Source organism: Marinobacter sp. UBA5687 (genome assembly GCF_002420325.1).
GTDB classification, from domain to species: domain Bacteria; phylum Pseudomonadota; class Gammaproteobacteria; order Pseudomonadales; family Oleiphilaceae; genus Marinobacter; species Marinobacter nauticus.
In genome coordinates this window covers 1-50,361 of record NZ_DIHV01000153.1, presented here as the reverse complement: position 1 = coordinate 50,361, position 50,361 = coordinate 1, and the positions used below count along the sequence as shown (strand labels likewise).

Annotated in this window: 47 protein-coding genes; 26 read left to right on the top strand and 21 right to left on the bottom strand. The window is 58.0% G+C overall.

Features of this window, described 5'->3' with window-relative positions:
- Positions 1-77: 77 nt before the first annotated feature.
- From B3Y70_RS16700 to B3Y70_RS16660, 9 genes are all read right to left on the bottom strand, one after another.
- Positions 78-830: a response regulator gene (locus B3Y70_RS16700; RefSeq protein ID WP_014421941.1), complete on the bottom strand. Its 753-nt coding sequence runs from the start codon at positions 828-830 to the stop codon at positions 78-80.
- A 148-nt stretch (positions 831-978) separates the two neighbouring features.
- A complete protein-coding gene (locus B3Y70_RS16695) occupies positions 979-1,659 on the bottom strand; it encodes a sensor histidine kinase (protein ID WP_014421940.1) in 681 nt (226 codons plus the stop codon).
- Positions 1,656-3,296: a tetratricopeptide repeat protein gene (locus B3Y70_RS16690; RefSeq protein WP_014421939.1), complete on the bottom strand. Its 1,641-nt coding sequence runs from the start codon at positions 3,294-3,296 to the stop codon at positions 1,656-1,658. The genes B3Y70_RS16695 and B3Y70_RS16690 overlap by 4 nt, the downstream gene beginning before the upstream one ends.
- Positions 3,293-6,811: a PAS domain-containing hybrid sensor histidine kinase/response regulator gene (locus B3Y70_RS16685; protein ID WP_288590142.1), complete on the bottom strand. Its 3,519-nt coding sequence runs from the start codon at positions 6,809-6,811 to the stop codon at positions 3,293-3,295. Before B3Y70_RS16685 ends, B3Y70_RS16690 begins: the two co-directional genes overlap by 4 nt.
- 27 nt (positions 6,812-6,838) lie before the next feature.
- A complete protein-coding gene (locus B3Y70_RS16680) occupies positions 6,839-7,345 on the bottom strand; it encodes a hypothetical protein (RefSeq protein ID WP_014421937.1) in 507 nt (168 codons plus the stop codon).
- A 97-nt stretch (positions 7,346-7,442) separates the two neighbouring features.
- Positions 7,443-9,209, bottom strand: coding sequence for a sodium:solute symporter family protein (locus tag B3Y70_RS16675; RefSeq protein WP_288590141.1), 1,767 nt, complete (start codon positions 9,207-9,209; stop codon positions 7,443-7,445).
- A gap of 6 nt (positions 9,210-9,215) precedes the next feature.
- Positions 9,216-9,479 carry a DUF4212 domain-containing protein gene (locus B3Y70_RS16670; protein ID WP_011784417.1) on the bottom strand — a complete coding sequence of 88 codons (264 nt, stop codon included), beginning with the start codon at positions 9,477-9,479 and terminating at the stop codon, positions 9,216-9,218.
- A 210-nt stretch (positions 9,480-9,689) separates the two neighbouring features.
- Entirely contained in the window at positions 9,690-10,397 is a 708-nt protein-coding gene (locus B3Y70_RS16665; RefSeq protein WP_011784418.1) for a 3'-5' exonuclease, read from the bottom strand.
- A gap of 15 nt (positions 10,398-10,412) precedes the next feature.
- Positions 10,413-12,329, bottom strand: a complete 1,917-nt coding sequence (locus tag B3Y70_RS16660; protein WP_286895472.1) for a putative nucleotidyltransferase substrate binding domain-containing protein — start codon at positions 12,327-12,329, stop codon at positions 10,413-10,415.
- 181 nt (positions 12,330-12,510) lie between these two features.
- Here B3Y70_RS16660 and smrA point away from each other — a divergent pair, with 181 nt between their 5' ends.
- From smrA to B3Y70_RS16620, 8 genes are all read left to right on the top strand, one after another.
- On the top strand, positions 12,511-13,092 hold the full coding sequence (smrA, locus tag B3Y70_RS16655; protein ID WP_286895473.1) for a DNA endonuclease SmrA: 582 nt from the start codon (positions 12,511-12,513) through the stop codon (positions 13,090-13,092).
- 53 nt (positions 13,093-13,145) lie between these two features.
- Positions 13,146-13,337 carry a hypothetical protein gene (locus tag B3Y70_RS16650; protein WP_023011386.1) on the top strand — a complete coding sequence of 64 codons (192 nt, stop codon included), beginning with the start codon at positions 13,146-13,148 and terminating at the stop codon, positions 13,335-13,337.
- A 59-nt stretch (positions 13,338-13,396) separates the two neighbouring features.
- The gene (locus tag B3Y70_RS16645; RefSeq protein WP_023011385.1) at positions 13,397-13,885 is read left to right on the top strand and encodes a (2Fe-2S)-binding protein; all 489 of its coding nucleotides are present in this window, start codon (positions 13,397-13,399) and stop codon (positions 13,883-13,885) included.
- 1 nt (position 13,886) lies between these two features.
- Complete coding sequence (locus tag B3Y70_RS16640; protein ID WP_121208673.1) at positions 13,887-16,085, top strand: xanthine dehydrogenase family protein molybdopterin-binding subunit; 2,199 nt, start codon at positions 13,887-13,889, stop codon at positions 16,083-16,085.
- A gap of 89 nt (positions 16,086-16,174) precedes the next feature.
- Positions 16,175-16,801: a methylthioribulose 1-phosphate dehydratase gene (locus B3Y70_RS16635; RefSeq protein ID WP_014421930.1), complete on the top strand. Its 627-nt coding sequence runs from the start codon at positions 16,175-16,177 to the stop codon at positions 16,799-16,801.
- Positions 16,798-17,355, top strand: coding sequence for a 1,2-dihydroxy-3-keto-5-methylthiopentene dioxygenase (locus tag B3Y70_RS16630; protein ID WP_011784424.1), 558 nt, complete (start codon positions 16,798-16,800; stop codon positions 17,353-17,355). Before B3Y70_RS16635 ends, B3Y70_RS16630 begins: the two co-directional genes overlap by 4 nt.
- Positions 17,355-18,047 carry an acireductone synthase gene (gene mtnC / locus B3Y70_RS16625; RefSeq protein WP_273031831.1) on the top strand — a complete coding sequence of 231 codons (693 nt, stop codon included), beginning with the start codon at positions 17,355-17,357 and terminating at the stop codon, positions 18,045-18,047. The genes B3Y70_RS16630 and mtnC overlap by 1 nt, the downstream gene beginning before the upstream one ends.
- Before the next feature lie 10 nt (positions 18,048-18,057).
- Positions 18,058-19,119 (top strand): DUF3080 domain-containing protein, encoded by a 1,062-nt coding sequence (locus tag B3Y70_RS16620; protein WP_199451756.1) that lies wholly within the window; start codon positions 18,058-18,060, stop codon positions 19,117-19,119.
- Positions 19,120-19,132: 13 nt separating this feature from the next.
- Here B3Y70_RS16620 and B3Y70_RS16615 read toward each other — a convergent pair whose 3' ends face one another.
- The 4 genes from B3Y70_RS16615 to arsC are packed head-to-tail and all read right to left on the bottom strand — an operon-like array spanning position 19,133 to position 22,341.
- Positions 19,133-20,938, bottom strand: a complete 1,806-nt coding sequence (locus B3Y70_RS16615) for a GspE/PulE family protein (RefSeq protein ID WP_286895482.1) — start codon at positions 20,936-20,938, stop codon at positions 19,133-19,135.
- Between the two features lie 26 nt (positions 20,939-20,964).
- Positions 20,965-21,324, bottom strand: a complete 360-nt coding sequence (locus B3Y70_RS16610; RefSeq protein ID WP_014421925.1) for a DUF2069 domain-containing protein — start codon at positions 21,322-21,324, stop codon at positions 20,965-20,967.
- Between the two features lie 42 nt (positions 21,325-21,366).
- Positions 21,367-21,972, bottom strand: a complete 606-nt coding sequence (gene wrbA / locus B3Y70_RS16605) for an NAD(P)H:quinone oxidoreductase (RefSeq protein ID WP_273031838.1) — start codon at positions 21,970-21,972, stop codon at positions 21,367-21,369.
- 15 nt (positions 21,973-21,987) lie between these two features.
- The gene (gene arsC / locus B3Y70_RS16600; RefSeq protein ID WP_014421923.1) at positions 21,988-22,341 is read right to left on the bottom strand and encodes an arsenate reductase (glutaredoxin); all 354 of its coding nucleotides are present in this window, start codon (positions 22,339-22,341) and stop codon (positions 21,988-21,990) included.
- A gap of 67 nt (positions 22,342-22,408) precedes the next feature.
- On the opposite strand from arsC, the gene B3Y70_RS16595 reads away from it, so the two are divergent.
- From B3Y70_RS16595 to B3Y70_RS16515, 17 genes are all read left to right on the top strand, one after another.
- Positions 22,409-22,885: a TlpA family protein disulfide reductase gene (locus B3Y70_RS16595; protein WP_014421922.1), complete on the top strand. Its 477-nt coding sequence runs from the start codon at positions 22,409-22,411 to the stop codon at positions 22,883-22,885.
- Positions 22,886-22,887: 2 nt separating this feature from the next.
- Complete coding sequence (gene dnaE, locus B3Y70_RS16590; protein WP_228285445.1) at positions 22,888-26,370, top strand: DNA polymerase III subunit alpha; 3,483 nt, start codon at positions 22,888-22,890, stop codon at positions 26,368-26,370.
- Between the two features lie 102 nt (positions 26,371-26,472).
- Positions 26,473-27,426, top strand: a complete 954-nt coding sequence (gene accA, locus B3Y70_RS16585) for an acetyl-CoA carboxylase carboxyl transferase subunit alpha (RefSeq protein WP_011784433.1) — start codon at positions 26,473-26,475, stop codon at positions 27,424-27,426.
- Positions 27,410-28,747 carry a tRNA lysidine(34) synthetase TilS gene (gene tilS / locus B3Y70_RS16580; RefSeq protein WP_199451759.1) on the top strand — a complete coding sequence of 446 codons (1,338 nt, stop codon included), beginning with the start codon at positions 27,410-27,412 and terminating at the stop codon, positions 28,745-28,747. The genes accA and tilS overlap by 17 nt, the downstream gene beginning before the upstream one ends.
- Before the next feature lie 88 nt (positions 28,748-28,835).
- Positions 28,836-30,464 (top strand): CTP synthase, encoded by a 1,629-nt coding sequence (locus B3Y70_RS16575; RefSeq protein ID WP_011784435.1) that lies wholly within the window; start codon positions 28,836-28,838, stop codon positions 30,462-30,464.
- Positions 30,465-30,466: 2 nt separating this feature from the next.
- Positions 30,467-31,312, top strand: coding sequence for a 3-deoxy-8-phosphooctulonate synthase (kdsA, locus tag B3Y70_RS16570; RefSeq protein WP_199451760.1), 846 nt, complete (start codon positions 30,467-30,469; stop codon positions 31,310-31,312).
- Between the two features lie 248 nt (positions 31,313-31,560).
- Positions 31,561-32,856: a phosphopyruvate hydratase gene (gene eno, locus B3Y70_RS16565; RefSeq protein WP_011784437.1), complete on the top strand. Its 1,296-nt coding sequence runs from the start codon at positions 31,561-31,563 to the stop codon at positions 32,854-32,856.
- Positions 32,857-33,055: 199 nt separating this feature from the next.
- Complete coding sequence (locus tag B3Y70_RS16560) at positions 33,056-33,328, top strand: septum formation initiator family protein (RefSeq protein WP_011784438.1); 273 nt, start codon at positions 33,056-33,058, stop codon at positions 33,326-33,328.
- Positions 33,329-33,479: 151 nt separating this feature from the next.
- Positions 33,480-34,181: a 2-C-methyl-D-erythritol 4-phosphate cytidylyltransferase gene (ispD, locus tag B3Y70_RS16555; protein ID WP_153741322.1), complete on the top strand. Its 702-nt coding sequence runs from the start codon at positions 33,480-33,482 to the stop codon at positions 34,179-34,181.
- Between the two features lie 34 nt (positions 34,182-34,215).
- A complete protein-coding gene (gene ispF / locus B3Y70_RS16550) occupies positions 34,216-34,695 on the top strand; it encodes a 2-C-methyl-D-erythritol 2,4-cyclodiphosphate synthase (protein ID WP_023007896.1) in 480 nt (159 codons plus the stop codon).
- Complete coding sequence (gene truD / locus B3Y70_RS16545) at positions 34,692-35,747, top strand: tRNA pseudouridine(13) synthase TruD (protein WP_286895034.1); 1,056 nt, start codon at positions 34,692-34,694, stop codon at positions 35,745-35,747. The genes ispF and truD overlap by 4 nt, the downstream gene beginning before the upstream one ends.
- 20 nt (positions 35,748-35,767) lie before the next feature.
- Positions 35,768-36,538, top strand: coding sequence for a 5'/3'-nucleotidase SurE (gene surE / locus B3Y70_RS16540; protein ID WP_011784442.1), 771 nt, complete (start codon positions 35,768-35,770; stop codon positions 36,536-36,538).
- Positions 36,535-37,191, top strand: a complete 657-nt coding sequence (locus B3Y70_RS16535; RefSeq protein WP_011784443.1) for a protein-L-isoaspartate(D-aspartate) O-methyltransferase — start codon at positions 36,535-36,537, stop codon at positions 37,189-37,191. The genes surE and B3Y70_RS16535 overlap by 4 nt, the downstream gene beginning before the upstream one ends.
- Positions 37,191-38,180: a DUF368 domain-containing protein gene (locus tag B3Y70_RS16530; protein ID WP_011784444.1), complete on the top strand. Its 990-nt coding sequence runs from the start codon at positions 37,191-37,193 to the stop codon at positions 38,178-38,180. Before B3Y70_RS16535 ends, B3Y70_RS16530 begins: the two co-directional genes overlap by 1 nt.
- A 275-nt stretch (positions 38,181-38,455) precedes the next feature.
- Positions 38,456-39,241 (top strand): peptidoglycan DD-metalloendopeptidase family protein, encoded by a 786-nt coding sequence (locus B3Y70_RS16525; protein ID WP_011784445.1) that lies wholly within the window; start codon positions 38,456-38,458, stop codon positions 39,239-39,241.
- Between the two features lie 194 nt (positions 39,242-39,435).
- Positions 39,436-40,434 (top strand): RNA polymerase sigma factor RpoS, encoded by a 999-nt coding sequence (gene rpoS / locus B3Y70_RS16520; protein ID WP_011784446.1) that lies wholly within the window; start codon positions 39,436-39,438, stop codon positions 40,432-40,434.
- A gap of 195 nt (positions 40,435-40,629) precedes the next feature.
- Positions 40,630-41,205, top strand: coding sequence for a chalcone isomerase family protein (locus B3Y70_RS16515; protein WP_011784447.1), 576 nt, complete (start codon positions 40,630-40,632; stop codon positions 41,203-41,205).
- Positions 41,206-41,278: 73 nt separating this feature from the next.
- Here the strand turns inward: B3Y70_RS16515 and nth are convergent, their stop codons facing one another.
- Genes nth through metG form a run of 8 tightly spaced genes read right to left on the bottom strand, consistent with a single transcriptional unit; the run spans position 41,279 to position 49,493 of the window.
- Positions 41,279-41,917 carry an endonuclease III gene (nth, locus tag B3Y70_RS16510; RefSeq protein ID WP_011784448.1) on the bottom strand — a complete coding sequence of 213 codons (639 nt, stop codon included), beginning with the start codon at positions 41,915-41,917 and terminating at the stop codon, positions 41,279-41,281.
- A gap of 16 nt (positions 41,918-41,933) precedes the next feature.
- Entirely contained in the window at positions 41,934-42,650 is a 717-nt protein-coding gene (locus tag B3Y70_RS16505) for an electron transport complex subunit E (RefSeq protein WP_011784449.1), read from the bottom strand.
- A gap of 2 nt (positions 42,651-42,652) precedes the next feature.
- Positions 42,653-43,354, bottom strand: a complete 702-nt coding sequence (rsxG, locus tag B3Y70_RS16500) for an electron transport complex subunit RsxG (protein ID WP_011784450.1) — start codon at positions 43,352-43,354, stop codon at positions 42,653-42,655.
- Positions 43,355-43,356: 2 nt separating this feature from the next.
- Positions 43,357-44,409 carry an electron transport complex subunit RsxD gene (gene rsxD / locus B3Y70_RS16495; protein WP_011784451.1) on the bottom strand — a complete coding sequence of 351 codons (1,053 nt, stop codon included), beginning with the start codon at positions 44,407-44,409 and terminating at the stop codon, positions 43,357-43,359.
- Between the two features lie 20 nt (positions 44,410-44,429).
- A complete protein-coding gene (gene rsxC / locus B3Y70_RS16490) occupies positions 44,430-46,259 on the bottom strand; it encodes an electron transport complex subunit RsxC (protein ID WP_011784452.1) in 1,830 nt (609 codons plus the stop codon).
- Positions 46,259-46,837, bottom strand: coding sequence for an electron transport complex subunit RsxB (gene rsxB / locus B3Y70_RS16485; RefSeq protein WP_199451764.1), 579 nt, complete (start codon positions 46,835-46,837; stop codon positions 46,259-46,261). The genes rsxC and rsxB overlap by 1 nt, the downstream gene beginning before the upstream one ends.
- Before the next feature lie 15 nt (positions 46,838-46,852).
- Entirely contained in the window at positions 46,853-47,434 is a 582-nt protein-coding gene (gene rsxA, locus B3Y70_RS16480; protein WP_022990084.1) for an electron transport complex subunit RsxA, read from the bottom strand.
- A 22-nt stretch (positions 47,435-47,456) separates the two neighbouring features.
- Positions 47,457-49,493, bottom strand: coding sequence for a methionine--tRNA ligase (gene metG, locus B3Y70_RS16475; RefSeq protein ID WP_286896635.1), 2,037 nt, complete (start codon positions 49,491-49,493; stop codon positions 47,457-47,459).
- A 180-nt stretch (positions 49,494-49,673) separates the two neighbouring features.
- Here metG and B3Y70_RS16470 point away from each other — a divergent pair.
- Positions 49,674-50,361 (top strand): P-loop NTPase (locus B3Y70_RS16470; protein WP_288590135.1); only part of this gene is annotated, 688 nt, incomplete at its 3' end.

Sequence of the window (50,361 nt, the reverse complement as noted above, 5' to 3'; positions counted from 1 at the left end):
GTCATCGTCAGGCTCCTAAATAAACAAGCCCCAGCATCCTTGATGCTGGGGCTTTTTTATTTCTGCCTTTATGGTCACTATCGACCGATTAATTCAATAACGCCGCCAACAATGCTATGCAGCAAACTGAATTGTTCATCGGTGCGCGCAATATACTCGTCCAGAACCCCTCCCTGCCATGTCACAAGCCAAACCAGTGCCACCAAACCCGCAATGGATAAGCCGCCCAGCCAGCGCATTTGCCGTTGTTGCTGGTCTAACTTCTGAACCTGTTGTAGCTGACATTCGGTAAAGGCAGCGCGCAACTCACGGATTTCTTCCTCCAGCTCTTCATAGGCAATTTCCAGCGTAGACAGGCGCCCGGTCATGCCCCGGGAGTTCTGTTCCGTTGCTTCCAACCCGTGATGTCCTCCTTCCTCAACGGCCAGGCGGATGGCTTCACTTTGTTCCTGATCAGGCACGTTAGACAGAATGATATCCAGAGTTCGCATCAGCTGGTCCCGGTCAACCTGCTTGCGAATGACACCGGCAGCACCGAGGGCTCTGGCTTCCTGTAGGTAACGTTCTGCGTTCTGGGAGGTATACATGAATACCGGGATGTCCCGCGTCTCCGGCTGCTGCTTGAGTCTCTCCAGTGCCTGAAAGCCATTCATGCCCGGGAGGAGATGATCAAGGAAGATAAGGTCGAAATGTTCCTGCTGAAGCAGGGGGAAGGCCTGCTCCGCAGTGGCAACCCCTTTGGTGGAGATATCCGCTCGTTCAAGCAGCCGGGACAACAGAATACGGGCCGTTGACGAGTCTTCGATGATCAGTGCGTGCCCTCGCGGCATGAGAGAGCTCCTCCCTGGAAGTGACAGACGTTGTTACGCCGTGATGAATCAGTCCGAAAGACTCGGGCACTATAAGTGCAGCTCAGAAAATATGCAGTGGGTAGGCGGGCCCGGGTTCCGTTTTTGAGACTCCTATTTCATTTTTGCGTCAGGGCAGCCAGATTTCGAATACACCCCCACCCAGGCTGCCGCCGTTGTGCAGTTTGATGGAGCCGGTTCGCTCGCCTTCGCTATGCAGTGCGGCCACAGACGAGGCGAAGAACAGCCCCAGGCTGGTACTGCCGGTATTGAAGTCCAGCGACTTGAAACTCAGGGTACCAGTATGTTGCATGCTTTCCGGGTAGCCCTGGCCATCATCTTCAACCCCCAGCACCAGATAACCGTCTTCTTCGCGCGCAATAAGCCGTATCTGGCTTTTGGTATAACGGATGGCGTTGTTGATGGTGTTGTTGAGTACACCGGTCAACAGGTCCTCGTCGAAAAAACCATTGATGTCATCTGCGGCAATTGAATATTTGAGCCCGAGTCCCTGCAACAAAGGGATGTGCCTGGCGAGGTGCTCCTCCAGGAAATCTGGCACAAAATGCTCGTCAATGTGCGCAGAGAGATTGTTTTCTCCCAGGCGATAGATACCCAGTAACTGAACCAGATCGTTATGCATACGCTCGGCTTCGTACTGGAGCATGTTGAATTTGTCGGAGCCAGCAAGGGATTGCTCATGTTCACCACGAAGTTCGTCGAGGCTGTTCAGTAACATGCCGAGAGAATTTTTCATGTCGTGCACGGCAGAGGCCAGCACCATCGAAAAGTCGATGTTTGGGTCGGTCATGCGGTCAGTCCTTTCAGTTTTCGGGTGAGGGCCAGGTATCGACGGTGTTGACGATGCTGCTCCGGCAGCTTGCTCAGACGGTCCAGGCGCTGTTGGCAGGCAGCCAGTAACGCCGGCTCCGGGTTCTGGTCATATTGCTTCATCAACACCTGAACCAGGTTCAGGTTCAGGGCAGCATGGTCCGGAACGATCGCCAGGGCTTTGTTGAAGGCTTCCACTGCAGCGTCGAGGTCGCCTGCCTCAAACGCTTTGATGCCATCCCGGTTCATGCTGCGTGCTTCCAGTTTTTGACGGAAGCCAACGGGCTCGTCCAGAAGGTTTTCAATTTTCTGCAAGGTGTCCGGGTCGTTATCAAATCGTGAGGCCAGATCGCCGAGGATTCTTTTGGCCTGATCTTCCCGGCCCATCCGGAACAGGGTTTTTGCGAAATCCAGCCCCATATCGGCCGGGAGTTCCTCCAGGCTTTCGAGCTCCGAGCTGACCGCGGTAAGAATCTTCTCGGCCTCCCGGTGGCGGCCCTGGCCGGCATGGAGACGGCACTGCACGATACGGCTTTTGAGCCCGATGGTTTCATCGTTGTCGAAGCGTTTCTCCATTTTCGTAAGCACAGAGAGGGCTTCTGACGAGCGCGCCGCGCCTTCTTCGTCCAGATCGCCCTCGCTCAGATCGGACAGGCTCTGGGCGAGCGACAGGTAATGCTCTGCATTGTCGTGTATGGAATAGGTGCCCAGAGACACCGTCTGTCGCCACGCCTGGGAGGCGGTGTCAATATCCTGGTTTGCGCCGGCCAGTTCAGCGAGATGCTTCTGGCGGAGCAGAGCGTTGGGGGAATGTTCAGCCGCTTTCTCAAGAACCTGTTGGGCCTGGGCCGATCGTCCCTGTTTCTGAAGGCCTTCGGCCAGCAGGTCGTAGGCTTCCATATAGTCCGGGTGTTTTTCAATCAGAGCCTTGAGGCCGTCGACGGCCTGATCAAAGTTCCGGTTGGCCAGCAACACCTTGCACCGGCCTAGCCGGGCCCAGGACAGCTCCCGCTGATTTAGAACATCATCGTAGACCTTCTGGGCGTGGGCCAGGTCGCCGACCATGAAGTAGAGTTCCCCGAGTGTCTTCATCAGCCAGGTTTTGTAGCGGGGCTGTTTGGGCAGGGTTTGCAGGCAAAGACTGATGGCTTCCGGGTAGTTTTCCCGGTCGATCTCCCGGGTGATGGGGAGCAGGGCATTGCGCTGTTTGATCAGGCTGCCCAGACGTTGCTCCAGCATGGCACGGTTAATGGGCTTTGTCAGATAGCCGTCAGGCTGATATTCCCGTGCCCCCATGACCATTTCCTTGGAGGTTTCCGCGGTTACCATCAGGAACAGCGATGACCGTTTGAGGAGTTTCTTGTGCCTCAGCTCTTCCAGTACGTGCTGGCCGTTTTTGCCTTCCCCCAGATTGTAGTCGCACAGCACGACATCTACGTGATTGTAGGTACAGTACTGGATGGCGGGCGTGGCGTGAGCAACCAGTTCAATCTTGTCGGCACCACAACTGCGGAGCATCTGCCGCATGGATAGCCGAAAGTTCTCGAAATCGTCGACAACAAGAAAAGTAAGCTTGCCAAACGGATTTACTGCGTCTTTCCGGTCGGATGGATTCATGGCCGCTTCTGTTTAAGTAGTTTGTTTACGAGCGCTCGCAGGGCTGCAGGCTTCACTGGCTTGTACAGTACCTGGTAGCCCCGGTTGCCTGCGTCGTCACGTACCTCCGGCGCCATATAGCCGGTAATGAGGATGCCGGGAATATCGCTTCCCAGATGTTCCCTTATGCTGTCCATGGCATCCAGTCCATTGCGGTTATCATCCAACTGATAATCAGCAAGTATAATATCGGGCCTGCGTCCGTCCAGTTTGTCCAGGGCATCGTCCAGGCTTTCGGCGGCAGTGACATCACACTGCCAGTTGCCCAGCAACGCGACCATGCCTTGCAGAATGGCTGCGTCATTGTCGATGCACAGAACGTGAAGGCCCCCGAGATTGGATACCCGTCTTGAACTGCTGCCGCTTTTCTGCGAATCCAGCCGGCTTTGATCGGCCGGGGCGACCGGAACCGTGATCCCGAATACGCTGCCTTTGCCCTGGATGGAGTGCACGGTGACGGGGTGGTTAAGCATGCCGCTGATACGATCAACAATGGCCAGGCCAAGCCCCAGCCCCTTCTTGTCGCGACCATGCTGGAATCGGCGAAACTCCTCAAAGATGTGATTAAGCTGGTCATCTGACATACCCGGTCCGGTGTCCCAGACTTCAATGCGCAGATAGCCTTTCAGGCGTCGGCAGCCCATCAGAATCTTGCCGCTTGCGGTGTAGCGGATGGCATTGGAAAGGAAGTTCTGTACCACACGACGCAGAAGTTTCGCATCGGAACGGACCCAGGCGGTACTGGGGACTACATGCAGTTCCAGCCCCTGATCCTTGGCGATGGCTGAAAACTCGGTGGCCAGATGCCTGAGCAGCTCGTTGACTGGAAACACGCCGATATCCGGCTCAAGTGCCCCGGCATCAAGCTTTGAAATGTCCAGCAGTGTACTGATGATCTCCTCAGCCGCGCCCAGCGAGCTGTCGATGTGGTCTACCAGATCCCGGGTTTCGCCCTCGTTCACTTTGCCGGACAACGCGGAGGTAAAGAGTCTTGCTGCGTTCAGGGGTTGCAGCAGGTCGTGGCTTGCAGAGGCAAGGAAGCGGGTTTTACTCTGGTTCGCCTGCTCGGCTACCGACTTGGCCTTGAGCATCTGCTCATTGATCACCTGCAGTTCCTGGGTGCGCTCCCGGACCCTTTGCTCCAGATAGATGTTGGTTTCCTTCAGGGCCTGCTCGGTCCTGCGCATGGCGGTAATGTCCTGGAATGTGGTGACATAGCCGCCGCCTGGAATCGGACTGCCATCCACCCGGACGACCGTGCCATCGGGGCGCTGACGCTCGTAAGACATGGGTTTGCCTTCACGCATGCTGTTACAGCGGTTCTCGACGATGTCGTCAATTCGACGGGCAGACAGGTTGGCGTTGGTGAGGTTATAGCGCATCAGGTCTTCAACCGGCCGGCCAACCCGGACAAAGCCCTTGGGATAGTTGAACAGCTCGAGATAGCGATGGTTCCAGACGACAAGTTGCTGCTGATGGTTGACCACGGACACGCCCAGGCTGATGTTCTCGATGGCAGACTGCAGTAACTCCCGGCTGAAGGTCATGGCCTGGGAGGCTTCATCGACAATGCTGACCACGTCCTCGATCTGCATATCGCGGCCAGTCAGGGTCGACTCCAGAACCACGCGGGCCGTGGAGGCTCCAATCACCGATGCCAGCTGGCGCTCTATGTACTTCATCAGGTGGGTGGAAGCTGGCCGCTGAGGATAGAGCCGGATGGCATTACGTCGTTCGTAATTCCTGAAAATGCTTTCGGAACGTTCTTCCCCCATGAACCGGTCGGTCAGGGCCTGCAGGTCGGAGGTAAGAATCTCACCCTGCCAGCTCTGGTGCTGGGCATTCTCGGCTTTGGGCTGCGCATCGTGGAAGAACGCGGCAATCTGAATCTTCTCCCGAATACGTTGCCGGGTAATCAGGGAGAGCAGAATATAGGCCCCGGTGTTTACCCCCAGACTCCAAAGAATGCCATGGCTAATCTGATCCAGGTCGGAACCGAACAGGGCTGTTGGTCGGGTCCAGTTCCAGCCAAACAGGCCGTGCTCAATCAGGGTATCCGCAACCCACCCGGTGGACACCAGCGCGGGCAACAGCAAGGTGTAACACCACATCAGGAAGCCCAGCCCAAGGCCCCAGGCAGCTCCGGTGAAGTTACCCTGGCGCCAGAGAATACCGCCTACGAGCGCGGGACCAAACTGGGCCGCTGCGGCAAAGGACAGTAAGCCAAACGCCGTCAGGCTGTAGTCTTCGCCAGCCATGCGGTAGAAGCCGTAGGCGGTCAGCAGTACTACAAAGATGGCAACCCGCCGGATCGTCAGCAGCAGGAAGCTGAGATCAGTTCGTCGGTTCATGCCTGGTCGGAAGAACTTGAGCAGGCCTGGCATGATGATTTCATTACTTACCATGGTGGCTATGGCGACGGAACAGACAATCACCATGGCGGCCGCCGCTGATCCACCGCCCAGAAACGCCAGTACGGCAAGCCAGTGTTCCCCTGCCATGATCGGCAGTTGCAGGATGACGATGTCCGGATCGCTGCCCGCCAGGTGAGTGCTCAACAGTCCGGCGGCGGCAATAGGAATGACGAATGCGCTGGCGATGATCAGATAGATCGGCATCGCCCAGCGAGCGACCTCAAAATCCCGGTGATCGGTGTTCTCCACCACCATCACGTGAAATTGCCGTGGCAGGCAGATGATGGCCAGCATGGCAACCAGCGTCTGTGTGAGGAACGCAGGGGCTTCCAGCGACTCTGTGGTAAGCGTGCCCATCAGGTCAGCTTCGCGGACTCGGGTAAACAGGTCCCCGAAGCCATCGTACAGCCCGTAGCCAACAAACAGCCCCACCGCCACAAAGGCGATGAGCTTGATCAGTGATTCAAAGGCAACGGCCTGGATCATGCCCCGATGATGTTCTGTGGACTCCAGGTGCCGTGTTCCGAACAGCACGGTAAAGACCGCCAGAGCCAGGGTGATGTACCAGGCAGAGTCGTTCCAGGCCGCTGTACTCAATTCCTGATAACTGTCACCGGTGCCCGAGAGGACATTAAACCCCAGGGCAATGGCTTTGAGCTGAAGGGCAATGTAGGGAACGCTGCCGATCAGGGCAAAGATGGCCACCATGGCCGCCAGCACCTGGGATTTGCCGTAACGCGAGGCAATAAAGTCGGCAATGGAGGTGCTGTTGTTGCGTTTACTGATGTAGATGATGCGCCGGAGCAGCGGCGCAAAGAAAACGAATACCAGTAACGGGCCCAGGTAGATGGGGAGAAATGCCAGACCTTCCTGGGTGGCCCGACCAACTGCGCCATAGAAGGTCCATGACGTGAAATAGACGGCCAGGGACAAACCGTAAATATGGGTTCTGGCCAGACGGCGCTTGTAGAGCCCCGGGTGCCGGTCACCTGCCCAGGCGATCAGGAACAGCAGTGAAATGTAAGTGATCGATATAAGGACAAGCAGCCAGGCGCTAATCATGGGGTCTTGTTATCCGCTCCTGTGGTCTCAGCTTCTGCAAATGATGGTATAGAGTGGATCGTCGCTCTCCAGCAACTTCATGTTATCTACTCTCGGCGCCCCGTCGGAACCCAGTGGTACCAGCTCCCGGCTGCCACAGTTAATGAGATGAATCCGGTGCGAAACCGCATCGGTGACCGTCTGCTCGAAACGATAAAGGGTGAAGCGAACAATGTTCTGATCACCGGTATCACGGCTGATACTTTCCTTGTCGACCGCAGAGAATGAGGTCACGTAGGGAAACACAAAGGTCCAGGGGCGAAAGAAAATTCTCTCCTGTTCGGTGGCCACAACCACAGCTTCTTCCGGCAGCATGGCTCGTTTGTGGTCATACCAGGTGTATTCTCCATAGATCAGATAACCCAGCATGCCCGCACCGGCAAAGACCGGAATCAGCCACTTCGGGGCTTTTTTGGCGGTGGCCGCGCGAATACCCATGGCAATGCCAGCGGCACCAAGACCGCAAAAAACGGTGGCTACAAAAGTCCAGAACATACAACGGTTTCCTCAAAAAAGAACGGGCTCCCTCACTGAGGAAGCCCGTTCGGTTTCAACCTGTCATCAGGTGCGATGAATCAGATTGTCTTTCGCTTCAGTGATCCTGGGCAGTACCGGCACCACGCGGGTAGCGGACGCTTTCAACCAGTTCCTGAATTTCAACGGGCGGCTCTGCAGTCACCTTGGATACTGCGAAGGCTACCGCAAAGTTGACGATCGCACCAATGGCACCGATAGACAGCGGGGAAATACCCAGCACCCAGTTCTCGGGAGCGTCTGCCAGATTGTTGGTGCCCGGGATGAAGAACCAGCCTTTGTACACGAAGATGTACACCAGAGTGAAGATCAGGCCGGACAGCATGCCCAGGGTCGCGCCCACGTTGTTTACGCGTTTGGAGAAGATACCCATCATCAGTGCCGGGAACAGCGAGGCAGCCGCAATACCGAAGGCAAGGGCAACCACCTGAGCCGCGAACCCTGGCGGGTTTGCACCGAGATAGGTGGCGACCACAATGGCAACGGCCATGGATATCCGGGCAGCCATCAGTTCGCCCTTATCACTGATACTGGGGTTGAATCGTCCCTTGATAAGGTCGTGACTCACCGCCGAGGAAATCGCCAGCAGCAGGCCGGCGGCTGTCGACAGCGCGGCTGCAAGACCACCGGCTGCGATCAGGCCAATGACCCAGCCTGGCAGGTTGGCGATTTCGGGGTTGGCCAGTACCAGGATGTCACGGTTAACCACCAGTTCGTTGCCGTTCCAGCCGCGGGCCTGGGCTTCAGCTTCAAACGCAGGTACGTCGTTGTAAAGCTGGATACGGCCGTCTTCGTTTTTGTCGGTAAACTGAATCAGACCCGTTACTTCCCATTCCTTGACCCAGTTCGGGCGCTCATCATATTCGATGGGAGCGGCCTGGGTTCCGTCCGGGTAGATAGTGGTCATCAGGTTCAGGCGAGCCATGGAAGCGACAGCAGGAGCCGTCAGGTACAGCAGGGCAATGAAGACCAGAGCCCAGCCGCCAGACCAGCGCGCGTCAGCCACCTTGGGCACAGTGAAGAAACGAATGATAACGTGTGGCAGACCGGCAGTACCGATCATCAGGGACAGTGTGAACAGAACCATGTTCAGTTTGTTGTCCACATCAGCGGTATACTCGTTGAAACCGAGATCAGTGATGACCTGGTTCAGCTTCTCAAGCAGCGGCAAGCCAGAGTCGGTATGGGTAGAGAACATGCCCAGGCCCGGAATCGGGTTGCCTGTCAGTTGAATGGAAATGAACACGGCGGGAATCGTGTAAGCGACAATCAGTACACAGTACTGGGCTACCTGAGTGTAGGTAATGCCTTTCATGCCACCGAGTACCGCATAGACGAATACAACAACCGCTGCGATGATCAGACCGGTGGTGGCATCCACTTCCAGGAAGCGGGAGAAGGCCACACCAGCGCCAGCCATCTGGCCGATAACGTAGGTTACCGAGGCAACGATCAGACAGATAACGGCTACCAGTCGCGCGTTTGCGCTGTAGTATCGATCCCCGATGAACTCAGGAACCGTAAACTTACCGAACTTCCTCAGGTAAGGAGCCAGCAGCATGGCCAACAGGACGTAGCCACCGGTCCAGCCCATAAGGAACGTGGAGTTGGCATAGCCACCGGCCGCGATCAGACCAGCCATGGAGATAAACGAAGCGGCAGACATCCAGTCAGCACCGATTGCGGCGCCGTTGGTGATAGGATGCACACCACCGCCCGCAACGTAGAAATCGCTGGTACTGCCGGCCTTGGCCCAGACAGCGATGGCGATGTAGAGGAGGAACGAGCCCCCTACGAACATAATGTTGATTGCAAATTGGCTCATTTGTCCTTACTCCTCATGCACGCCGAATTTTTCGTCGATCTTGTTCATGCGCCATGCATAGTGAAAGATCAGAACAATGAAGGTAAGGATGGAGCCTTGCTGGGCAAACCAGAAGCCCAGATCGGTGCCGCCTACGGGGATTCCCGCCAGCATCGGGCGTAACAGAATAGCGAAGCCGTAAGATACCAGGGCCCAGATAATCAGGCTCCCGAATATCAGGCGTAGATTCGCCTTCCAGTAGTTTTCAGCGTCGTAGCTATGACCTGACATACAATCACTCCTGTATTGTTGTTGTGGAGATTGGGTGTTTTTTTGGTGAGGTGTTGCGGATAGAGAATTTATTATTCATGTAGTACTTCTCCGACTTGTTGTCTCCTCCGACTTTACCGGTCAATGGATTTATGGATATTGGCAAATGGTCTAACTCTCAGTAACTTGCCTTGTATTTGGTCAAGGACATCGCCAGTAGATCCTGTTCCGCTAATAGCGGTGCATATGCTGTAAACGGCGTTGATAATGCAGCTTTTCACTGAGTTCTTTGAGAGTTTTGACGTCGTTTTTCCGGGCTTTATTGAGGGCTATCAGTGCCAGTTCTGCGGTAACCAGCGCGTCGGCTGCGGCGTGATGGCGTTCACTGATTTCCAGGCCAAATACATCCGCCCAGTCGTCCAGGCCGCGCCCTTTGATCGTTGCTTTCGGGAAGAACGCCGGCATCAGCTCGGCAACATCCATCCAGACGTGGGGCAGGGTGTAGCCCAACTGGCTTTTCAGCGTCTTTTCGAGGAACTTCTGGTCGAAGGCGGAGTGGTAGGCAAGTATCGGGTCGCCGTTCATCCATTCCAGAAGGTAGAGCAGTGCATCCTGGGTTTCGTAGCCCTGAGTCAGGGCTTCTGGGCCGATGCCATGGATCAGCACGGTTTCCCGAATGTCCAGTTCAGGGCGACGCAGTATCAGGTCAAACTGGTCATTGAGGTGGATGACACCACCTTCGATGGCAACCGCTCCGATGGCAATCACTTCATCTTTGGACGCGTTCAGGCCGGTGGTCTCAAGGTCAAGAACAATCAGCCGGCTCCGGGACAAGGGCTGGTCGCCAACCGTTTTCGGGCTGGGCAGATTGGCGGCATCGTGATCGCCGACTGTTCCGCCGCGTCTTCTGGCCAGCCACTGTTTGATGTATTCCAGCATGTTCTGTGCGCAGACCTATAGTTGATACGTAACTTCGAGTTTCTGCTGGAGCCGCTGGGCCTGGCGGAAAGACTCGCGAAGTATGCGCCGGTCCAGAGGATTCAGGTCGTCCGGATCGATGTAATTGGTCAGCTCCTCGCCCCGGTCGAGCATCTCCTGATGGGCACGCATACGGATGGCCTGAATCAGGCTGTAGGCTTCCTTCCAGGCGTTGGCGTCCTTGGCGTCAAAGATGTCTTTTCTGGCCAGGGCATCAATGCGCTCCAGGGTATTGGCGGCTTCCACCCCATGGGCCAGTGCGAACACCCTTACGGATTCCACAAATGGCGCCAGGCCCTGACGTTTCAGATCCAGCGAGTGTTTCTTCTCGTCGTTCAGATAGCGGAAGTTCCGGAACATGGTCAGGGGCGGTTTTCTCTGCAGCGCGTTGCCAGCGAGCATTTTCTGGAACAGGGCGTTCTTGCGGATGCGTTGGAGCACCTTCTCCAGCAGACGATGGAGTGGCTCAGTGGGGCCGAAGACCGCTCTCATATCCAGGAATATCGACGAGTAGACCAGGTTCTGGGGGGTTGAGGCATCAATAAAGCGGATAAACCAGTCGTCCCATTCCCGGTCACTCAGGCAGAGTTTGGGGTTGCTGGCCATAATGTTGCCTTTGCACAGGGTGAACCCGCACTCTGCCAGTTCGTCGTTGACCTTGCGGGCAAAGGGCAGCAATTTCTCACGCACCTGGTCTTCGGTCATGCCCTCCGGTGTCTCGAACAGAATACCGTTGTCCTGGTCGGTCAGCAGGGTTTGCTCCTGGCGGCCCTCACTGCCAAAGGTAAGCCAGGTGAACGGAATGCCTGGGTCGCTCTTCTTGAGATTAAGTTCGAGTACCCTGCGCACGGTGACATCGTTCAGGGTGGTAATGATCTTCACCACCTGGCCGGAATCCGCGCCGTGGGCCAGCATGGCGTCGACCAGCCTTGAGACATCGGAGCGCAGGCTGACCAGGGTGCGCAAGTGGGTGGCAGTGCCGATGGTTCGAGCCAGGTTGACCAGGTCTACCCGCTGAAGAGAGAACAGATCCCGCTCGGATACCACGCCAATCAGGCGATCCTCTTCGTCGACCACACACAGATGGGCAAAATGGTGTTCCGCCATCAGCATTGCCGCCTCAAAGGCGTCCGCTGTGGCGGGCAGGCGACAGGGATTGCCTGTCATCACCTGACGAATGGGCGTGTCGAGGGGGCCTTTTTCCTCAGCGATCATGGTGCGCAGGTCGCGCAGCGTGAAAATGCCGGTGGGATGGCGATTGTCATCGGTGATGATGATACTGCCCACATTATTCTCGTGCATCCGGGCTACGGCCTTGCGAACCGGCAGATCCGGCGAGCAGACAATCGGGTTGCGCAGCGCGTAGCGCTCCAGGGGGGTGTCGAGGCTGTTGCTGGAGCCAATGGAAGCCATGGCCTTGGACTGGATGCGCTGATTGACCTGGTCCAGCAGGCTGCTCACGCCCCGCAGACAGAAATCGCGAAAGGATTCGCTTTCGGAAAACAGGGTGATGAAGGCGTTCTGTTCAATACTGAGGCAGAAGGTATCGCCGGAAGCCCTGTGTAGCGTTCGGGTCGGGCGCTCGCCAATCAGTGCCGCAAGCGGAAAGCACTCACCCTGGCTGATTTCAAAGGTGGTTTCTGCCCGGTCTTCTTTTTCATTGTGGCGCTCACCCCGGATACGTCCCTGCTTGACCACATAAAACCGCTTGACCACTCCATCGTCGGGCGAGAGCACTTCGTCGCCATCGGCGTAAAACCTCAGGGTCGCATGCTCAGCAAAATGGGCCAGATGGGTGTCGTCCATGCTGGAGAACGGGGCATGTTCCCTCAGGAATGACATAATCGCTCGGGTGTTCTGAGGGCGGGTAGTGTCCTGATTTGCTGCGGCCATATCGTGATCCGTAAGCTTGGGAGCCAGGTACGGGGAGCTCCGTCATTATTATTCTCCGCTTGCAGTGTAGTTCAGCGGAACCCGGAGGGGCTCTACGATTTTCGTCGCAGAGCTTTTCTTTATGGTAGACCGGTGCGGTGATAGAGTTCTGATACTCGTCAAACCGGAATCAGTTAGTGTCATGACCAGTAAAGATGAACGCCTTGCCTTCCTCGAAGAAATGAAGGATGTGCAGCGGATACGCAAACCCAATCGGGCCGAAGTATCGGTGCCCAAGGAGCTGACGCCCGGGCACCTTGAACGCCAGAGGGCGGCGGTTGAAAAGCCGGTGCGAGACCTGAACCCACTGACGTCCGATATGGTAGAGCCGCTAACGGCACACGACATTCTCAGCTGGCAGCGCCCAGGCGTGCAGCATGGGGTTTTCCGCAAGCTGCGTCTTGGCCACTACCCGATCGAGGCCCGGCTGGATCTGCATCGCATGACGGTGGAGGAAGCCCGCCGGGAAGTGTTCGGTTTTATCAACGACTGCGTACATTACGGTTTGCGCTCGGTGATCATCCTGCACGGCAAGGGAGAACGCAATCCTGATGGCATCGCCCAGCTCAAGAGCTACCTGGCGAAGTGGTTGCCGGAGCTGGACAACGTTCTCGCTTTCCATTCGGCAAAGAAACACCACGGTGGCACCGGCGCGGTTTACGTAATGGTCAGGAAAAACGATCGGGAAAAACAGCATAATCGGGAGATCCATGGTTCCAGATAAGGAATCGTCTGGATCATTCGCTACGACGGAAACACCGAATCGGGAGAATTAAGATGCGTTTGATTTTTGTGGCTTTGATTTCTGTACTGACATTGGCCGGCTGTAAAGACCGGGTAATCTGGAACGATAACGGCAAAGTGGAAAGTGCCACCCAGAACCGTGAAGTGTGGGATTCCAACGGCAAGCTGGAAACCGGTGAGCGCAAAATCTGGGTAAACAAGGATGGTGAAGACGTCGTCAAGTAAAGGCGTGGCGGTAAAACGCGCCGAACCTGCCAAAACAATAACATGATGAGGAGCACGGAATGGCTTTCACGCTGACTGTGAACGGTCGCCAGCATTCGCTGGATGTCGAACCCGATACCCCGTTGTTATGGGTGCTGCGGGATGAACTTGGGCTCAAAGGGACCAAGTTTGGCTGTGGTGCAGGCCTCTGTGGCGCCTGCACTGTGCACCTGAACGGTCAGCCCGCCCGTTCCTGCTCTACGCCGGTGGAGATGGCTGAAGGTGCCGAAATCACCACCATCGAAGGCCTGTCCGCTGATGGCGAGTTGCATCCGTTACAGAAAGCCTGGGTGGAACAGGGGGTGCCCCAGTGCGGTTATTGCCAGTCTGGCCAGATCATGACGGCCGCGCACCTGCTGGCCAACAACCCCTCTCCGGATCGCGAACAGATCGTCACCGCCATGACCGGCAACCTGTGTCGCTGCGGCACCTATACTCGCATTGTGGCTGCGGTTGAGTCCGTCGCCGGTGGTGTGGGTCAGTACCAGCCGGCCGGGGAGGATGCGTAATATGGCGATGAATCGACGGGATTTCCTGAAGGTCAGCACCTCGGCTTCCGGTGGACTGCTATTGGCGCTGAATCTGCCTGGTTGTGCCTCCGTGCAAACCGGCTATGAGCCTGAAACCGGTGAATGGAAACCGAACGCCTGGCTGGAACTCACCCGGGACAACGACATTATTTTCACCCTCGATCGGGTTGAGATGGGCCAGGGCACCTACACCGGTCTTACCACTTTGATAGCGGAGGAGCTGGATGTAGCGCCGGAGGCCATTCGCGTGGAATTTGCCCCGGTTGCTCCGGAGTACCGTAACCCGTTGTTCGGGCTTCAGCTTACCGGTGGCAGCACCAGTGTCGCCTCCAGTTGGCAGCCCCTGCGGGAGGCCGGAGCTTCGGCGCGACTGATGCTGGTGATGGCCGCCGCCCGGGTTTGGCGGGTCGAGCCGGGACAATGCAAAACGGAGGGCGGGTACGTACGCCACCCCAACGGCCTGGATTCCATGCCCTATGGCAAACTGGTGGAGTTGGCGGACAAAGAGGTGATTCGTGGTGATGTGCCACTGAAACCCCGTTCCCAGTGGAAATACATCGGCCGACAGGCCGGAAGGCTGGATGCCGAGGCCAAGTCCACCGGCCAGGCGATGTACGGGATAGACGTAGAGCTGCCGGATATGGTCTATGCCGTTATGACCCGGAGCCCCCGCTATGGCGGACTGGCGGTCAGTTTCAACCGCGATCAGGTTCGGGCCATGCCGGGCGTGCTTGATGCCTTCATCACCGAGCGCGGTGTGGCCGTAGTGGCAGATCGCTACTGGCGAGCCCGCAAGGCTCAGGAAGCGCTGGCGGTTGAGTGGGATTTTTCCGAGGCCGTCGGGTTATCCAATCCGGACGTGTTCAAACACTATCGTCAGGCCGCCGGTGACGATCCCGGCGAGGACGAACGGGTGGACGGTGACCCCGAGGCTGTTCTGGAGAAAGCGGGTACCCTGGTGGAGGCTGAATATGAGCAGCCGTACCTGGCCCACGCCACCATGGAACCAATGAATGCGACCGCCTGGTATCGGGACGGTGGCATGGAAGTCTGGGCGCCGACCCAGGCGCCGGATCTGGGCCGCATAGCCGCCGCGCGACACACCGATCTCTCTCCGGATGACGTGACTATCCACACGACCTTTCTTGGCGGTGGCTTCGGCCGCAGGTTGACTCAGGACTACATTGAGGAAGCGGCCCTGGTCGCCTACCGGGTGAAAGTGCCGGTCAAACTGATCTGGTCCCGGGAAGAAGACACCCGCCATGGCTTTTTCCGCCCGGCCATGTTGCATCGTATGGCGGCCAGTCTGGAGGATGGGCAGTTGACGGGCTGGGATCATCAGATTGTTGGCCCGCAGATACTTGACTGGTACGTCCGGAACGCTGCACCAGCCCAGTACCCCTGGGCACCAAAATTACTGTACGGAACATTGGGCAGGGTTGGCCTGATGGTTGAAGGTATCGCAACCCCGAAAGACATTTCGGCCATTGAGGGGGCTATTGGCTATCCCTACGCGGTACCCAATGTCCGGGTTCGGCATACCCATACTGACCCGGGCGTGCCAATTACCTGGTGGCGATCCGTGGGCTATTCCCACAATGGTTTCGCGGTCGAGACCTTTATGGATGAACTCGCCAGCCAGGCCAACGAAGATCCGGTCAGTTTCCGGCTGAAACTGCTGGAGAGTGAGCCCCGTCATCGGCGGGTTCTGGAGCGGGCTGCCGAGCTGGCGGGCTGGAACCAGCCGGTGCCAGAGGGCAGGGCGCGCGGAGTGGCTTTGTTCAAGAGCTTTGGTACCTATGTTGCCCAGGTGGTGGAAGCCAGTATTGAGCAGGGCGGAATTCGCGTTCACAAGGTCACCTGCAGCGTGGACTGTGGTCAGGTGGTGAACCCGCGAATTGTCGAGGATCAGATGACCGGCGGCATTGTCTTTGGCCTGACGGCGGCGCTGAACGGGGAAATTACCCTGGACGGCGGCGAGGTGCAGCAAAGTAACTTCCACGATTATCGTCTGCTGCACATGCATCAGGTACCGGAGATGGTGGTGGATATTGTCGACAGCGAAGAGCCGCCCACCGGCGTTGGGGAACCTGGCGTCCCGCCGGTGATTCCGGCCCTGGGCAACGCCTTGTTTGCGCTGACCGGCAAGCGCCAGCGCCGTCTGCCCCTTAAAGCCTGAGCGGAATCGGTTTTACCCGGGCTTGGGTGGTTCTATAATGGCGCCAGATTCGCGCCCGGGCAGGGCTCGTACCAACCCGGAGGATGCCTGTGTTTGATGTAACCCGCTACGCCACCGCCGCCCAATCCATCGTCGAGGCCGGCCGCTTTCTCTACGACCGCGGCTGGTCGCCCGCCACCAGCAGTAATTATTCGGCCCGTATCGATGGCGACCATGTGGCGATTACGGTATCTGGCCGGCACAAGGGCCAGTTGGGCGCAGGCGACGTCATGGTGGTGGATCTTCATGGCCAGGCGGTGCAAAGCGATTGCCGCTCGTCGGCAGAAACCCTTCTGCACACGGTGATCTATCAGCTTTATTCCGAGGTTGGCGCCGTTCTGCATACCCACTCGGTCAAGGCTACCGTGCTTAGCCGCCTGATCCCGGCGGGGCAGGCACTGGAGCTTGAAGGCTATGAGCTACAGAAAGCCTTCAATGGCGTGCAAACCCATGAGGGTAAGCTGATTGTTCCCGTGTTCGACAACACCCAGGATATTCCGGCACTGGCTGAGGAAACCCGGGACTGGTTTGCGCGGCACCCGGAACAGCCTGGATACCTTATCCGCGGCCATGGTCTTTACACCTGGGGCCGCACCATGGCCGATTGCCTGCGCCATATTGAAGCGTTTGAATTTCTTTTTGAATGTGAACTCGAAACCATGAGGGTACGCCGATGACCACCCTGAGCATTTTTCATCAGAACCAGCCCGAGCAGGCCCAGACGGTCGTAACAGACCCGGACACCATCCGGAATAAACTGAGTGCCCACGGTGTGCATTTCGATCGTTGGGCAACCCGCGATCTGCCGGCCGATGCCACTCAGGAGGAAATTCTTGAGGCCTATGCCGACGAAGTGGCACGGCTCAAGCAGGATTGGGGGTTTCAGACCGCCGACGTGGTCAGCCTGACCGCGGATCATCCCCAGAAAGACGCGTTCCGGCAGAAGTTTCTGGATGAGCACACCCACAGCGAGGACGAAGTGCGCTTCTTCGTTCGTGGTCAGGGGTTGTTTTACCTGCACTTCGGTGACCAGGTATACGCGCTGCTGTGCGAGAAGAATGACCTGATCAGTGTGCCTGACGGCACCCGGCACTGGTTTGATATGGGGCCGGAGCCTGAATTCACCTGTATCCGGTTATTCAGCAACCCGGAAGGCTGGGTTGCGAGCTTTACCGGTGAGGATATCGCTTCCCGGCTGCCACGTTATGAGAGCCTGGCGGGAGGGGCCTGATGATTCGAGTGATCCTGACGGACATCGAGGGCACCACCAGTTCGATCTCCTTCGTACACGATGTCCTGTTTCCCTACGCCAGCGAGCACTTGCCGGAGTTTATCCGGGCCAACCATCAAACCTTGCCGGCGGTGGCGGAACAGCTGGCTCGGGTGGCAGAGATCAGCGGTACCGACCGGAAAGATATCGATGGCCTCATCAATGTGCTGCAAGAGTGGATTGCCGAAGACCGCAAGGAGGGGGCGCTAAAGGCGCTGCAGGGCATGGTCTGGGAGCAGGGGTACTACAGCGGTGAACTGAAAGGCCATATCTATCCGGATGCCGCGGATTATCTCAAGCGCTGGCATGATCGGGGCCTGAGACTGTTCGTATATTCCTCCGGGTCCGTCAAGGCCCAGAAGCTGATCTTCGGTCATAGCAATGAAGGCGACTTCACAGTTTTCTTCTCTGGTTATTTCGACACGGCCGTCGGGGGCAAAAAGGAGTCCCAGTCCTATCGCAACATTCTTGCGGAGCTGGGGGTAGACGCGGGCACAGTGCTGTTTCTGTCCGATGTTGAGGAAGAGCTGCGTGCCGCCGAGGAAGCCGGCCTGAAAACCGCCTGGCTGGTACGAGAGGGCGAACTGCCGGATACCGCTCGGGTCGTGGCCAGGGATTTTTCGGAGGTTGATGCGCTGTTGCGCAAACGATAGGAGGTGATTCATGCCCGGGCGCCGCTGGTATTCATGGCTGGTACCGGCTGTGTGTGCACTGAGCCTGCTCGGGTGCAATCCCTTTTCAGACGCTGAATCCCTCACCGATGAGTACCTGGAACGTTTGGCCCGGGTACTCGATACCGCGCCCGTTCCCAGGGCCGAGCTGCCCGCCGCCTCCATTCCACCCAGGCGGAGAGAACGTATACTTGCCCTGCCGGAGCTGGATCTGGGCATGCTGGATTTTCTGTCGCTGTACGGCTGCGAGCTTCAGTATGTGGTGGGCGAACGCAATTCCGTGATGGGCAAGGTGATGCAGCCCATCAATCAGTTACGCTATGAGATTCGTTTTATCCGAGCTGCGGAGGCCTGTCTGCCCCAGGTAGACGACGAGGAACTCACAGAAGCTCTGGAATCCGCCATTGAAAGCAAACGGGACAGTCTGCCGCTGGCGGTCTGGAATGCCACCTGGGGGACCGAAGAGGTGGAGCGCCAGTTTACCCTGTCTAAAGGCTATTATCCGGTGGCGGAAGCGGGTAATCCCGCGTCGGATCTGGTCAGGGATCTGCAGCAGTTGAACCGCCAGGTGGAAGCCATACTGGCTGATAAGCTTGAGCTATCTCTGGAGAACCTCGGCCAGGTTCATCAGCGCTGGCAGGCGGATGTGCTGGCGGGCCAGACTATTAACAGCGCGCGCTTGCTGATCAGCACCCTGAATGCCGGCACCGAGCTGCTCGGCACTCGATTGGAGGGCAGGCCGCTGTGTCTCAACGGCCAGCCCAATAACCAGTCGGAAATTGTTCAGAACTTCTTCCTCAGTATCTATATCGGAAAAATCCAGCCGTACATGAGTGATGTCAGCCGGGCACGGGATTCGCTGATTGCAGGCTTTGCGGAACTCGCCAGGCAGCAGCAAGCCGTGATGCCTGAGAGTTTTACGCCCTGGTACCAGCGCCATCTGGCGGCTGATACCAAGAATAGCCTCTGGCAGGAACTGGATCAGGCCATGATGCGCCATACCCGGCACTGGCAGGATCTGTTGGGGCAGTGCGGGCTTCGTCCGGGCGCCTGATTGTCCGTTTTACTCAGAGTTGGCTTTCCGGCGTTACTCTCAGAATTTCCTCCACCGTGGTCAGTCCCGCTGCCACTTTCTGGGCGCCATTGAGCCGAAGCGACTTCATGCCTTCTTTGTAGGCATCCAACCGAAGCTGTTCCAGCTCGCAGCGATCGGTGATCTGGCGGGTGAGTTTGTCTGACAGGGCCATAATCTCGTATACCCCGGCTCGGCCCATGTAACCGGTGTTCCGGCATTCCAGGCAGCCGACAGGCTGGTAGAACTGCCGGGGCAGCAGTGCCTTCCACGGCCGGGTCAGCGTCTGCCAGGCTTGAGCATCCGACTCCCCGGGCTTCTTGCAGTGAGGGCAGAGTGTACGCGCCAGTCGCTGAGCCATCACGCCGAGTACCGTGGCCCGGATCAGATAGGGCGGAATGCCCAGCTCCATGAGGCGGGTGATGGCGCTGGGGGCATCGTTGGTATGCAGCGTTGAGAGAACCAGATGCCCGGTCAGCGCTGCCTGCACTGCCATTTCAGCCGTTTCCAGATCCCGGATCTCACCGATCATGATGATGTCCGGGTCCTGCCGCAGCAGGGCGCGAACACCGTGGGCAAAGGTCAGGTCGATATTGGTTTGCACCTGCATCTGGTTGAATGAGGGCTCCACCATCTCGATCGGATCCTCAATGGTGCAAATGTTGAGCTCCGGAGATGCCAGTTGTTTGAGCGTGGAATACAGCGTGGTGGTTTTACCGGAACCGGTGGGCCCGGTTACCAGCACGATACCGTGGGGCCGCGAGGTCATGGTTTGCCAGCGTTCCCGGTCTTCCTTGCTGAAGCCCAGTTGCTCGAAGGATTTGAGCAGTACCTCCGGGTCAAAAATCCGCATCACCATTTTTTCGCCGAACGCCGTTGGCATGGTGGCCAGGCGCAGCTCCACTTCGCTGTTATCGGGTTTGCGGGTCTTGATGCGGCCGTCCTGGGGCCGTCGTTTCTCGGCTACGTTCAGGCGCCCGAGGATTTTCAGGCGGCTGGTCACGGCCACGCCAACGTGTTCCGGGAATTCGTAGACATTGTGCAGCACCCCGTCGATCCGGAACCGCACCTGGGTAACCGTGCGCCGGGGCTCTATATGAATGTCGGAGGCTCGCTGCTCGAAGGCATATTGCAGCAGCCAGTCAACGATTTTGACCACATGCTGGTCGTTGGCGTCCGGATTTTCGCTGGCGCCCAGGTCCAGTAACTGTTCAAAATTCTGATTGCCGGCACTGCCTGACGACTGGCCGCCACTGGCCTTGCTGACCGAGCTTGCCAGTTGATAGAACTCCACCGTGTAACGGCGGATATCCTCCGGATTGGCGACCACCCGGCGAATGTCCTTGCGTACCGCCTGGCGGAGGTTGCTTTCCCATTCCCGCTTGAAAGGTTCGGTGCTGGCAATTACGACTTCATCCGGTGTGATCTCCACCGCGAGAATGCCATGGCGTTGTGCGAAGGCGTAGGACATCACCCGCGCGATGGCCGGCGTGTCGATCTTGAGCGGGTCTATATGGTAGTAGTCCTGACCACCCCAGCGCGCAAGCCAATGGGTCAGCCGCTCCAGATCAAGAGTTCGGCCGTTCCGCTGGCTGGTCAGTGCGGCAATCGCCACCAGTTCAAGAGGATGCCGCTGTGGCGTATGGCCGGCACCGGAGGCGGCGCCGAGATTGGCCGTCAGTACTTTTTCAGCATCCTGCTGGGTGATCTCGCCGCTCTCCACCAGCGCTGAGCAGATGTCCCTCAGGGTCAGGGTCTGGCGATGCGGCGGTGCCGGCATGGTCACGGTGTCATTCGCCATCTATGTGCCTCCGGGAGCCATCAGCATCAGTTTGCGACCGGTCGATTGACCTTGAGGTGCACCATGGCAACGGTAAACAACAGGAACGTCAGGATAGTCAGTGTCACAGGACCGGCGGCGCCCTCCGACAGCCAGGCTGAAACCACGGCCTGAGTGAAGTAGAAAATCACCACAAACGCCAGCCAGATATAACCCCGATTGTGACCCCGGAAAACCGGTACCGCGAACGCTAGCAGCGGCAGGAGTTTGACGGTCAGCATCAGGGGTATGGAAACACCCTCCACCGGTGCGGGCCAGAACGTAGTGACCAGCAGGGTGGCGAGCACGGCGAGGTAAAGGGCGATGGTCAGGCGTGCGGTATTTCTGGCTTTGTCGTTGTGGAGCATGGAGCAGTCCGCATTAAGGGTTGTTTGAAAGTTTGGTCCAGTTTAGTTGGCCAGTTTCAGGGCCAGTCTGGCGAGGCGTTCACCGAAGGCCTGGCACAGGGTTTTCTCATGGTCACTCAGGGCCTGCTGTTCACCGGCGCCGGCCCAGTGGGAGGGGCCATACGGTGTGCCTCCGGTGGCGGTCTCGTTGAGCGCGCTTTCGGAATAGGGCAGGCCACACAGTACCATGCCGTGATGCAGTAACGGCATCATCATGGTCAGCAGGGTGGTTTCCTGGCCCCCGTGCAGGCTGCCGGTGGAGGTAAAGGCGCCTGCCGGTTTGCCGGCCAGTTTGCCGTTGAGCCAGAGGTCGCCGGTGCCGTCCAGAAAGTGCTTGAGTGGCGCTGCCATGTTCCCGAAGCGGGTCGGGCTACCCATGGCCAGCCCGGCGCACTCCGCCAGGTCGGCTTTGGTGGCATAGGGGGCTCCCGCATCCGGAACCGGGGGCAGGCTGGCGGCGGTATCCGGGGAAACCGGCGGAACCGTCCGGATTCTGGCTTCTATTCCTGCCACTCTGGCAACGCCGCGGCCGATCTGTGTGGCCATCTCGGCGGTCTGTCCGTTGCGGCTGTAGTAGAGCACCAGCACATAGGGAGTTGTTTCTGTCATGGGTGGCCCTGGTAGTCAGAGAATGTCCAGTACGTTTTCTGGAGGCCGGCCGACGGCAGCCTTGCCATTGGCCAGTACAATCGGGCGCTCAATCAGCTTCGGTGTGTTTGCCATGGCACGTATCAGGGCTTCTCGGCTGAGATCCGGGTTGTCCAGCCCTTGTTCCCGGTATTCGGCTTCCTTGGTTCGCATGAGTTCCCTGGGTTCGCAACCAAGCAGATCCAGAATGTGTAGAAGTTCCTGCTCTGTCGGTGGCGTCTCAAGGTAGCGTATAATCACCGGTTCGATGCCCTTTTGCTGCAACAGTTCCAGGGTCTGGCGTGATTTTGAGCACCTGGGGTTATGGAAAATACGGGTAGCTTCTGTCATGGTCGTGGCCGTTTAACCTATTGATTGCAGACTTTTCCGGGGCGTTAGTCTAACAGGAGGATAACCCTTGCAGTACCCTCAGTCCGGGCTCTTTTGTAGTGGCGCACGTTGGCTGGCATGGCCGGTACTCATGCTGATGCTGTTGTTGGTCTCAGGTTGTGAAAAGATCGAGCTGGAACGGGCCGACGGCACCCTGGCCAACTGGAACAAGTACCGCGGCCAATGGGTACTGGTGAATTACTGGGCGGAGTGGTGCAAACCCTGCCTTGAGGAAATCCCCGAGCTGAACGAGTTGGACAAGGCTCCGGATATTGCGGTGCTTGGGGTTAATTTTGATGGCGTTACGGGTGTGCCGCTGGTTGAACTCGGCGAACGTATGGGGATTGAGTTTACCATGCTGGCCTCTGATCCGGGGCCCGGGTTCGGTTGGCAGGTGCCGATGGCGCTGCCTGCCACTTTCGTTGTGGATCCTGAAGGCACCCTGATTGAGGCCCGATTCGGGCCCCAGACCGAAGAAGACATCCGAGCACTGATTGGCGAATGACCATGGCAAACACCTTTGTACACCTGCGCGTTCACTCCGAATACTCCATGGTGGATGGCCTGGTTCGGGTCAAACCGTTGATCAGCCGGGTCGCGGAACTGGGCATGCCGGCGGTTGGCCTGACCGAACAGTCCAACATGTGCTCACTGGTACGTTTCTACAAGGCCGCCATGGGCGCGGGCGTCAAGCCCATTATCGGTGCCGATATCTGGCTGGAGAATCCGGATGAGCCCGAAACCCCGTTCCGGCTGACCTTGCTGGCCCGAGACAACGATGGTTACCTGAACCTGACGGAGATCATTTCCCAGGGCTATACCGAAGGCCAGCGCTACGGCAAGCCGATTGTCCAGAAAAGCTGGCTGGAATCCCGTGCCAAGGGCCTGATTGTGCTGTCCGGCGCCAAGATGGGGGACGTTGGCAAGGCCTTGCTGGCGGGGAAGCCGGAACTGGCCAGGGAGCGTGCAGACTACTGGCGAAACCTCTATCCCGACAGTTATTACCTGGAGCTGCAGCGCACAGGGCGGGCCGGTGACGAGGATTGTCTGCACATGAGTGTGGAGTTGGCGGCTGAACTCGGTTTGCCGGTGGTGGCGACCAATGACGTTCACTTCCTTGAGGCGGATGATTTTGAAGCCCACGAAGCCCGGGTCTGCATCGGAGAAAGCCGGACTCTGGACGATCCCAGGCGGGATCGTCGGTTCAGCGACCAGCAATATCTTCGCAGCGCCGAGGAAATGATCGAGCTGTTCTCGGACATTCCGGAAGCCGTGGAAAACACCGTGGAAATCGCCAGGCGCTGTTCGGTGAAGGTCCGGATGGGCGAATACTTTCTGCCTAATTACCCCATTCCGGACGGTATGACCATGGACGAATATTTTCGCCATGTGTCGGAAGAAGGACTGGAAGCCCGGCTGGCGAAGACCCTGAGCAAGGACGATCCGGAGTATGATCAAAAGCGTGAAGAGTATTACAAGCGCCTGAAGTTTGAGCTGGATATCATTATCCAGATGGGGTTCCCCGGCTACTTCCTGATCGTAATGGACTTCATCAAATGGGCCAAGAACAACGGCGTTCCGGTAGGGCCGGGCCGGGGTTCCGGTGCAGGCTCGCTGGTGGCGTATGCGCTGCTGATCACGGACCTGGATCCATTGGAATACGACCTGCTGTTCGAGCGGTTCCTTAACCCGGAGCGGGTCTCCATGCCGGACTTCGACGTCGACTTCTGCATGGAAGGCCGGGACCGCGTCATCGACTACACCGCCCAGAAATACGGCCGGGAAGCGGTTTCCCAGATTATTACCTTCGGTACCATGGCCGCCAAAGCGGTGGTGCGGGATGTGGCCCGGGTGCAGGGAAAATCCTACGGTCTGGCAGACAAACTCTCCAAATTGATCCCCTTTGAAGTGGGCATGACCCTGAACAAGGCGATCGAGCAGGAGCCCCAGCTCAAGGAATTCCTGGAGCAGGATGAAGAAGCCCAGGAAATCTGGGAGATGGCTCTGAAGCTGGAAGGCGTGTGCCGCAACGCCGGCAAGCACGCCGGGGGCGTGGTGATCGCACCCACCAAGATCACCGATTTTTCGCCGCTTTACTGTGATGACGAAGGCGGCAGTCTGGTGACCCAGTTTGACAAGGGCGATGTGGAAGACGCCGGCCTGGTGAAATTTGACTTTCTGGGCCTGCGAACCCTGACCATCATCAAATGGGCACTGAACATGATCAACCCGCGCCGGCAGCAGCGTGGGGAAGGCGAGCTCGACATCAGCGCGATTCCGCTGGACGACAAGCCCTCTTTTGACATGCTCAAGAAGGCAGAGACCACGGCGGTATTCCAGTTGGAATCCCGGGGTATGAAAGATCTGATCCGCCGCCTGCAGCCGGATTCCCTGGAAGACATGATCGCCCTGGTTGCCCTGTTCCGGCCGGGCCCGCTGCAGTCCGGCATGGTGGATGACTTTATCGACCGGAAGCACGGCCGTCAGCCGCTGTCTTACCCGCACCCGGATTACCAGTATCCGGGCCTGAAGCCGGTTCTGGAGCCCACCTACGGGGTTATCCTGTACCAGGAGCAGGTCATGCAGATCGCTCAGGTGATGGCGGGCTATACCCTTGGCGGCGCCGACATGCTGCGCCGGGCCATGGGTAAGAAAAAGCCTGAAGAAATGGCCAAGCAGAAAGCCATCTTCCTGGACGGTTGTGAAAACAACGGCATAGACAAGACCCTGGCGGAAAACATCTTTGACCTGGTGGAGAAATTCGCCGGTTACGGCTTCAACAAATCCCACTCCGCCGCCTACGCGCTGGTGTCTTACCAGACTCTGTGGCTGAAAGCCCACTATCCGGCCGAGTTTATGGCCGCGGTACTCACTGCCGATATGCAGAACACCGACAAGGTGGTGACGCTGGTGGAAGAGTGCCGCAACATGAAGCTGGACTTGCTGGTGCCGGACGTCAGCCGGTCGGCCTATACCTTTACCGTTAATGATCAGGGGCAGATTGTCTACGGTCTGGGCGCGATCAAGGGTCTCGGTGAAGGGCCCATCGAGAGCATTGTAGAAGCGGCCAAAGAAGGCCCCTTCCAGGATATCTTTGATTTCTGCCGCCGGGTGGATCTGAAAAAGGTCAATAAGCGGGCCATGGAAGCCCTGATTCGCTCTGGCGCCATGGATAAACTGGGCGCCGACCGCGCCAAGCTGATGGCCAGTATCGACAAGGCCATTCAGCAGGCGGATCAGCAGTCCCGCAACGATGCCGCCGGCATGGTGGACATGTTCGGAGAGATGCTTGAGGGCGGTGGCGATGATGAAGACACCTATGCGGACGTTGCCCAGGTTCGGGAGTGGCCGGAGAAAGAGCGCCTGAAAGGTGAAAAGGACACTCTGGGTCTCTACCTTACCGGACATCCCTTTGACGAATACGAACGGGAAGTACGCCGTTTTGTCCGTTGCTCCATCGCCGATCTGAAACCCAATAAATCGCCCCAGCGGGTGGCCGGGCTGGTGGTGGCCCAGCGCACCATGAAGACCAAGACCGGCTCTACCATGTGTTTCATTACCCTGGATGATCGCAGTGCCCGGATTGAGGCTACCCTGTTTTCCGAGGCCTTCTTCGAGAACCGGGAGTTACTGCAGTCGGATCAGGTGATTGTGGTGGAAGGACAGGTCAGCCACGATGACTACTCCGGCCAGATGAAAATGCGGGTCAGTAGTGTGATGGATGTGGCCACTGCTCGTCAGCAGTTCAGCCGGGGTATCAAACTGGCGTTGCGCTCAGAGCAGTTGCAAAATGGTCTTCTGGACAAGCTGGATGATACTCTCAGACCGTTTCGTAACGAAGGCAGTCCGGTCTGGATTGAGTACCGCAGTGCCGAGGCCAGCACACGTATCGAACTGGGTGAAAGCTGGCGGGTACAGCCAGACGACACGCTGTTGTTCGAGCTGAAACACCTGGTGGGCGACCAGTCTGTGGAACTGGTCTATGATTAAGACCAATGTCCGCTTTAGCCGTGCCGGCAGCGCTGCTATCTTTGTCCCAAATTCTGGTTTTGGCGGGTTTCGGCCCGCCTGGCAATAAAATGATGGAACATCATGAACCCTAACTACCTGGATTTCGAACAGCCGATCGCCGACCTGGAAGCCAAGATCGAAGAGCTTCGCATGGTGGGCAATGACACCGATATCAATATCACCGACGAAATCAGCCGCCTGAAAAAGAAGAGCATCAGCCTGACCGAGTCGATCTTCTCAGACCTTAAGTCCTGGGATATTGCTCGTCTGGCACGGCATCCACGCCGGCCCTATACCCAGGATTACATCGACCTGATCTTCGAAGACTTCGATGAACTACATGGTGACCGACGCTACGCCGATGACCTGTCGATCATTGGCGGCACGGCCCGCCTGGACAACACGCCGGTCATGATTATCGGTCACCAGAAGGGTCGTGAAGTGCGGGACAAGGTCAAGCGCAACTTCGGGATGCCTCGTCCGGAAGGTTATCGCAAGGCTCTGCGCCTGATGGAAATGGCTGAACGTTTCAAAATGCCGATTCTGACCTTTATCGATACCCCGGGCGCTTATCCCGGTATCGGTGCCGAAGAGCGCGGACAGAGTGAAGCCATCGCATTCAACCTCGCGGTGATGTCGAGACTGAAAACTCCGATTATCTCTACCGTGATCGGCGAGGGTGGTTCCGGTGGCGCACTGGCGATCGGTGTCTGCGACCAGCTCAACATGTTGCAGTACTCCACCTACGCCGTTATTTCTCCGGAAGGCTGCGCCTCCATCCTCTGGAAGAGCGCCGAGTACGCTGCTCAGGCGGCTGAGGCCATGGGCGTTACCGCCGATCGTCTGAAAGAGCTGGGTGTGGCGGATCACGTGATCGATGAGCCGCTGGGCGGCGCTCACCGTAATCCGGAAAAAATGGCGGAAACCCTGAAGACGTCGCTGGCCCAGGGCGTGGCTGAGCTGAGCCGATTGCCGCTGGATGAACTGGTTTCCCGCCGGTACGAGCGTCTTACCCGCTATGACGGCGGGCGGTAACACCGCTCGCCGGGATACCTGGCCCGAAGACCTGATCGGGCCGGTTCAGAAACTTCCCGCCTGTGATGAACTCTGGGTCGCCCTGAGCGGCGGCCTGGACTCATCCCTGCTTTTGCATGTCGTTGCGGCCGCCCATCCGCGCGTCAGAGCGTTGCATATCAATCATCAGTTACAGTCCAATCACGATCAGACGGAGCGCGCCTGTATCGATCTCTGTGCTGGACTGGGCGTCGAACTCCAGGTGCGTCGAGTGAATGTAGCTGCGGGCGCGGGGAGCCTCGAAGAGTCAGCAAGAGCGGCGCGCTACGAGGTCTTCAGGAAGGTTCTGGGAGACAACGACCTTCTACTGATGGCGCACCATGCAGACGACCAGGCAGAAACGGTTCTGTTCCGGCTGCTGCGTGGTACTGGCGTAAACGGTCTGGCCGGAATGCCTGCTGCCCGGTCGCTCGGGCTGGGGCATCTCTACCGGCCCTGGCTTGACGTATCCCGCAGTCGATTGGAGCAGGTGGCGCGTGAGCAGGGGGTAAGCTGGGTAGAAGATCCCAGCAACCAGAGTGAAGTACACGACCGCAATTATCTGCGGCACTCGGTAATGCCGGGCCTTAAACAGCGTTGGCCGGGTTTGTTGAGGCGCCTTGCTCATAGTGCCCGGGCCTGCGCCGAGAGTGAAACCCTGAGTCAGAGGCTGGCGGAGTTGCAATGGCAGAGTTGCGGCGACGATAAAGGTCGAATCCGCCTGGCCCCGTTCTCGGCACTTGGGCAGATCGAGCGCCGGAACCTGGTGCGCTGGTGGATTCATGGCCGGGGATTGCCGGTTCCGGCGCTGTCAGATTGGTGCTCAGCACTCGACCAGTTGCTTCATGCAGGGTCGGATCGAACTCCGGAAATTCGTGGAGACGGATTCTGTATCCGCCGTTATCGGGATCATCTTTACCTGGTGCCCCAGGTCGCAATCCCTGTGGGTCCCAGGCCCTTGTTGCCGGGCCAGGTCATGGAGTGGGGGTGGTGGACCCTTCGGCTTGTGCCTGCATCGCAGAGCGCTACAACGGAAGCCTCCTGTCCGGAAATAAGGGTATCTACGAGGCAGGGCGGCGAGCGAATCCGGTTCGGCAGCAATTTACCCTCCCGATCGCTGAAAACCTGGATGCAGGAGCAGGGCGTGCCACCCTGGGAGAGAGCGGCTCTGCCGCTGGTTTACGAGGTCTCGGCGGCTGGAGAGGCATGGATTGCCATTGGCGATTTGTGGTGTTCTGAACAATACTCCGGAGGCGCCCATGCCGCCGGCTGGCGGCTGATTGTGGAGCGGGATTGTGATTGAGTAGAGAGGGGCTTTCTGGTAGTCTGGCGTCCCATCTTGAGATGAATAATCTCCCTCCTTCACCGAACCAGATAATCACGGAATCTGCATGACGCGTTATATTTTCGTCACCGGCGGTGTCGTGTCCTCATTGGGGAAAGGTATTGCGTCTGCCTCACTGGCAGCCATCCTTGAGGCACGCGGCCTGAAGGTCACCATTCTCAAGCTGGACCCGTACATCAACGTGGACCCCGGCACCATGAGCCCGTTCCAGCACGGTGAGGTTTTCGTCACCGAAGATGGCGCGGAAACCGACCTCGACCTTGGCCACTACGAGCGTTTCATTCGCACTCCAATGACCAAGCGCAATAACTTCACCACCGGCCGGGTGTACGAAGAGGTTATTCGCAAGGAGCGTCGGGGCGATTATCTGGGTGGTACCGTTCAGGTCATTCCGCACATCACCGATGAAATCAAACGCCGTGTGGTGGAAGGCGCAGCCGGTGCCGATGTGGCATTGATTGAAGTTGGTGGCACGGTGGGTGACATCGAGTCCTTGCCCTTCCTGGAAGCCTGCCGTCAGCTGAAGGTGGAAGTAGGCTCCCAGCGTGCACTGTTCATGCATCTGACGCTGGTGCCGTACATTGCTACCGCCGGCGAGATCAAAACCAAGCCGACCCAGCATTCCGTGAAAGAAATGCGCTCCATCGGCCTGCAGCCGGATATCCTGCTGTGCCGCTCTGAACACGAAGTGGATGCCAGCTCCCGTCGCAAGATTGCCCTGTTCACCAACGTGGAAGAGCGTGCGGTCATTCCGATGCAGGATGCCAGGTCCATCTACGCCATTCCGCGCATGCTGCACGAATACGGGCTGGACCAGCTGGTGATCGAACGCTTCGGTCTCGATGCCCGTGAAGCAGACCTGAGCGAATGGGACGCGGTTGTGGATTCACTGATGAATCCGCAGGATGAAGTCACCATCGCCATGGTCGGCAAGTACATGGAGCTGCTGGACGCCTACAAGTCCCTGATCGAATCCCTGCTGCACGCCGGTATCAAGACCCGCACCAAGGTCAACATCAACTACATCGACTCCGAAGACATCGAACGCGACGGCACCTCCGTGCTGGAATCCGCCGATGCCATTCTGGTGCCCGGTGGCTTTGGTGAGCGTGGCGTGGAAGGCAAGATCCGCACCGTACAGTACGCCCGTGAAAACAAGGTGCCGTATCTGGGCATCTGCCTGGGTATGCAGGTGGCGGTTATCGAATACGCCCGCAACGTGGCCGGCCTGAAAGACGCCCACAGCACGGAATTCCGTGAACACACACCGGAGCCGGTTGTCGGCCTGATCACCGAATGGCTCGATGCCACCGGTGAAAAAGAAGAGCGCACCGAAGAATCCGACCTCGGCGGCACTATGCGTCTGGGGGCCCAGGATTGTGTGCTGACCGAAGGCTCCACCATCGTTGGCTGTTACGGCAAGAAGACCATTCGTGAGCGCCATCGTCACCGTTACGAAGTCAACAACCACTTCCTGCCGAGACTGGAAGAAGCAGGCCTGCAAATCTCCGGCCGCTCTGCCGATGGCAAACTGGTTGAAGTGGTGGAAGCACCTGATCATCCCTGGTTCGTGGCCTGCCAGTTCCACCCGGAATTTACCTCAACACCCCGCGACGGCCATCCGCTGTTCAAGGGCTTTGTTGAAGCCGCGCTGGCGAACAAGAAAGGATCCTGATTATGGCGCGCAGCAACCTGAACGTCTCGGGCATTGAGATCGCCAACGATAAGCCGTTTGTGCTGTTCGGCGGCATGAACGTGCTTGAGTCCAGGGAACTGGCGTTTGAAGTCGCGCAAAAGTATGTGGATGTCTGCACTCGCCTGGGCATCCCGTACGTATTCAAGGCGTCCTTCGACAAAGCCAACCGCTCATCCGTCAACTCCTTCCGCGGCCCCGGCCTCGACAAGGGGTTGCAGATCCTGGCTGATATCAAGAGCAAGTATGGCGTACCGATCATCTCGGACGTGCACGAGCCCGGCCAGGCTGCCCCGGCGGCGGAAGTCTGCGACATCATACAGTTGCCTGCTTTCCTGAGTCGCCAGACTGACCTGGTGGTGGCCATGGCCAAAACCGGTGCGGTCATCAACATCAAGAAAGCCCAGTTCCTGGCACCCCAGGAAATGAAGCATATCATCACCAAGTGCGAAGAAGCCGGCAACGACCAGATCATCCTCTGCGAACGCGGCACCAGCTTCGGCTACAACAACCTGGTGGTGGACATGCTCGGCTTTGGCATCATGAAACAGATGAACGTGCCGGTGTTCTTCGACGTCACCCACGCCCTGCAGATGCCGGGCGGTCGTGCCGACTCCGCCGGCGGGCGTCGTGCCCAGGTCACCGACCTGGCCCTGGCGGGAATGTCTCAGGGCCTGGCGGGCCTGTTCCTTGAGGCTCACCCAGACCCGGATAACGCCAAATGCGATGGCCCCTGCGCGTTGCGCCTGAGCCAGCTGGAACCGTTCCTTGAGCGAGTGAAAGCTGTCGACGATCTGGTAAAAAGTTTTAAACCTATCGACACCGCCTGATTGGCGGTGTTGGCAATTTAAAAGCCCGCAGATTTCTGGCGTTAAACAGTTTGACGGCATACTGCAGGTTTCGTGAGCAAACGGCTGGAAGGCCTTGGCGAAAATTTCGAAGGCCAAGGATGGCCTGAGAGAAGCGCACATGGATGTGCTCGTAGCGGTTTTCGCCAAGGCCTTCCAGTTGTTTGCTCTTGCACCAAAATTCAAAGCTTGTTCAGTGTTTAGAAGATAAAATCTGGAGAACCATACGAATGACCAAGATTGCCAACATCAAAGCCCGTGAGGTTCTGGATTCCCGTGGTAACCCCACCGTGGAAGCAGACGTCATCCTGGAAGACGGTACACTGGGCCGCGCTTGCGCACCGTCCGGCGCCTCTACCGGTTCCCGCGAAGCTCTGGAACTGCGCGATGGTGACGCCTCCCGTTACCTCGGTAAAGGTGTTCGCAAAGCCGTTGAAGCCATCAACGGTCAGATTCGTGACGCCCTGCTGGGTAAAGATGCCGCCGACCAGCGCAGTCTGGACCAGATCATGATCGACCTGGACGGCACCGAAAACAAAGCCAACCTGGGCGCCAACGCCATCCTGGCCGTATCCCTGGCTGCTGCCAAAGCCGCAGCTGTCTCCCTGGGCAAGCCTCTGTATGAGCACATCGCCGATGTAAACGGCACCTCCGGCAAATTCTCCATGCCGGTGCCGATGATGAACATCCTCAACGGTGGTGAGCACGCCGACAACAACGTCGACATCCAGGAATTCATGGTCCAGCCGGTCTCCGTGAACAGCTTCGGTGAAGCCCTGCGCGTTGGTGCCGAAATCTTCCATAGCCTCAAGAAAGTGCTGAAGGCCCAGGGCCTGAATACAGCCGTAGGCGACGAAGGCGGTTTTGCCCCCAACCTGCCGTCCAACGAAGCAGCCCTGGCGGCGATCAAGGAAGCCGTCGAGAAAGCCGGTTATGAACTGGGCAAAGACGTCACTCTGGCGCTGGACTGTGCCTCTTCCGAGTTCTACAAAGATGGCCAGTACCAGCTGTCTGGTGAGGGCAAGAGCTTCGATTCCGAAGGCTTTGCCGATTACCTGTCCGGCCTGTGCGACCGTTACCCGATTGTGTCCATCGAGGATGGTATGGACGAGAGCGACTGGGACGGCTGGAAAGTGCTGACCGACAAACTGGGCAGCAAGGTTCAACTGGTCGGGGATGACCTTTTTGTCACCAACACCAAGATTCTGAAGCAGGGTATCGAGAAGGGCATTGGTAATTCCATTCTGATCAAGTTCAATCAGATCGGTAGCCTGACCGAGACTCTGGATGCCATCAAGATGGCTCAGGATGCTGGCTACACGGCGGTCATTTCTCACCGCTCCGGTGAAACCGAAGATACCACCATTGCGGATCTGGCCGTAGCTACCTGTGCTGGCCAGATCAAGACTGGTTCTCTGTGTCGTTCCGACCGGGTTGCCAAGTACAACCAGCTGCTGCGTATTGAAGAGGCGCTGGAAGGCAAGGCACCATACCGTGGCCTGAGCGAAATCAAAGGTCAGGGTTGAGGATTAGCGACGTTTTCTGACCTGCCGGTCCATTCCGGCAGGTAACAAAATGTTAAGGCCATCGCGTTCTGAATGAAAATTCAGACACGATGGCCTTTTTGTACAGTGACTTACAGAAAATTGTTGCTAATCTACTATAAGGTCTATACTTGACCCTCGACTCGTTTATTTTGTTGTTCATTTTCTGTACGGATTCGGCATGAAATCGCTTTGGGCCATTCTGGTAGTGCTGATACTCCTGCTGCAGGTTCGCCTGTGGATCGGGGAGGGCAGTTTTGCGCAGGTGTGGGCCCTGGAGCAGTCGATTGCCGAGCAGCGGGAAGAGAATGCCGAGTTGGCGGCCCGGAATGACCGGCTTTATGCGGAGGTGCGGAATCTTCGCAATGAGCAGGGCGCCGTTGAGGAGCGGGCCCGGATGAATCTTGGCCTGATTCGTGAGGATGAGACGTTCTTTCTCGTTGTTGAAAATTGATTTCAGACCCGGGTGGTGCGAGCGCCGGGGAGTGTCTCTCCGGGAACCGCTACAAGCACATCCATGTGCGCTTCTCTCAGGCCATCCCTGGCCTTCGAAATTCCCGGAGAGACACTCCCCGACGCTCACCTGACCTTTGAAGTGCCGTCCCATGAAAAATGCAGATCTTTGGCTTATTGTCCCCGCCGCCGGTATCGGCCAGCGCATGAACGCCGAATGCCCCAAGCAATACCTCAAAATCAATAACCGTTTCATCCTGGATATCACCCTGTCCCGTTTGTTGGACAACGCCCCGTTTAAAGGTTGTATGGTGCCGCTGAATCCGAAGGACCACTGGTGGCCGGAGAGTGAGTCGGCGAGGGATGATCGGGTGCAGACCTGTAGTGGGGGCAAAGAACGGGCGGATTCGGTGTTGTCGGCTCTGGTAGCCCTGGAGGGGCAGGCGGCGGATAATGACTGGGTGCTGGTACATGATGCGGCGCGGCCCTGTGTTCATTCTGAAGATCTGTCCCGTCTAATTGAGACGTTGTCTGAGCATCCGGTGGGTGGTTTGCTGGCTGCGCCGGTGGCGGACACGTTGAAGCTTGCCGAGGCCGGATCATTGCCGGTGGTGAGTGAGACCATTGACCGGAGCCGGTTGTGGCGGGCGTTGACGCCGCAGATGTTCCGGTTCGGAGCGTTAAAACAGGCGTTGTCATTGTGTCTGGAACGTGGCCAGGCGATTACGGATGAGTCCTCTGCCATGGAGTTTTCCGGTAACATGCCGGTTCTGGTGGAAGGGCGCCCGGATAATCTGAAGATTACGGTCCCCTCGGATCTGGCGCTGGCGGAGTTTATCCTCGGACGTCAGTGATTCCCTGCATTCTGTTCTGTTTTCGGAGATGATCATGCGCATTGGTCAGGGCTTTGATGTCCATGCCTTCTGTGAGGGCGATTCTGTCATTCTTGGGGGTGTGACAATTCCCCATAGCCACGGTCTGAAGGCGCACTCGGACGGGGATGTTCTGTTGCATGCGCTTGCGGATGCGCTGTTGGGCGCGGTGGCGCTGGGTGATATTGGCCATTTCTTTCCGGATTCCAGCGAGGAGTGGGCCGGCGCAGACAGCCGGGATTTGTTGCGGCGGGTGATGCAGCGGGTGCTGGATGAGGGCTACGCGGTTACCAATATTGATTCCACAATCATTGCCCAGGCGCCGAAAATGGCGCCCCATATAGAGGCGATGCGGATGAATATTGCCGAGGATCTGGGCGTGCCGGCTAATCGGGTGAGTGTGAAAGCCACCACCACAGAAAAGCTGGGTTTTACCGGGCGAGGGGAAGGTATTGCCTGTCAGGCGGTGTGTCTGCTTGAGGCGGTTTCCCAGTGAGTGAGGATTCTCAGTGGCTGTTGGACTGGCCGGTGTCTGGCGGAGCCCGGGTTGGTCGTGCTGAACTGAAAACGTCGCCAGAGGATTTCCGGGTTACGGAGTTGCTCTGGCCGGAGCGGGAGGACGATGCCGCGGCGCCAGGTCCGGTTGAGGTATCCGGCGACGGTGAGCACCTTTGCCTCCGGCTGGAGAAAACCGGTGACAATACCGAGTACGTCGCCCGGGAGCTGGCGGCTCTGGCGGGCTGTCGTTCTTTCGATGTTGGTTTCTGTGGCCTGAAAGACCGGCATGCGGTGACGGTTCAGTGGTTCAGTCTTTATCGGCCAGGCCAGGAGGCGGACGATCAGGCGTTGATGGCAGAGGTTGGCCAGCGTTGGCCGGTTCGGGCCGCGGTTCGCCATTCCCGCAAACTGAGGCGGGGTGATCATCAGGCCAATGGTTTTGAGATTGTGCTGCGCAATGTGACGGGCCAGCGCGAGCTTGTGGAAGCCGGGCTTGAGCGGTTGGCGAGTCAAGGTGCTCCGAATTATTTTGGTCCCCAGCGGTTCGGTTTTCAGGGAGGGAATCTCGACCGTGCGGTACAGATTGATCCCTCACGGCTCAATCGCAAGCGCGGACGCGCTGGCAGAAGCGCGTCGAAAAACGTATTGTACTTTTCGGCGGCACGTTCCTGGCTGTTCAATCAGGTACTTGCGGAGCGGGTCAGCAATCGAACCTGGACCGAGGTGTTACCGGGAGAGCCGGAACCCTCAGGTGCCGGGCCCACCGGACCACTCTGGGGCGATGGCGGTACGCTGGCCTCGGGCGAGCAGGAAACCCTTGAGCGTGGTGTGGTGGATGCCTGCCCGGGGTTGGCCAGGTTGTTCCAGTCCACCCGCATGAAACCGGAGCGGCGCCCCCTGGTTGCCCACCCGGGTGAGTTCAAATGGCAGTGGCTGGATACCACCACCCTGCGAGTTCAGTTTGTGTTGTCGCCCGGGCAATACGCCACAACGGTATTGGGCGACCTTTTCGAGCTTGAGGACCTGAGCCTCAGCCGTGATAACAAGTAGTAAGGCTAGCGGAGATAATTGTGCGAATTCTGTTGTCCAACGACGATGGCGTTCATTCGCCGGGTCTGGTGGCGCTGTATGAGGGTCTGAAGGGCCTCGGGGAGCTGAAAGTTGTTGCCCCGGACCGGGATCACAGCGGTGCCAGTAATGCCCTGACACTGAACCGGCCTCTTACGGTAGAGCAGCATCCCAATGGTTTCCGGTCTGTCGACGGAACGCCAACAGATTGCGTACACCTGGCCGTTAACGGTCTGTTCGACACGGCGTTTGACCGGGTTGTATCGGGCATCAATACCCACGCCAATCTTGGTGATGACATCATCTACTCGGGTACGGTGGCCGCGGCTACAGAGGGGCGCCATCTGGGGCTGCCTGCCATTGCTGTATCGCTGGTCAACAATGGCCACTTCCATTACGACACGGCTGCCCGGGTAGTGCGGCTGTTGCTGGAGTACAAGCAGGCCCTGAAACTGGGCCCCCGTTCCATTCTCAATGTAAATGTGCCGGATCTGCCCTGGGAACGGCTTAGCGGGTTCCGCGTGACCCGTCTGGGGCACCGGGAACGGGCCGAAGGTGCGGTGCCGATGACCTGCCCGAGAGGCAAGCAGCGATACTGGATAGGGGCAGCGGGTCAGGGCGGAGATGCAGGCCCGGGTACGGATTTTCATGCGGTGCGTGAAGGCTATGTATCCATCACCCCGGTGCACATAGATATGACCCGGCACGAAGCCTTGTCTGGCCTCCGGGAGTGGGTTGACGGTATGGATGAGAGTACCGGAGGTCAGCCATGACGGCCCAGCTCGAAGGCATTGGTATGACATCACGGCGCACGCGCATGCGTCTGGTGCAGCGCCTGCGTGAGGGGGGAATAGAGTCTGACCGGGTGCTTGAGGTGATTGGCCAGGTGCCCCGGCATATTTTTCTGGATGAGGCGTTGTCACACCGGGCCTACGAGGATACTTCGCTGCCCATCGGGCATGGCCAGACTCTTTCCCAACCCTACATCGTCGCCCGGATGACTGAGCTGTTACTGGCCCATGCGCCGCAACGGGTGCTGGAACTGGGGACCGGCTCCGGTTACCAGACGGCCGTGCTTTCGCAACTGTTCCCCGAGATCTACAGCGTTGAGCGTATCCGCCCGCTCCAGGATCGCGCCCGGGACCGGCTGCGCCAGTTAAACGTGCGCAATGTCCTGCTCAAACATGCGGATGGTGGTATGGGCTGGCCAGAACGAGGGCCCTTCGATGGCATCATCGTAACGGCAGCCCCGGTGGAGGTTCCCAGAGAACTGCTGGATCAGCTGGCCGATGGTGGCGTGCTGATAGCCCCGGTGGGGGAAGAGAATCAGGTGTTGGTGGAGATTATCCGCAAAGGCAATCACTTTGAGCGCCACAATCTTGAACCGGTGCATTTTGTGCCTTTGTTGGGTGGAGTTATCCGTTAATGTCAGAATCGTTGGTATCGGGAACAGACCAAAGCCAGACTGAGTACCATCATCGCCTGCCGGCCATATTTCTCAGGGGTATGGCGATGGGCGCCGCAGATATTGTGCCTGGCGTTTCCGGTGGCACCATTGCCTTCATCACCGGTATCTACTTCCGGTTGCTGGAGGCCATCAGTGCCGCTCCCGTAGCCTTTGTGCGCCAGCTGGTGCGGGGCAATGTGGCAGGGTTCTGGCGTGCCATCGACGGGACGTTTCTGGTCTGTTTGCTGGCGGGGATTGTGTCGAGTATTGCCAGCCTGGCCTCTGTCATTACCTGGTTGCTCGAAACCCAGCCAGTTCTGATCTGGAGCTTCTTTTTCGGTTTGATTGTGGCCTCGGTCTGGCATGTTGGTCAGCAGGTCCAGCGGCCCCGGGCCGGTTTGCTGGTGCCGTTTGTGGCGGGGGCTGTCTTTGCCTGGTGGGTGACGACCTTGCCGGCCAGTGAACTTGCGCCCACGGGCATTGCCTTCCTGGGAGCTGGCGCGCTGGCTATCTGCGCCATGATTCTGCCCGGTATCTCCGGTAGCTTCCTGCTGTTGATTATCGGCATGTACGCCCCTGTTCTTGCCGCGATCAAAAACCTTGAAGTGACCCATCTGGGGCTGTTTGTGCTGGGTTGCCTGATTGGGTTGTTGTCGGTTGCGCGCCTGATTACGCTGGCCTTTCGGCATTTTCACGACACAGTGTTAGCGCTGCTCACCGGCTTTATGGTGGGCGCCTTGAGTAAGGTTTGGCCCTGGCAGGAAACCCTCAGCTGGCGTACCAACAGTGCCGGGCATCAGGTACCGTTGAGCCAGACCCCGGTGACACCGGAAACCTGGACAACGCTTTACGGGCAGGATCCCCAGATTCTGCTGGCGGTGTTAATGGCGGCGCTCGGGCTGGCGTTGGTATTAGTGATTGAATTGGCCGGCAAAAAGGCAAGGCCTGCGGAGAGTGGTTCGGCCTGAGCAAGAGAAAATGTTACCTGGCGCACAAAAAGACTGTTCCCGAGGGTAACAATCCTGTGCACAGGGTAACTTGGAATTGCCCGATAATCGTGCAATATATTAGTAAGTTAGTCCTGAATGATAAGAAACTGGATAAAATCAGGGCGATTCTTAAGACGGATTTTTCATAACCGGGCAGCTTTTAATACGTGACTCTTTTTAACGGGCGCATTCAATTCGAGCATTTCCCCGTTTGGTGGTCTGAAGTCCCGGCTTCTGAGCGCCGGAGCCCTCCATTGTTCCGGGCCATGATGACTGCGCTCCTGGCCGTCGCTGTGCTTGTGCTCTCAGGCTGCAATACCAGTGCAATCTATCAGGACGATCTGTATAACCCTCCGGTTTACTGGGGCTCCCATGTGGTCAAAAAGGGCGAAACCCTGTATCGGATCGCCTGGCAGTACGGCCGGGACTATCGGGAGCTGGGTAATGCCAATGGCATCGGGCCGCCCTGGAATATTCGTCCGGGGCAGGTGCTTCGACTTGATCGCAAGGGCACGATCCCCCGGACCGCGCGGACGACCGCGCCCTCCAGGCCCGCGGCATCACCACCCCCTTCCCGTTCAGGTGCAGGCGCGACGGTGTCGAAACCGGCTGCCAAACCCGCGACCTCCGCTCCGACGGCCAGGTCATCCGGTAGTCAGGTGGTGGCCAATGTGCGATGGCACTGGCCGCATTCTGGCACTGTAATTGCAAACTTTTCTTCGTCTGGCAAAGTCAATAAAGGCATTGATATCGCCGGCAATCCCGGTGATGCTGTCAAGGCGGCGGCTGATGGAAGCGTGGTGTACGCAGGAAACGGGTTGCTAGGTTATGGCAATCTGATTATCGTGAACCATAACGAACATTATTTGAGCGCCTACGCACACAATCGGAAAATTCTCGTTAAGGAAGGGGAGGGTGTGAAAGCTGGACAGGTAATCGCCGAACTGGGCAATACCGGAACCGACAAACCGAAGTTGCATTTCGAGATACGCAAGAATGGCAACCCGGTGGATCCATCCAGGTATTTGCCAAGGCGCTGAAAAACGCGCACGGGCCCGAGGCCCGGAGGGTATTACCCAACAGCCTGACTGAAACCGCGAAACAGAAGAACAAAAACGGCAACGGTAATTGCCAGCCAACAAGTAAATGTCCTGAAGAAAACCAAAACTGAAACACTCCCGGAATAAAAAGAAGTAGCGGGTGACAACAGGATTATTGAGAGGCGGGGTAAACAATGTCAGTAGAACAGGAAGATATCATCATTGATCGCGTAGCAGATCTGGAAGACGCCGACGATCAACTGTTAGCCGAAGACAAGCCTGAAAAAGCTTCTGCTGAAGACGAAACTGCAGAAGTCGAAGACGGATTTCCCGCACAGGGAAAGTACTACTCCAACCAGAAGCAGCTGGATGCCACTCAGCTGTACCTCAACGAAATTGGTTTTTCTCCCCTGCTTACTCCGGAAGAAGAGGTGTACTTCGCGCGGCTTGCCCGTAAAGGGGAAGAGAGCGGCCGTAAGCGCATGATCGAGAGTAATCTCCGGTTGGTGGTCAAGATTGCGCGCCGCTACGTCAACCGTGGGCTGACACTGCTTGATCTGATCGAGGAAGGCAACCTGGGGCTGATTCGGGCGGTTGAGAAGTTCGATCCCGAGCGTGGATTCCGTTTCTCCACCTACGCTACCTGGTGGATTCGCCAGACCATCGAGCGAGCCATCATGAACCAGACCCGCACCATCCGTCTGCCGATTCATGTGGTCAAGGAATTGAACCTGTACCTGCGGGCCGCCCGTGAGCTGACCCAGAAACTGGACCATGAACCGACCGCGGAAGAAATTGCCCGCATGGTCGACAAGCCGGTTGACGACGTAAAACGCATGCTCGGCCTCAACGAGCGCGTTGCCTCCATGGACACTCCGATCGGGGCCGGGAGTGACAAGTCCCTGATGGATACCGTGGCCGATGAGGGCGCGTCGGATCCTGCGGATCTGCTGCAGGACAACAACATGTGTTCATGCCTGGAGAAGTGGATTGATCAGCTCAGCGACAAACAGCAGGAAGTGCTTTCCCGCCGTTTCGGGCTGAGGGGCTATCCCATCAGTACCCTGGAAGAGGTTGGCCAGGAGATTGGCCTGACCCGGGAAAGGGTGCGGCAGATTCAGGTGGAAGCCTTGCGTCGCCTGCGGGAGATCCTTGAGAAAGAGGGATTGTCCGGAAGTCTGCTGTTCAAATAGACTGGATTGACGAGATCAGTGAAAAAGCCGGCCATGGAAACATGGTCGGCTTTTTTGTTAAATGTGGCGGCAAATGAGAACCAGGTGGCGATCAGGCCGCAAAGTTCGTTGTTAGAATGGGCCACCGGGCAGATCTAGGGAGTCGCCCTGGTGTCGAATGAAACACTCAATAATAACGATCGAAAGGAAAGGACTATGAAGAAGGCTCTTACTGCAGGATTTGCATCCCTTTTGCTAACCGGTGTTCTGTCAGCCCCGGCTTCCGCCCTGACCGTAGGGGATGTCGATGTGCCCGATACCTATTCTGCCATGGGGCAGGAACTCAAGCTCAATGGCGCCGGCACCCGTTCCAAGTGGTTTATGGATCTTTATGTGGGTGGTCTCTATGTACCTGAACAGGTGAGCGATGGCGAAGCGGTTATCAACGCTGATGAGCCCCAGGCCATCACGCTGCACATTACCTCGGGGATGATCACCAGCGAGCGCATGACCGAGGCGACCATGGACGGCTTCAAGGCATCCACCGATGGTGACCTGTCTGCTATCCAGTCGGATGTGGACCAGTTCATGGCGGTATTCCAGGAAGAGATCACCGAAGGTGATGTGTTTGATCTGGTTTACCTGCCCGGCGAAGGCGTTCGCGTACTCAAGAACGGCGAGCAGAAAGATACCGTTGGCGGCCTGGAGTTCAAGAAGGCGCTGTTTGGTATCTGGCTGTCAGACAAGCCCGCCCAGGAAGACCTGAAAGAGAAAATGCTGGGCCAGCGTTGATCGCAACCCAGATCTGAAAAAGCCGGCATTCGCCGGCTTTTTTTTGTTCCTGTCAGTTCGCTTTCAAGACAGTCTACTGGTAGTCCCGCTTCTGCTTGAATTCGCACAGATCCTCAATAATGCAGGCGCCACATTTTGGCTTTCGGGCTGTGCAGGTATACCGGCCGTGAAGGATCAGCCAGTGGTGAGCGTCCATCAGGAACTCTTTCGGCACCAGCCTGAGCAAGCGTTTCTCGACTTCCAGTACATTCTTGCCCGGCGCGATACCGGTACGGTTGGAGACCCGGAAAATGTGGGTGTCCACGGCCATGGCTGGCTGCCGGAACGCTGTGTTCAGCACCACATTAGCCGTTTTACGGCCGACGCCGGGCAAGGCTTCCAGGTCTTCCCGCCGGGCCGGGACTTCACTGCCGTGTTTCTCGATCAGAATGCGGCAGGTCTTGATCACATTCTCGGCCTTGCTGTTAAACAGCCCGATGGTCTTGATGTATTCCTTCAGGCCGTCAACGCCCAGGGCAAGAATGGCCTCGGGCGTGTTCGCTACCGGGAACAGCTTGTCGGTGGCCTTGTTCACGCCTACGTCTGTGGCTTGAGCGGAGAGAATGACCGCAATCAGTAGCTCAAATGGCGTGCTGTAATTGAGCTCCGTGGTCGGATTGGGGTTAGCGTCCCGCAACCGGGAGAAAATCTCGGTACGTTTTTCTTTGTTCATGCTGGCCCGATCTGGTTCAGGAAATAGTGCCGGTTACGCGCACCCGTTTGCTACCTGTGCTGGCCGGAGCGGGTTCGGCGGCTTTTCTGCGTTCTTTGAGGTGATTGTCGATGCCGTTCTTCAGGGCAATCAACAACCCGAGGCCCACAAAGGCGCCCGGTGGAAGCACCATGAACAGCATGTCGGGGTACTGTTCGAGCGGCCGGATGACCCAATCCGCCGCCATGGGGCCGAGGAGCAGGTGCATGTCGGCGAACAATGTGCCCTGGCCGATCAGTTCCCTCATAGCGCCCAGGGTCATCAATACCGCAAGGAAGCCGATCCCCATCATGGCGCCGTCCAGAATGGCCGGTAACGGTGGATTCTTGGAAGCAAAGGCATCGGCACGGCCAAGAATGGCGCAATTGGTAACGATCAGCGGGATGAAGATGCCGAGAATCTGGTACAGCTCATAGGTGAACGCTTGCATCAGCAGTTCGGCGCAGGTTACGAACGAGGCAATGATCATGACGAACGCCGGCAGTCGAACGGATTCGCTGACGAAGTTCCGGATAAGGGAGACCGACAGGTTTGAGCCCATTAACACCAATAGTGTGGCCAGGCCCAGGCCGATGGCGTTGACGACCGTGCTGGTGACGGCAAGCAGCGGACACAACCCGAGAACCTGCACCAGGGCAGGGTTGTTGTGCCAGAGGCCATCCTTGATGATTTCGCTGGACGTTTTCGTGCTCATGATCAGGAGTGCTCCGCTGGTTGAGTATCGGCGGCAATGGCTTCCGGAGACAGGCGGCGCTTACCGGGCTCCGGGGGCGCGTTCACCCGTTCGCGGATGATCTCACGGTTCTGGCGAAAATAGACCAGGGTTTTCTGTACCGCTTTCACTACGGCTCTCGGAGTGATGGTGGCTCCGGTGAACTGGTCGAAGATGCCACCGTTCTTCTTCACGTTCCAGGCGTTGGGGGCAGGGTTACCGAGAGACTTCCCGTCAAACCCATAGATCCAGTCAGACTTGCGGGTTTCGATACGATCGCCAAGCCCCGGTGTTTCCTTATGGCTGGTGACCCGAACCCCCAATACCCGGCCTTGAAGATCCAGGCCAACCAACAGGCGGATATTACCGGAGTAGCCGTCTGGTGCCACGGTGGGCAGTATCATGCCGATAGGCCGGCCGTCTTTTCTGGCAACCCAGGCCCGCACGGGGCCTTCAACGGGTAGCCGCTCGCTGGCAGGCAGGGCGACCACATCTTTCAGCAGGTCATTATCATGCTGGCTTTCCGGAATAATCTCGAACAGTGCCCTGGCCTCGGCGCGGGCCGCCTGCTCCTGAATCCGGTCTTTGGTCAGCCCCTGAGTCAGGGCAATGGTGCCGCCGGTAATAATGGCAAACAGGCCCAGGCCGATGGCGCTTCGACGGATGGCGGTGGTTACTGCACTCATGGTCAACCTCCACTCCGGCCCGGGACACCCCGGCGGGCCTTGTGATGGCCGTAAGTGCGGGGTGGTGTGTAATGGTCGATAAACGGGACCGCGAAGTTCATCAGTAGCACGCTGAACGCGACCGCATCGGGATAGTTGCCCCAACTGCGAATCAGGTACACCAGGACACCGATGCCGGCACCGTATATCAGCTTGCCCTGATGGCTGGTGGCTGCCGAAACCGGGTCGGTGGCAATAAAGAACGCGCCAAGCATGGTACCACCGGCCAGCAGGTGCAGTTGCAAAGGCGCGTACTGGTCGGCGTTGCTGCCAAAGGCCAGGCTCATGGCGGCAATACCGGCCAGGAAGGCGACCGGAATATGCCAGGTTATGATTCTAAGGGCGATCAGCAGGACGCCGCCGGCCAGGAAGGCCAGATTGACCCACTCCCAGCCCCGGGCAATCAGGTCGCCAAAGGTGGGGTGGCCGAGCACTTCCACTGACGTGTGACTGGCAATCTTGTGTTTGTATTCGTCCAGCGGTGTTGCCATGGTCCAGCCGTCGACGGCGGTCTGGCCCCCGGTGAAAATCTTCGCGAGGGTCTCACCGAAGCCGGGCGCGCCGCCCCAGAGCGTGGCTGCTTCGGCCCAGTTGGTGGTCATGGCGACCGGAAACGAGATCAATGCCAGGGCATAGCCCACCATGGCCGGGTTAAAGGGATTGGAGCCCAGACCACCGTAAAGCTGCTTGGCCACTACGATTGCTGAGACCACGGCAATACCGGAGACCCACCAGGGCGTGAACTGGGGCAGGGATAGCCCGAGCAGCAGGCCGGTGACCGCCGCGGTGTTGTCACGCAGGAAAAAGGCGACGGGTTTGCCGCGCAGCTTCAGGAAGGCGGCTTCAGAGCCCAGCGCCAGGGCAATGCACCAGACGACATTGATCAGGTTGCCCCAGCCAAAGAACAGAGTCTGGGCCAGCAGGCCGGGCAGAGCGGCCAGAATGACCCAGAGCATGACCCGTGACGTGGGCCGCGCGCGACGAGCATGGGGTGAGGACTGTTGAACAAGAGCCATGAAGTTCCAGCCTGATTGAATTATTGAGACGACGCGGGTTCTTCCGCCACTTGCTTGCGAGCCTGATCAAGCGCCTGCTGAGCCCGTTGCACCCGATCATGGTTCTTGGCGACAGCACGTTCCAGTTTCTCAACATTATCCGCCTGCTGAGACCGGGCCTCATCGAGCATGCCCTGCATGGTGTTGAGCTTGGCTTCTGCCTGGGTGAGTTGCTTCTCCAGCGCCTCTATGTCGGGTTTGTCATCGGCCACTTCAGTGCTGCTCGGTACCGGTTGCTCTTTGGTGTCGGCGGCTGTTTTGGCCTTCTTGCGTTCCAGGGCCTGCTGTACCAGGGCGGCTTTGGCTGCCCGGTCGTCGCTTGCCTGGCCATCGGCGGCGGCCATTTCTGCTTCCGCCTGCTTTTTGGCCTGAGCTTCGGCAGCAGCCTTGGCCCGCTCCTTGCGCCGTAATTCCTTTTCCTGTTGCTCCCGTTCCAGGCGGGCCTGACGTGCCTCGAAGCGCTCGCGAGCGCGATCCGCTTTCAGCTGTTCCGCGCGCTGGGTGCGAATCTCGCCTTTGGCAAACCGATAGTACTGGACCAACGGAATGGAGCTGGGGCAGACGTAGGAACAGGCTCCGCATTCGATGCAGTCGAACAGGTTCAGGTGTTCTGCTTTCTCGAATTCACCCGCCTTGGAATACCAGAACAATTGCTGCGGCAACAGTTCCATGGGGCACGCCTCGGCGCACTGTCCACAACGGATGCACGGCTGCTCTGGCGGCGGAGCCGGCAGTTCTGCCGCGGTTGCCGCGATCACGCAGTTGGTGGTTTTTACCACGGGCACGGAATCGGTGGTCAGGGTATACCCCATCATGGGGCCGCCAAGAATCAGCCGCTCAAGACGTTCCTGCGCCATCCCTGCCGTTTCGAGCAGGTGATGGATCGGCGTGCCAATCAGGACTTCAAAATTGCCGGGTTCCCGCACGGCCTCGCCGGTAACGGTTACCACACGGGATATCAGCGGCTTGCCCTCAAAGACAGCACGGCCCACGGCGACGGCAGTTCCGATGTTCTGGCACATCACCCCGATATCGGCAGGAATACCGCCACTGGGGACTTCCTGGCCGGTCAGAATCTGTATCAATTGTTTTTCACCACCAGACGGGTACTTGGTGGGCACCACCGCAATTTCAATCTGAGTGCCCGCCACCGCCTTGCGCATGGCGGCAATGGCCTCGGGCTTGTTGTCTTCAATGCCGACAACGCACCGGGAAGGCCGGAGAATCCACGCCATCACTTTCAGGCCGGCAACCACCTCGGCGGCCTGCTCGCGCATGGTCATGTCATCGGCGGTGATGTAGGGCTCGCACTCCGCGCCGTTGAGAATCAGGGTATCGACCTTGCGATCCCTTGGTGGCCTCAGCTTGATATCGGTAGGGAAACCGGCGCCCCCCATGCCGGAAATGCCGGCCTCGCGAATTCGCTGCAGCACCGCTTCCCGGTCAAGTTGTTTGTAATCGTCAATCGGTGACAGGGCGCACCACTGGTCTTCGCCATCCGGTTTCAGTACCACGCACCAGTCCGCCATACCGGACGGGTGGGGAACCGGACGCTGTTCAATGGCTTCGATCACCCCCGAAGTGGGAGCATGCACCGGCACACCCATGCCATTGGTAACGTCTGCGATTTTCTGACCTTTCAGCACCCGGTCGCCCACCGCAACCACCAACTCTGCCGGTTCGCCGATGTGTTGTTGCAATGGCAATACCAGGCGATCGGGCATGGCGCCCTTGCGGATCGGGCGGGCCGTGGACTGATGCTTGTTCTCGGGCGGATGAATGCCGCCGGTGAAATCCCACAGCTGAGTCATCAGGCGCTGGCTCCCTGGCGATCGGTGGCGATGATTTGGGGCGCTGGAGGTGTCCAGGTCCAGGTACGGATATCCGGCTCGATGGTGATCATGTCGATGCAATCCACCGGGCAGGGTTCCACGCACAAGTCACAGCCGGTGCACTCGCTTTCGATGACGGTGTGCATATGCTTGGCGGCCCCGAGGATGGCGTCTACCGGGCAGGCCTGGATGCACTTGGTGCAGCCGATGCATTCATCTTCACGAATGACTGCGACACGCTTGGCCTGTTCAACGCCGTGTTCGGCGTCCAGGGGCTGGGGTTCTACATCCAGCAGGTCTGCCATGGCCTTGATGGTGCTTTCGCCGCCTGGCGGGCACTTGTTGATGGCTTCGCCTTGGGCGATAGCTTCGGCGTAGGGGCGGCAGCCGGGGAAGCCGCACTGGCCGCACTGGGTCTGCGGCAACAGTGAATCGATCTGGTCTACCAGCGGATTGCCTTCAACCCTGAACCGCTCAGCGGCAAACCCCAGCAACCCGCCAAAGACCAGCGCCAGTGCCAGCAGAACCACAACGGCAATCAGAAAGCTTGTCCACATAAAACAATTGCTCCGTCAGACCGTAACCAGGCCGGTAAAGCCCAGAAACGCCAGCGACATGAGACCTGCGGTAATCATACCAATGGCGGCGCCACGAAAGGCAACCGGTACATCAGACACGGCAATCCGCTCGCGCATGGCCGCAAACAGCACCAGCACCAGGGAGAAACCGGCCGCTGCGCCAAAGCCGTACAGCACGGATTCAACGAAGTTGTTGTTTTTATTCAGGTTAAGCAGGGCCACGCCCAGAACCGCGCAGTTGGTGGTAATCAGCGGCAGAAAAATACCGAGTACCCGGTACAGCAAGGGGCTGGTTTTGCGCACCACCATTTCGGTGAACTGAACCACCACCGCAATTACCAGGATGAAGGTGATGGTTTTCAGGAAAGCCAGGTCCAGCGGTGCCAGCAGATAGGTATAGGCCAGGTAACTGCACACCGAAGACAGCGTCAGCACAAATGTGGTGGCCAGCGACATACCCATGGCGGTTTCCAGTTTCCCGGAAACCCCCATGAAGGGGCACAGTCCCAGAAACTGCACCAGCACGAAGTTGTTCACCAGAATGGTGCTGACCAGTATCAGCAAATACTCTGTCATCGGAGCGTCTCAGCCTTGCTGCTTACATTACCCGCATGCCGGGTGTGGCGCCGGAATCCGGAGACAGGATGAAAATCTCTTTGCCACCCGGGCCTGCGGCCAGAACCATACCTTCAGACATGCCGAACTTCATTTTCCGGGGTTTCAGGTTGGCCACCATCACGGTCATACGGCCTTCCAGGTCTTCCGGTTTGTAGGCGGACTTGATACCAGCAAACACGTTGCGTTCGCCATGGCCTATATCAAGTGTCAGGCGAAGAAGCTTGTCTGCGCCTTCCACATGCTCGGCTTTGACGATCTTGGCGACCCGCAGGTCCACCTTGGCAAAGTCGGGGAATTCGATCTCCTCAGCCACAGGTTCCAGGTCTGCGGTCGGCGCCGCTGAGGGCTGACCGACGGCTGCCGGCATTTCTTCTTTCGAAGCGTCCAGCATTTTCTCAATCTGCGCCATATTCACCCGGTTCATCAGCGGCTTGAACTTGTCGATGCCGTGATTTTCCAGCAGGGCGGCGCGGTTGTTCCAGTCCAGGCGGGAGTTCAGGAACGACTGCGCGGCATCTGCTGTCTTCGGCAGCACCGGTGCCAGGTAAGTCATCAGCAGGCGGAACATGTTCAGGGCGTTGGTGCAGATGGCCTGCAGCTTGTCGTCCTGGCCTTCCTGCTTGGCAATCACCCAGGGCTGCTCATCGTTCACATACTGGTTAGCAATGTCTGCCAGCTCCATGATCCGGCGCATGGCACGGCCGAACTCGCGGGCTTCGTAGAACTCGGCGATCTGCTCACCGGCATCGATAAACTCTTTCAGTTTGTCCTGCTCGGTGACCTTGCCCAGCTTGCCGTCGAAGCGCTTGGTAATGAAACCGGCACTGCGGCTGGCGATGTTCACCACCTTGCCGACCAGGTCCGAGTTCACCCGTGCGGCAAAGTCATCCAGGTTCAGGTCCATGTCATCAACGCCACCGGTCAGCTTGGCGGCGAAGTAGTAACGCAGGTATTCCGGGTCCAGGTGATCCAGGTAGGTGCGGGCCATGATGAAGGTACCGCGGGACTTGGACATCTTCTTGCCGTTCACCGTCACGAAGCCATGGGCCCAGACCGCGGTTGGCGTGCGGAAGCCTGCATCGTGCAGCATCGACGGCCAGAACAGGGCATGGAAATTGATGATGTCCTTGCCGATAAAATGGTACACCTCGGCGCTGGAATCCTTCTTCCAGAAATGCTCGAAATCGATGCCTTCGCGGTTGCACAGGTTCTTGAAGCTGGCCAGGTAGCCGATAGGCGCATCCAGCCACACGTAGAAATATTTACCGGGTGCATCCGGAATCTCAAACCCGAAATAGGGCGCATCCCGGCTGATGTCCCACTCCTGCAGGCCCGCATCCAGCCACTCAGCCAGCTTGTTGGCCACCTGGGGCTGCAGGGCACCGCTGCGGGTCCACTTGCTCAGAAAATCGTGGAACTCCGGCAGTTTGAAGAAGTAATGCTCGGATTCTTTTTCCACAGGGGTAGCGCCAGACACCGCAGAGCGGGGATTGATCAACTCGGCGGGTGTGTAGGTGGCGCCGCAGGCCTCACAGTTGTCACCATACTGGTCTTCGGTTTTGCACTTGGGGCAGGTGCCTTTGATGAAACGATCCGCCAGAAACATCTCCTTTTCCGGATCAAAGAACTGCGTGATCTTGCGCGTGGCAATGTGATCATTGTCCTTGAGCTGGCGGTAGATGTACTCCGAGAAGTACTGATTCTCCTCCGAGTGCGTGGAGTAATAGTTGTCGAAACGGATGTGGAAGCCCGCGAAGTCTTCCTGATGCTCCTGACGAATCCGGTCGATCAGCTGCTCCGGGGTAATTCCCTCACGCTCGGCCCGCAGCATAATGGCGGTGCCGTGAGCATCGTCTGCGCAAACGTAGTAGCAGTTGTGGCCACGCATGTTCTGGAAGCGCACCCAGATATCGGTCTGAATGTATTCCAGCAGGTGCCCCAGATGAATGGGCCCGTTGGCGTAGGGCAGGGCGCTGGTAACCAGAATATCGCGCTGTTGCTTGCTCGCTTGCGTCATGGTGATGTCCGAACCTTATGTTGAGTCGGGTTGGAAAGACAAAAACGGGGTTCCGGCGCCAATCGCAATTGATTGTTCCAGGTAAAGACCCCATATGGTCAGAAACGGGCACAGATGATACCTTCCGAGCCATCATTTTTCACCTGCATTCAAGCTTATGAGCTTATTCCGGAGACTCCGATGACCCAGATTTCCCAACAGGCCCTAGAAGCCGCCGTTCGCGAATACCGGGACCCCTACCTGAACAAAGACCTGTACGAACTGGGAGCTGTGAAAAACCTGAGCGCAGACGACAGCGGCAACGTGACCCTGATGGTCGAACTGCCATACCCTTCAAAAGGCATCGCTGGTGGCCTGAAACAGATCGTCGCCAACGCTCTGGAATTTGTCGATGGCGTTGAAAGTGCCGAGGTACACGTAGCCCAGAAAATCCACAGCTACAAAACCAACAAAGACCTGCCGGCCGTCCCCGGTGTGAAAAACATCATCGCCGTCGCCTCCGGCAAGGGCGGTGTGGGCAAATCCACCACCGCCGTCAACCTCGCTCTCGCCCTGCACGCCGAAGGCGCCCGGGTCGGCATCCTTGACGCCGATATCTACGGGCCCAGCATCGGCATGATGCTCGGCGTACCCGAAGGCAAACGCCCGGACGTACGCGAAAACAAATACTTCGTCCCCATGCTGGCCCACGGCCTGCAAGCCAACTCCATGGCCTTCGTCACCACCGACAAAACCCCCATGGTCTGGCGAGGGCCCATGGTCAGCGGTGCGGTGATGCAACTGCTCCAACAAACCCTGTGGGATGAACTCGACTACCTCATCATCGACATGCCTCCCGGCACCGGCGACATCCAGCTCACCCTGGCCC

Coding starts and splice junctions, on each gene's coding strand:
- B3Y70_RS16685 (WP_288590142.1), bottom strand. CDS start 6,811: ATGATTAGCGCCTGGCTGCTTGTCCTTATATCGATCACTTACATTTCA.
- wrbA (WP_273031838.1), bottom strand. CDS start 21,972: ATGACAGAAACAACTCCCTATGTGCTGGTGCTCTACTACAGCCGCAAC.
- B3Y70_RS16575 (WP_011784435.1), top strand. CDS start 28,836: ATGACGCGTTATATTTTCGTCACCGGCGGTGTCGTGTCCTCATTGGGG.
- B3Y70_RS16610 (WP_014421925.1), bottom strand. CDS start 21,324: ATGCTCCACAACGACAAAGCCAGAAATACCGCACGCCTGACCATCGCC.
- B3Y70_RS16630 (WP_011784424.1), top strand. CDS start 16,798: ATGACCACCCTGAGCATTTTTCATCAGAACCAGCCCGAGCAGGCCCAG.
- rsxB (WP_199451764.1), bottom strand. CDS start 46,837: ATGTGGACAAGCTTTCTGATTGCCGTTGTGGTTCTGCTGGCACTGGCG.
- B3Y70_RS16560 (WP_011784438.1), top strand. CDS start 33,056: ATGAAATCGCTTTGGGCCATTCTGGTAGTGCTGATACTCCTGCTGCAG.
- rsxD (WP_011784451.1), bottom strand. CDS start 44,409: ATGGCTCTTGTTCAACAGTCCTCACCCCATGCTCGTCGCGCGCGGCCC.
- mtnC (WP_273031831.1), top strand. CDS start 17,355: ATGATTCGAGTGATCCTGACGGACATCGAGGGCACCACCAGTTCGATC.
- B3Y70_RS16670 (WP_011784417.1), bottom strand. CDS start 9,479: ATGTCAGGTCATAGCTACGACGCTGAAAACTACTGGAAGGCGAATCTA.
- ispD (WP_153741322.1), top strand. CDS start 33,480: ATGAAAAATGCAGATCTTTGGCTTATTGTCCCCGCCGCCGGTATCGGC.
- ispF (WP_023007896.1), top strand. CDS start 34,216: ATGCGCATTGGTCAGGGCTTTGATGTCCATGCCTTCTGTGAGGGCGAT.
- arsC (WP_014421923.1), bottom strand. CDS start 22,341: ATGACAGAAGCTACCCGTATTTTCCATAACCCCAGGTGCTCAAAATCA.
- accA (WP_011784433.1), top strand. CDS start 26,473: ATGAACCCTAACTACCTGGATTTCGAACAGCCGATCGCCGACCTGGAA.
- eno (WP_011784437.1), top strand. CDS start 31,561: ATGACCAAGATTGCCAACATCAAAGCCCGTGAGGTTCTGGATTCCCGT.
- B3Y70_RS16660 (WP_286895472.1), bottom strand. CDS start 12,329: ATGGCCGCAGCAAATCAGGACACTACCCGCCCTCAGAACACCCGAGCG.
- rsxG (WP_011784450.1), bottom strand. CDS start 43,354: ATGAGTGCAGTAACCACCGCCATCCGTCGAAGCGCCATCGGCCTGGGC.
- rpoS (WP_011784446.1), top strand. CDS start 39,436: ATGTCAGTAGAACAGGAAGATATCATCATTGATCGCGTAGCAGATCTG.
- B3Y70_RS16700 (WP_014421941.1), bottom strand. CDS start 830: ATGCCGCGAGGGCACGCACTGATCATCGAAGACTCGTCAACGGCCCGT.
- B3Y70_RS16620 (WP_199451756.1), top strand. CDS start 18,058: ATGCCCGGGCGCCGCTGGTATTCATGGCTGGTACCGGCTGTGTGTGCA.
- B3Y70_RS16515 (WP_011784447.1), top strand. CDS start 40,630: ATGAAGAAGGCTCTTACTGCAGGATTTGCATCCCTTTTGCTAACCGGT.
- tilS (WP_199451759.1), top strand. CDS start 27,410: ATGACGGCGGGCGGTAACACCGCTCGCCGGGATACCTGGCCCGAAGAC.
- B3Y70_RS16680 (WP_014421937.1), bottom strand. CDS start 7,345: ATGTTCTGGACTTTTGTAGCCACCGTTTTTTGCGGTCTTGGTGCCGCT.
- rsxC (WP_011784452.1), bottom strand. CDS start 46,259: ATGACTCAGCTGTGGGATTTCACCGGCGGCATTCATCCGCCCGAGAAC.
- B3Y70_RS16665 (WP_011784418.1), bottom strand. CDS start 10,397: ATGCTGGAATACATCAAACAGTGGCTGGCCAGAAGACGCGGCGGAACA.
- B3Y70_RS16615 (WP_286895482.1), bottom strand. CDS start 20,938: ATGGCGAATGACACCGTGACCATGCCGGCACCGCCGCATCGCCAGACC.
- kdsA (WP_199451760.1), top strand. CDS start 30,467: ATGGCGCGCAGCAACCTGAACGTCTCGGGCATTGAGATCGCCAACGAT.
- B3Y70_RS16650 (WP_023011386.1), top strand. CDS start 13,146: ATGCGTTTGATTTTTGTGGCTTTGATTTCTGTACTGACATTGGCCGGC.
- B3Y70_RS16530 (WP_011784444.1), top strand. CDS start 37,191: ATGTCAGAATCGTTGGTATCGGGAACAGACCAAAGCCAGACTGAGTAC.
- B3Y70_RS16505 (WP_011784449.1), bottom strand. CDS start 42,650: ATGAGCACGAAAACGTCCAGCGAAATCATCAAGGATGGCCTCTGGCAC.
- nth (WP_011784448.1), bottom strand. CDS start 41,917: ATGAACAAAGAAAAACGTACCGAGATTTTCTCCCGGTTGCGGGACGCT.
- rsxA (WP_022990084.1), bottom strand. CDS start 47,434: ATGACAGAGTATTTGCTGATACTGGTCAGCACCATTCTGGTGAACAAC.
- B3Y70_RS16535 (WP_011784443.1), top strand. CDS start 36,535: ATGACGGCCCAGCTCGAAGGCATTGGTATGACATCACGGCGCACGCGC.
- B3Y70_RS16675 (WP_288590141.1), bottom strand. CDS start 9,209: ATGAGCCAATTTGCAATCAACATTATGTTCGTAGGGGGCTCGTTCCTC.
- B3Y70_RS16690 (WP_014421939.1), bottom strand. CDS start 3,296: ATGAATCCATCCGACCGGAAAGACGCAGTAAATCCGTTTGGCAAGCTT.
- smrA (WP_286895473.1), top strand. CDS start 12,511: ATGACCAGTAAAGATGAACGCCTTGCCTTCCTCGAAGAAATGAAGGAT.
- metG (WP_286896635.1), bottom strand. CDS start 49,493: ATGACGCAAGCGAGCAAGCAACAGCGCGATATTCTGGTTACCAGCGCC.
- B3Y70_RS16695 (WP_014421940.1), bottom strand. CDS start 1,659: ATGACCGACCCAAACATCGACTTTTCGATGGTGCTGGCCTCTGCCGTG.
- dnaE (WP_228285445.1), top strand. CDS start 22,888: ATGGCAAACACCTTTGTACACCTGCGCGTTCACTCCGAATACTCCATG.
- B3Y70_RS16645 (WP_023011385.1), top strand. CDS start 13,397: ATGGCTTTCACGCTGACTGTGAACGGTCGCCAGCATTCGCTGGATGTC.
- B3Y70_RS16640 (WP_121208673.1), top strand. CDS start 13,887: ATGGCGATGAATCGACGGGATTTCCTGAAGGTCAGCACCTCGGCTTCC.